Here is a 54,518-nt window from a genome sequence, read left to right on the forward strand (position 1 = left end):
CGGTGGCCAGCAGCGACACGGCGTCGAGCAGGGTCAGCTTGCTGTCGAGCACCCGCGATTGCCGCGAGGCCGACGACGCGATCTGGCTGCCCTTGGGCCGGCTGGCAAAATAGGCATCGGCCTCTGCCTCGGTCACGACCTCGACGGGGCCGCGCATCCGCACCTGGCGGCGCAACGACTTCCAGTGCATCACCATGGCCGCCTTGGGCTGGGCCAGCAGCTGGGTGCCCTTGGTGCTCTCGAAATTGGTAAAAAAGGTGAAGCCGCGTTCGTCGCGGGCATTGAGCAGCACCATGCGGACATCGGGCATGCCGTCGGCATCGACACTGGCCAGGGCCATGGCGTGCGGGTCATTGGGTTCGGCTTCCCCGGCCAGCGCGAACCATTCCTCGAACAGCGCCAGCGGGTCGAGCGCGGTGCGGTCACCATCGTCGAACAGGCGTTCCGTCAGGGTCTGCAGCATATCAATCTCATCTCTTTGACGCACAAAACTGGACAAGCCGAGGGTCGGTGGCCATATAGGACTCGAAACCGGGGCGAAGCAACGCCCGCATCAATTGAATGGACCAAATGCGCGATCCCTATACCGTGCTTGGGGTGCCCCGTTCAGCGAGCGAAAAGGACATCAAGTCCGCCTACCGCAAGCTGGCCAAGAAATATCACCCCGATCAAAACCCAGACGATCCTGCATCGCACGGCAAGTTTGCCGAGGCGACCAATGCCTATGATCTGCTCAATGACACCGACAAGCGCGCCCAGTTCGACCGCGGTGAAATCGACGCTGACGGCAACCCCAAATTTGCTGGCTTCCCGGGTGGCGGGCAGCGTGGCGGCCGCACGGCAGCAGGCGGTTTCACCGCCGAGGACATTCTCAAGGAGTTCATGAGCGGCTTTGGCGGCCAGCCGCGCGGCGGTCCCGGTCCCGGTGCCGGTCGCGGCCCGGGTGCCGGCGGAGCGCAGTGGGATCCGTTTGCCGGGGCAGCCGCGGGCGGGCCCGGCGCCGGACGCACGATGAAGGGCGAGGATATCGTGGTCAATGCCACGGTCAGTCTGGAAGAGGCGCACAAGGCGGCCTCCATCCAGGTGCGCATGCCCAGCGGCAAGGTGCTGTCGGTCAAGCTGCCGGACAAGGTCGATGAGGGTCAGCAGATCCGCCTCAAGGGCCAGGGCGCCGCAGGCATGGGCGAAGCGGGCGACGCGCTCGTCACCGTGCGCTTTGGCAAATCCAAGCAGTTCCGCCGCGACGGCGCCGACCTGCGCACCGATGTGCCGATCACGCTTTATGAAGCGGTTCTCGGCGCCAAGGTCCGCGTGCCGACGCTGGACGGCTCGGTGGAGCTCAACCTGCCGCCGGGAATCGATACCGGCAAGGCCCTGCGCCTCAAGGGCAAGGGCCTTTACGGCGATGGCGACCTCTATGCCAATCTCAAGGTCATCCTGCCGCCGGGCGGCGACGCCGACCTCGAAGCCCTGGCACGGTTCATGCGCGACCAGAAGCCCTACAAGGTGCGGGACTAAACGCCCCACCTAACCTCCCGCTGAAGCGGGAGGGACCGTTCCGAGCGGTGTGCGCGATATTGCCAAGTACACCATCTGTCCCTCCCCCTTCAGGGGGAGGCTAGGAGGGGGTTAAACAACCCACCCTACCCCCTTGGCGCTGCCGCACGCTGCAGCCGGTCGTTGATGGCTTCGCCCAAGCCCGTATCGGGTATCGGCGCCACCGCGATCATGGCTTTGCCCAGTGCATCGAGTGCGTGCAGCATGGAGAACAGGTTGCGTGCCGCCTCGTGCAGGTCGCCGCTCGGCGACAGGTTATGCATCGGCCCGGCAAAGGCCGGTGCGGGCCCAAAGGCCAGAAAAGCCTCGCCGGCGCGCGGCTCGGCATTTAGCCGCAGCAGCGCCCTGGGCGCATAGTGGCTGGCCAGCATGCCGGGCGCCGTGATCGCCTCGCCTTGCTCGGCCAGTTCAACCGTCACGCCCAGGCGCCGCTCGATCTCGCTGCGCGCCAGGGCGCCGGCCCGCAGCTGCACCAGCCGATCGCCCTCGACCCTTATGATTGTGGATTCGACGCCGGCCTGGCAGGGGCCGCCGTCGAGCACGGGCACCGCGCCGGCAAAGCCCAGGCGGACCTGCTCGGCCGTGGTGGGCGAGAGCTTGCCGGAAGGATTGGCCGACGGCGCGGCCAGCGGTCGGCCGACCTTGGCGAGCAAAGCCAGCGCCAGGGGATGGTCGGGAATACGGATGCCGACGCTGTCGAGCCCGGCCGTGGCCACGTCGACGAGGCCATTGCCGGGGCGGGCCGGCAGCACCAGCGTCAGCGGCCCGGGCCAGAGCGTGGCCAGAAGGCGCGCCAGCGGCGAAAATTCGGCCAGGGTCTCGGCCATGGCAAGGTCGGCGCAATGGATGATCAGAGGGTTGAAGCGCGGCCGGCCCTTGGTCTCATAGATGGAGAGCACGGCGTCGGCATTGGTCGCATCGGCGCCCAGGCCGTAGACGGTTTCGGTGGGAAAGGCGCAAAGTTGGCCCGCCCGCAGCAGCACCGCGGCGTCTTCGACCGATTTTGGGTCCGCTGTCATCCGTCATCCGTTCATAGTGGTGAGCGCTGTTTGACAACCCGACCCCGGCGCGTCAAGACGAAGTGACGAATCGACAGGAGACTCGCCCCGCGTGACCACGCTGCTCCTCAGCCAGCCCAACTTTGCCGACCACGTGACGCCGCAGGGTCATCCCGAGCGCGCAGACCGCATTGCCGCCGTCGAGGAGGCGCTGCTGCGGAGCCGCTTTGACAAGCTGATCCGGCGCGAGGCGCCGAGCGGCGACCTCACGCTGGCCGAGCTGGTGCATGACGGCCGCTATCTCGCCAGGCTGCGCGACGCGCGGCCGGCCGAGGGCATCGGCCAGCTCGACCCGGATACCTTCATTTCAGCCAATTCGCTGGCCGTGGCCGCCACCGGCCTCGGCGGCGCCCTCGACGCGCTCGACGCGGTGCTGCTGGGCGAAGTCGACAATGCCTTCTGCGCCATTCGGCCGCCCGGCCACCATGCCGAGATCGCCACGCCAATGGGTTTCTGCCTGATCAATACGGTGGCGATCACGGCGCGCGAGGCGCAGCGCAAATATGGCGCCGAGCGCATCGCCGTCGTCGATTTCGACGTGCATCACGGCAATGGTACGCAGGATATCTTCAAGGCCGATCCGAGCGTTTTCTATGCCTCGAGCCACCAGATGCCGCTGTTTCCGGGCACCGGAAAGCCCAGCGAAACCGGCGTTGGCAATATATTGAACGTGCCGCTGGACGAGAACAGTGATGGCGCAGCGATGCGCGACGCCTATCTCACCCGCATCATTCCTGCGCTGATCGATTTCTCCCCGGACCTGATCCTGCTGTCGTCCGGCTTTGATGCCCATGCGCGCGATCCGCTGGCCCAGCTCAACTGGAGTTCGGCCGATTATGGCTGGCTCACGGGCAAGTTGATGGACGTGGCCGACCGCATGTGCGGCAATCGCATTGTCTCGCTGCTCGAAGGTGGCTATGACCTCAAGGGACTGGCCGGCGGGGTTTCCCACCATGTGGCCATGCTGATGGACGGCGCCATCGGGCGCCTCGATGAATAGGAATCTGCTGATGGCCGACAATGACGATGTGAAGACGCTCAGCTTCGAGGCCGCCCTGGCGCAGCTGGAAGAAATCGTCGGCAAGCTGGAATCCGGCCGCGCCCCGCTGGCCGAGTCGATCGCCATCTATGAGCGCGGCGAGGCCCTCAAGGCCCATTGCGAGGCCCTGCTCAAGGCCGCCGAGGCCCGCATCGAAAAGATCACGCTGTCGCGCGACGGGGTTGCCACTGGCACCGAGCCGCTCGACGCCTAGCCCGAAGGGCCAGCACCAGACATGACGACTCCCAAATCCCTGCGCACGTTCCGCATCATCCTGTGGACCCTGGTCGGCCTTGTCGCCCTGGGCGCCACGGCGCTGTTCGTATTCCAGCCCCCTGCCCGGCCGCTGGGCATTACGGGCCAGGAATTCGCGCTGAACTCGACGCGGGGTGGTGCCTTTACCCAGGACGACCTGGTGGGCACGCCGAGCCTGATCTTTTTCGGCTATACCTTCTGCCCCGATGTCTGCCCCACAACGTTGGCGGAAACCACGGCCATCCGGGCCAAGCTCGGCCTGACGCCCGAACAGCTGCGCATCATCTTCGTTTCGGTCGACCCCGAGCGCGACACGCTCGAGATGGTCAAGGGCTATGTCGAGGGCTTTGACCCAAGCATTATCGGCCTCGTCGCCAGCAGTCTCGAAGAGACCGAAAATGCCAAGACGGCCTTTGGCGTGTTCTCGGAAAAGACCGGCGAACCCGGCGATCCCTACTATCTGGTCAACCACACCGCGCTGACCTTCCTGATCAAGGCCGACGGCACGTTTCAGGGCACAATCGCCTATGAGGAAGACCAGGATACCGCGGCCGCCAAGGTCAAGCGGCTGGTGGAGGGATGAGCGAGCGCATCCGCCTCGACCTGGCCATGGAACAGCGGGGCCTCGTGCCCAGCCGCGCCCGCGCCCGTGACGCCATCCTGCGCGGCACGGTAACGCTCAATGGCGTCACCGCCGTCAAGCAGAACCAGATGGTGGGCAAGGACGATGTGGTCGCGCTCAGCGATCCGGCGGCCAACTATGTCTCGCGCGCCGCGCTCAAGCTGGTGGCGGGGCTTGATGCCGGCGGCATCGATCCCCGGGACAAGGCCTGCGTGGATATCGGCGCCTCGACCGGCGGCTTTACCCAGGTGCTGATGGAGCGTGGCGCCCGGCGCATCTATGCCGTCGACGTGGGCCATGGGCAGTTGCACGAGCGGCTCAAGGGCAGCGATCGCGTGGTCAGCATGGAAGGCGTCAATGCCAAGGACCTGACCGCAGAGATGATCGCCGAACCGATCGAGCTGCTGGTGTCCGATGTGAGCTTTGTCTCGGTCACCAAGGTGCTGGCCGGCCCGCTGGCGCTGTGCGCCGCCGGCGCCGATGCGGTGATCCTGTTCAAGCCGCAGTTCGAAGTCGGTCGCAAGAATGTCGGCAAGGGCGGCATTGTGCGCAGCGAAGAGGCCATCGCCACCGCACTGACCGAAATGATCGCCTTCATGGCCGAGCAGGGCTTTGCGCACCGCCAGTCCATCCCCTCGCCGATCACCGGCGGCGACGGCAATACGGAAACTGTCGCAATTTTCAGGAAGAATGCCGTCCTCGTCTGAGGGACTGCGCCGTGAGCTACCTGCTGACACCGTTGCTGCTGATCGTCTTTGTCATCGGGCTGATCCTGGCACCGACGCCCATCCCGCTCGGCGTGCCGCTGATGGCGCTGTCGGTCTTCCTGCTGATCGCCACCAATCGCCACGCGGCCCGGACGGTGGCGCGGCTGCGCAAACGCTTTGGTTGGCTCAACCGGGCATTCTGCTTCATCGAGGATCGGGCTGGTCCCAAGATCGGCCGCACCCTGAAGCGAACGCGGCCGCGCGGCTAGTTCCGCTCGAAGCCCACCGCGCCGTCGCGGCCGGTCTGACCGCGGTGGCGCAGAAAGTGGTCGGCCAGGACCAGGGCCATCATGGCCTCGCCCACCGGCACGGCGCGAATGCCCACGCAGGGATCGTGGCGGCCCTTGGTGATGATGTCGGTGTCCTGGTTGGCCGTGGTCACCGTCTGGCGCGGCGTCAGGATCGAGGAAGTCGGCTTGACGGCAAAGCGGCAGACGATCGGATCGCCATTGGAAATGCCGCCCAGAATGCCGCCGGCCTGATTGGAGAGGAAATAGGGTTTTTCCGCCCCGGCCCGCATCTGGTCGGCATTGTCGACGCCGGTGAGGCTGGCGGAATCGAAACCGGCGCCGATTTCCACCGCCTTGACCGCATTGATGCTCATCATGGCCGAGGCCAGGTCAGCGCTGAGCTTGCCATAGATCGGCGCGCCCCAGCCGGCCGGAACATTTTCAGCGACAACCTCGATCACCGCGCCTACCGAATTGCCCTCCTTGCGGATGCCGTCGAGGTAATCGGCCCAGAGCGCCGCCGCCGTGGCGTCGGCACAGAAGAAGGGGTTCTGGTCGACCTGGTCCCAGTCGAAATTGGCGTAGTCGATCTTGTGCGGCCCGACCTGCACCAGGCTGGCGCGGATGGTGATGCCGGTCAGCACCTGGCGAGCAATGGCCCCGGCGGCGACGCGGGCGGCGGTTTCGCGCGCCGAGGTGCGGCCACCACCGCGATAGTCACGAATGCCATATTTCTGGTCATAGGTATAATCGGCGTGGCCGGGACGATATTTGTCGCGGATCTCCGAATAATCCTTGGAGCGCTGGTCGGTATTGTCGATCAGCAGGGATATCGGCGTGCCGGTGGTACGCGGCCCGTCAGTACGCTCGTCTTCGAAGACGCCGGAGAGGATCTTGACCTCGTCGGCCTCGCGGCGCTGCGTGGTATATTTTGACTGGCCCGGCTTGCGGCGATCGAGGTCGCGCTGGATGATTTCCGGAGTCAGGGTCAGGCCCGGCGGGCAGCCGTCCACCACCACGCCGAGCGCCGGCCCATGGCTTTCGCCCCAGGTGGTGAAGCGGAACAGATGGCCAAAGGTATTGAATGACATGGCAGACCCCGGATGTTGCCGACGTTCTAGGGGCCCAAGGCCGAGTGGTCAATCAAGCTCGGCGCGCTCAGTCGGCATCCCAGGTCCTGGTGGCCGAATGCAGCGTCATGCGGTTGCCGACGAAATGGGCGATGACGCCCTGCGGGGGCGGCCAGTTGAGCACTTCGCCGCGCTCGGTGCCCTCCACCAGATGGCGCAACACGCGCAGCACGCCGCCATGGGCGACCACCACGGTGTGCTGGGTCAGTTCCTGGGCAAAATCGAGCAGGCGCTCTGCCACGTCCTGATAGTTCTCGCCGCCTTCCGGCCGGAAGTGCCAGTAGCTGGCGTCGCGTTCGCCCGGGGCCAGGGCCATTTCGCGGTTGATTTCGGAGTGCAGACGACCCTCGAGATTGCCGAAGGAAATCTCGATCAGCCGCTTGTCATGGATGACCGGCGGCAGCGTCCCGTCGAAGGCGGCGCGCATGCGGTCCATGGTTTCGGACGCCCGGCTGAGCGGGGAGGCAAACCAGCGCAGCGAAGCCGGATCGACGCCGTCGCGCTCGAGCATCTCGCGCAGCAGCAGGCCATTGGCGTCGGCCTGCAGCTGTCCGGTCTTGTTGAGTGGAATATCCCGGCTGCCCTGGTAGCGCTGTTCGCGGTTCCAGTCGGTTTCGCCATGCCGGGCAAAATAGAAGTCCGGCCACTGATAGCTCGTCATGATCCTGCCTGCTCTTGCCGACATCAAGCCGGCTCTGGGGCAAGCCATTCGGCCCGCCGTCTCGGTCGTGGTCAGGGCTGTCGCCCGCCCCATGGTGCGCAAGCTTTAGGCCGGCACCGTTAAAGCTCATATTAACGTAGCCGAATTCGTCCATCATGCTACCGGTGCCGGCGCGTGGCAGCCATGTGCCCGAGCAGGCGGTGCTTGCCTGGCAGCGGGCCCATGGTTCATTGTCGATATCCCACCGCTGCGGCCGCTGCAGCCCAACATCCGGTTTCCCATGTCCCTTGCCGCCGCCAGCATTATCGACCAACTCACCACTCTGCTCGGCGCCAATAGCGTGATCGGCCTGCCCGAGCAGATGGGCAATTATCTCAGGGAGCCGCGCAAGCGCTTCCATACCGGCGCGGCCGCCGTGGCCCTGCCGGCTTCGGTCGAACAGGTGCAGGCGATTGTGCGCTGGGCCAATGAAAACGCCGTCGGCATCATCCCGCAGGGCGGCAATACGGGCCTGGTCGGTGCCCAGGTGCCGCTGCGCGGCGACGAGGTCATTGTCAGCCTGGGCAAGCTCGACCGCATCCGCGCCGTCGACACAGCCGCCGGCACGATGACGGCCGAGGCCGGGGTGATCCTCGAAAACGCCCACAAGGCGGCGGAAGCGGAAAATACCATCTTCCCGCTCTGGCTGGCCTCGCAGGGCTCGGCGCGCATTGGCGGGCTGCTGTCCTCCAATGCCGGCGGGGTCAATGTGCTGGCCTATGGCAATGCGCGCGAACTGACGATGGGGGTCGAGGCCGTGCTGGCCGATGGCCGGCTCTATCAGGGGCTCAATTCCCTCAAGAAAGACAATACCGGCTATGACCTGCGCGACCTGCTGGTCGGCGCCGAAGGCACGCTGGGCATCATCACCGCGGCGACGCTCAAGATCTTCCCCAAGCCGGAAGACTATGAGACCACGCTGGTCAACATTGCCGGGCCCGAGGCCGCGCTGCCGCTGTTCGAATTGCTGCGCGCCCGGGTTGGCGGGCGGCTCAATGCCTTCGAGATCATGCCGCATCTGGGGCTGGAAATGCAGCTGCGGCAGGGCATGCTCGACGCCGATCCCACCGCTTCGCCCTCCCCCTGGTACGCCTTGATCGAAGTCTCGCGCATGGCCGGCACGGCGCCGGGGGCGCTGCAGGCGGCCGTCGAGGCCGCCTTCGACAAGGGGCTGATCGACAATGCGGTACTTGCCGAATCGCTGGCCGACCGCACGCGGATGTGGGCCTTCCGCGAGCAGATGAGTGAGGTGCAATCGAAGGAAGGCGCCTCGATCAAGCATGACGTCTCTGTGCCGATTGCCGCGGTACCAGAGCTGATCGCCGAGGGCATTGCCGTGGCCGAGCGCCTGGTGCCCGGCATTCGCCCGGTGCCCTTTGGCCATATGGGCGATGGCAATATCCACTTCAATTTCAGCCAGCCGGTCGGCGCCGACCCCAAGGCCTTCATGGCCGAGAATGACGAGAAGCTGCATGAGGCAATCTATGCCATCGTGCTCAGGCTGGGCGGCTCGGTTTCGGCCGAACATGGTATCGGCCAGCTCAAGGTGGACCTGTTGCGGCAGGTGAAAGACCCGGTGGCGCTCGACATGATGCGGGCGATCAAGATGGCGCTCGATCCCAAGGGGATTCTCAATCCGGGAAAAATGCTCGGCTGACAGTCACAAATTGGTGCCGTCTTGCCCTTGCCGGCAAACCGCTCCATCTATCGGCCATGTTGCTCAATATCGCTTTTCTCGACGACGCTACGCGTCCCCCCGCCCCCAAGCTCGAAGGCCTGACTGACGCACAGCGGCAGCCCGGCGCGCATTTGCGGATGATTCACGACCATCTGCGCGACAATATGAAAACTCTGGGCAAGCTGATCGAGCGCGCCGCGGCCGGCAGCGTGACCCCGGCCGAGATCGCCGCGGAAACCGACAGCCTGGCCATGGTCTCGAACTATCGCCGCTTCGGTAATCTGTGCGGCCAATATTGCCAGGTGGTGCATACGCACCATTCCATCGAGGACTATGCCATTTTCCCGGCGCTGGCCCAGCAGGGCGGCGTGTTTAAGGCGATTGCCGAGCGGCTGGCTGCCGAGCATGTGGTGGTGCATGAGCTGCTGCTGGCGCTGGTCGATGCGCTCAACGCGCTGGCCGGCGATCCGAGCCCCAGCCATTTCGACGATGCCAAAGAGGTCTACCAGGCGCTTGAACGCGTGCTGCTGTCCCATCTGGGCTATGAAGAAGATGCCATGGGCGACGCGCTGGGCTATTTCGAGATCGGCGTCTAGAACAGATCGAGCTGACCGCCACCGGCCGCTTTCTTCAGCCGAACCGGCTCGGGTTTTTCCAGCGTTACCGGCACGATCAGCCCGGGATCATCATCGCGGGCAGAATTGACCCGTGTCGAGACCGGGTGAAATTTGAGCGCGCCGTCGGCCAGGGGCAGCACCAGCTGCGCGGCGGCATCGGCCCGCACCTCGCGTACATTGAGCCAGTCGTCGATCGCCTGACCCTCCAGGATCGCCGGCATGCGGTGATGAATGGGTTCGAGCTGGGCATTGGTGGGCACGGTAATGGTGGCGAGGCTGTCGATCTCCTCGCCTTCGGGGCCGACCCAGGTGGCATAGAGCCCCGCCAGCGCCATGGGGCGGTCATCTTCCATGGTGATGTAATAGGGCTGCTTGGATTTGTCGGGATTGGTGTGCCACTCGTAATAGCCGCTCGCCGGGATGATGCAGCGGCCATGCTTGAGCGCGTCGCGGAAGGCGGGCTTTTCGCCCATGGTTTCCACCCGCGCATTGACCAGCAGCGGAAACTCGCGCGGATCCTTGACCCAGCGCGGCACCAGTCCCCAGCGGGCGAAATGGCCCTCGCGGCGGCCGCCCTCCTCCCAGATGGCCACCACGGGCTGGGTGGGCGCGATATTGTAGCGCGGCACCAGCTCGATATGGTTGAGCAGCTTGAACAGCTCTTCCATCATCTCGGGCGGCAGGGTGGACGCGTAGCGGCCGCACATGTTCGGTATCTCCCAATTGGCCAACAACAGGTAGTCTGTGCATCAGCGAATCGCAATCGGACGCAAAGTGACCCACGACCAACCCACCGATCTCCCAAATGCTGCCAGCGTCGCCCTGGTGCGCGATGGCAAGGTGCTGCTGATCAAGCGCGCCTATGACCCCTATAAGGGGCTGTGGACCCTGCCGGGCGGACGCCTCGAGCCGGGCGAGAGCATCGAGCAATGCGCCATCCGCGAGATCGCCGAGGAGATCGGCGTCACCATCCGCAATCCGCGTCCGGTCATGCTGCAGGCCCTGGGACGGGACCTGGCGTTCCGGCTGCAGGTCTTTGTCACCGGCGACTTCACCGGCAAGGTGGTGGCCTCCGACGAGGTGGCCGACCACCTCTGGGTCGATCCGACGGCGCTGATCGCCCTGCGCACCACCAGCCGGCTGGATGACGTGTTGGCGAGGGCCTTCACCATATTGGCGCAAAGCTGATAGAGGGTAGCGCCAACCTGCGGACCGCCATGACCAACCAGCTGCGCATTCTCGTTCTTGCCCTGCTCCTGGTGCTGGCGCCCCTGCCCGCGCTGGCCATCGACCCGCCCTATCAGCGGCAGATGGAGCGGCTCTCCGAGATCATGGGGAGCCTCTATTTCCTGCAGCCGCTCTGCAATAGAAGCGGCGAGGACTGGCGCGCCCAGATGGCCGAGCTGATTGCCCTGGACCAGCCTGACGAAGACCGAAGGCAGAGACTGGCCGGCGCCTTCAATGCCGGTTATACCGCCTATGCGCGCTTCCATCATGCCTGTACACCGGCAGCGCAGGAGGCGCTCAGCCGCCTGCTGCAGGAGGCCGAGCGCATCGCCCGCGACATTCACGCCCGGTTTGCCGAATAGGCTGGCCTGAGCTGTGGACATCGCTATAAATGCGCAGGTTTTGTTAACCTTCGGGTTACTTCCGCCGCGCCCGCCGCCCCCGCCTGTGCTAGTTGAGATACCATGACCACGAGCAAGACCAGTTTCACTCCGGCCTCCGGCCTTGGCGTTTTCGACCGCGAACAGGGCGAACGCCAGATTGCGCTCGAATACCTGGCCGAAGCCTGGAACGACGCCGAAGAAGATGGCGTGCAGACCGGTTCGCTGGCCCATGCCTCGCTGTTCGCCGCGCTCGCAACCCTGGTCAAGCTGCATGGCGACGAAGCCGCAGCGGACCTCGTCGCCATGCTCCCCGACCGCATCCGCTCGGGTGAATATAATCTTGACCGGATTCTGCAGTAAGCGATTCAGGCGTAAGCGCTACCCTGAAGCCAAAGACTGCGACCACCGCAAACGACCGGTGGGTTCAACCGGTCACTGCAACACCTTCTGCAGCCTATCGGCCGGTGTTTCGAAGTCGAGGGTCTTTCGGGGTCTTTGGTTGAGCCGCAGAGCGATATCGTCGAGTTGGGCCTGCGAGACCTGGGAGAAGTTTGTTGCTCTGGGGAAGTACTGCCGGAGAAGGCCGTTGGTGTTTTCGTTGCTACCGCGCTGCCAGGGACTGCGCGGATCGCAGAAGTAGACCTGTAGATCGGTTGCGACGGTGAAGCTCTCGTGACGAGCCATCTCCTTGCCCTGGTCCCACGTCAACGAGCGCCGCAACTCTTCTGGCAACCTGCCGATCCTCTCGGCAAGGGCCGTTACAACAGTCGCCGAGTCCCTTCTGGCCAGCTTCACAAGCATCGTAAACCGGCTGTGGCGCTCGACGAGGGTGACGATGTTGGTGTCGTTGGCGCCGGCGAGCAGATCACCCTCCCAATGACCTGGGATGGCGCGATCCTCGGCCTCGGCAGGTCGCTCGCGGATGGAGATCATGCCGAGGATTTGTCCTTGCCCTGTTCGGCTCTGCGCCCCTTTGGGAAGGCGCATTTGCCGTCTGGTGCGCAGATGGGCTGTCAGTTCCTTCTTGAGCACCCCACGGGACTGGATGAACAGACTGCGGTAGATCGCTTCATGAGATATCCGCATGCCTGGATCGCCTGGGTATTCTCGCCTCAGCCAGCCCGCTATCTGCTGGGGCGACCACTGCAGCGCCAGCTTTTGCGCCACAAGCCATCGTAGCTGTTCAGAGCATGCCAGGCGACATCGCTTCGGCCGCAGGGCTTGCTCCCAAGCCTTCTTGTCAGCACGAGTTGCACGATACGCCTGTTTACCGCCATTGCGAGCGATCTCGCGACTTATCGTTGATGGCGACCGACCCAGACATCGAGCAATCGCGCGGATGGCAAGACCCGCCGCAATCCCGCGAGAGATCTCTTCGCGCTCCCCCAACTCGAGCGTCCATGCAGCTCTCCGTCTTGCTGATGGAGCAATGCCACCATGGACAACTACGATCCGCTGAACGCCGCCTTTAGTCCTGCGCTCAAGAGCTCGCGAGATCGACGAAATGCTCTGACCCTGCTTCCATCGCTCCCACAGCTCAACCTTCTGTTCGGCGGTAAACCAGATCCGTGACGTCACCATGCGACACCTCCTCATCCTCTCAGATTAAAGGTGTTGCGACGATCGGTTGAACCCACCACCCCATTACGGCCGTTAAAGCTTTCATAGCAATATCCCCGAAAGCTGCCGTTCGCGGTTTAAGGCGAGTGTCGGCTCAAGTGGCGCATCACCTTGGTCGTCTGGACTGGCTTATTCGAACGCCAATGACCTTAGGCCCTGCAAACCGGATGCCGAATTTTGATCGACCTCATTCGATTTCCAGAGATTTCCGCAGAGCCAGGGATGAGCGAGAATGACGCCATCCGAAATATAGCTTTGGAGTGTGGCGGAAAGTTTCCGGAATTCTCCGAGATTTTGGTCGCGGTAAGGCAATATGAGCATTCAGTCGATTGTTGGCTTACTTACTCCGCCAATCAAAGGTCGACGCCCAATTGGTACTTTCAAAAGCGGTTGGATAAATATCATGTAGGATTCATGGGAGAAGAGGACGAAGGTTTTGGCGTATATGACGATGCCAACCTCGCATGTTCGGTTTTTATCGCTCTAAAGATGGCGCCAAGGGTTGTGTCGGCTCAAGCCTGAATGTCCCGCTGTTAAATGCACGGCGTCGGCTTCTGCGACGTCTTTCATGCAAGCCGCCCTTCCGCAATCCATCTGTGGACGCCCCGTAAGACGCAAGCGGTTTTTGAAGGATTGCACGTAGTCGGATGCTGCCATCTGTCCGGCCTCTGATGCAGCACCAGAGGCTGCGGGCCCGTATGGGAGTTCGCGGACCGGATCCATATCACCCACGGCGTGCTCTCGGCACAGTGGATTGCCCTGGTTTTCCGACCCCGTCTCGCCGACTGTTGTGCCATACCTTCCTTCGACCGACTACGTCTCCGACGACCTCTGGCCCGCCTTGGCTTACGCCGCAGCTGCGACCGGAGCTTTGTATTCCTCTTGTTTGATGAGCAGCGCCCAGACGATGCGCGCCGTCTTGTTGGCCAGTGCGACCGTGACCAGCATGCGCGGCTTGCGAGCCATCATCTGCTCAAGCCATGAGCCTGCGGGCGCACCTCGCTTGCTCGCTTGCAAGACCACCGCACTGGAGCCAATGATGAGAAGCCGCCGCAAGGTTCGCTCACCCATTTTGGTGATCGAGCCCAGCTTTTGCTTGCCACCGGTTGAGAGCTGACGTGGCGCCAGACCCAACCAGGCGGCGAAGTCTCGACCTTTGCTGAACGTCTCGGCTGGCGGAGCAAGGGCTACAATCGCCGTAGCGGTGATGGGACCCACGCCCGGTATTGTCATCAGTCGCCGGGCGACCACATCCTCGCGGGCTCGCCGTGCGATCTCCTTGTCCAGCTCGCCTATCTTGGCGTTCAGTTGATCGAGCAGATCGAGCATCGTGCGGAACATGGGCTTGGCTGTGTCTGGAAGCGACGAGCCCATCTCGCCATCGAGCATGTCGGCCAACACCGCTATATGTGACGGACCCTTTGGCGCGACCCAGCCATACTCGGTGAGGTGGCCGCGGATCGCATTGATCAACTGGGTGCGCTGCCGCACCAGAAGGTCGCGGGTTCTAAACACCAAAGCTGATGCCTGCTGTTCCTCGCTCTTGATCGCCACGAACCGCATGCTGGGACGCTGCGCTGCCTCGCAGATGGCTTCGGCATCGACCGCGTCGTTCTTGTTCCGCTTTACGAAGGGCTTCACATAGGCTGGCGGGATAAGCTTGACCTTGTGACCCAACAGCGTGAGTTCGCGCGCCCAATGGTGCGCACCGCCGCACGCCTCCAACGCCACTAGGGACTGTGGCTGCCGAGCGAAGAACTCCAGCAACTTCGTGCGGCTGATCTTGCGGCTAAACAGAGCTCGACCGCTTGAATCTGCACCGTGCGCATGGAAAACGTTCTTCGCGATATCCAGACCGATTGTGGTAACTTCCAACATGGGCGCCTCCTCAAGTGGTGTGTTGAACGACTCCACTTTGGCACATCGATGCCGCCGGGGGGCGTCCACCCCATCACCCCCAAACCGCCGAATCCTATACCTTCCCTGCCAGCGCCTCCAGAAAGCGCATGGGCTGGCCGGTTGAGGCTGTCACCAGTTCGCCATGCCACATCACCGTCTTGCCGCGCACGATGGTGCCCACAGGCCAGCCGGTGACCGTCACCCCATCATAGGGCGTCCAGCCGGCGCGGCTTTTTACGTCCTCATTGCGGATGGTCTCGCGGCGCTTGAGATCGACAATGGTCAGGTCGGCATCATAGCCCACGGCGATACGGCCCTTGTTGGCAATGCCGAACAGGCGATTGGGGCCGGCGCTGGTCATGTCGACAAAGCGCTGCAGGGTCAGTTTGCCGGCGTTCACATGATCGAGCATGATCGGCACCAGGGTCTGGACGCCCGTCATGCCGGAATGCGAGGCGGGATAGGCATGGTCCTTTTCCTCGCGCGTATGCGGCGCGTGGTCGGAGCCCAGGATATCGGCGACGCCATTGGTGACGCCCCGCCAGATACCCGCGCGATGCGCCTTGTCGCGCACCGGCGGGTTCATCTGGGCATAGGTACCCAGCCTGGTATAGGCGGTTTCGTCGAGCGTCAGGTGGTGCGGGGTGACCTCGACTGACGCCACGTCCTTGTGATCGGCGAGGTAGACCATTTCCTCGGCGGTCGAGATATGCAGCACATGGATGCGCTTGCCGGTTTTGCGCGCCAGGTTCACCAGACGCGTGGTGCAACTCATCGCCACTTCGGGCGAGCGCCACACCGGATGGCTCGACGGATCGCCCGGCACGCGCAGGTGCTTGCGCTCCTCGAGCATGTATTCGTCTTCGGAATGGAAGGCGGCGCGGCGGGCAATGGCGCGCAGAATGGCCTCGACCCCCGCATCGTCCTGCACCAGCAGCGAGCCGGTGGACGAACCCATGAAGACCTTGATGCCGGCGCAGCCGGGCAGCTTTTCGAGTTCCCCCAGCTCGCCGACGTTTTCATGCGTGCCGCCGATATAGAAGGCGAAGTCGCAATGCATGCGGTTGCTGCCGGCGGCGATCTTGGCCTCGAAGGTCTCGCGCGTCGTGGTCAGCGGGTTGGTATTGGGCATTTCGAAGACGCCGGTGACGCCGCCCATGACGGCCGAGAGGGAGCCGGATTCGAGGTCTTCCTTGTGCGTCAGGCCGGGTTCGCGGAAATGCACCTGGGTATCGATGACGCCGGGCAGGATGTGCAGGCCCGTGCAGTCGACGATTTCATCGGCGCTGTCGCCGGACAGATCGCCAAGGGCGGCGATGCGGCCCTGGCGGATGCCGACATCGGCAAGGCCCTCGCCGTCCTGATTGACCAGCGTCGCGTTCTTGAAAATGCTGTCGTACTGCGCCATGTCTGTGGTCCTGCCGTTCCCGCACAGTGCCGGTTTAGCGGAGGCAGCGACCAAGAGGCAAGCGAGCATGACCATCCATTTGCGTGCCGACCGCGCCGTGTTCCGGTTTTCCGGGCCAGAAGCCCACAAGCTGCTCAATGACGTGGTGACGGGCGAAATTCCGGCGACGGGCAATGGCGAGGGCGAAGTGGCGGCTGCCTGGGCGCTGCTGTCGCCGCAGGGCAAGATCCTGGCCGAGGGCCTGGCCGGTCATGCCGAAGACGCCATCTGGGTGGATGTGCATCAGTCTGTCGCTGATGATTTCTTCAAGCGCATGAAGATGTATCGCCTGCGCGCCCAGGTGGTCATTGATGACCTGCGGGCAAGCCATCGCGTCGGCTTTGCCCAGGATGCGGAGCCGAGCGGCATCCGGCACACCGATCGCCTCGGTCCCGTCGATATGGGATGGCGCGTTATCGCGCCGGTCGAGGTCAGCCTGGGCTGGGTGCAGGAGGACGCCTTTTACCAGGCCGAGCGGATCGGCGCCGGCATTGTCCACCAGGGCAATGACTTCCCGGCCAATGACGCCTTTGCCCATGATATCGGGCTCGACATTCTCGATGGCATCGACTTCGCCAAGGGCTGCTATGTCGGCCAGGAAGTGGTCAGCCGGATGAAGCATCGCGGCACGGCCAGGCGGCGGCCGGTGATCGTTTCGGGCATCGAGGCGCCCGCCGGCAGCGCCGTTATCACCGGCACGCGCGAGGCTGGTACAATCGGCCAGGTCGTTGATGGCATGGCCGTCGCCATCCTGCGCCTTGACCGGATTACCGATCTGTCCGCCGTGACGGTCGATGGCAAGCTGGTACAGCTGTCCCTGCCCGTCTGGGCCAATTATGCTTTTGGCGACGTCACCGCAGAAGACTAGACGCACTTCACGTCGCCGTGTTCAGCGAATCGAGCGCAGATGCTAAGCTCGATGCTAACAGTCTGCTAACCAATCGGGGCACCATGGCACGGACCAGTTCACGCGCCTGGCAACGCATGTTGTCGGGGCGACGTCTCGATATTCTTGATCCCTCGCCGATGGATGTCGAACTCTCCGACATTGCCCATGGCCTGGCGCGCGTGGCGCGCTGGAATGGCCAGACCTATGGCGACTATCCGTTTTCAGTGGCGCAGCACTCGGTGCTGGTGCTCGAACTGTTCCGCGCCGCCAACGCAGATGCGACCCCGGTCGCCCTGCTGCAGGCGCTGCTGCACGACGCGCCCGAATATGTGATGGGCGACATCATCTCGCCGTTCAAGGCGGCGATGGGTGGCAATTACAAGGACGTCGAAAATCGTTTGCTGTCAGCAATTTACCTGCGTTTTTCGCTGCCGGCGGCGATGAGCGCCCCCATTGCCAAGCTGGTCAAGAAGGCCGACCGGGAAGCCGCCTTTTTCGAGGCCATTCACCTGGCCGGGTTTGCCGAGGAGGAAGCGCGCAAGTTCTTTGGCGCGCCCGAGCAGCCGGCCTTCGAGGTGGATGCCTTCGACCGGCTGATCCGCCCCTGGCCGACAGGCGAGGCGCATGACCGCTTCGTCGCCGCTTTCAGCGCAATTTCCATTTAGCAGCAACGGTTTGGCCTTGGGGAAATTAACCCTAAGGCGGGATGAACTTTGCGTGTGACATCGGCTTATGGTTTCTAATGGATTAACGCGAAAACGTGTTTCGCTTCATTCCGGGACATAAAGCCATGGACCTGCCAGATCGTCACATGCTGCTGGGCATGACCTTGGGCGCCATTTCGGCGATGGCGCTGGCGACCATCGGGCCGGGCATGGTGATCGAGACCTTCGCCGACGGCGTGCTGAACCCGGTAGTGGCGCCGGGCTTTGATACGTCCCGTCTGGTCAAGTTCGAGGGGCGGCATTACCAGGTAGCGGCCGAGCCGTGGGTATCGCAGGATCCGACATCGACGCAGGTGGTCAAGAAGGTCGAAGGCGGCGTAGTGTCCTATGTGACTATCGCCAGCACGGCTACCGGCACCTATTCCAGCGACGTGCTCTACACCAACCATGTGCAATATCCGGGCATTGCGGTGACCGAAGTCGCCCCCAATGGCGAGCCGCTTTCGAGCTGGCAGAGCGGCCGCTGGTTCAGCTTCAGCAGCCGTGGGGCCAACTCATTCTACTCGGTGCGGGCCGGCGACGTGCGCGTCACGGGCTGGGGCGGTCGCACCTGCGTTACCGGCCGGGACTTCCGGGTCTGCTGATCAGCCGAACAGCCAGCCGCTCTTGAACTTGTAGAAGACGTGCAGGCCGATCTGGGTCACCTTGTTCATGCGCGGGGCCCAGGTGGGGCGCACATAGGTGGCGTGGTAATGTGTCGCGTCGGCGACTTCGGTCAGGTAGAGCTGGCCGTCGGTGAACCGCTTGGCAATGTCCTCGGCCTGAGCCCAGGACTTGCTGTCATTGATGGATTCCGGAATACCGTCGCAGGCGAAGGAGAACTGGCAGGCATTGCGCTTGGTCTGGTTCTGGAACACCACGCCGCAGATCGTATCGGGATAGCGCCGATCCCTGACGCGATTGAGCACCACCTGCGCCACCGCCACCTGGCCGCGATAGCTTTCGCCGCGGGCCTCGAAATAGATCGCCGTCGCCAGGCACCACAGTTCCTTGTCCGAAGCAGCCACCACCTGTCCGGTGGCAAAGCCGCCGGTTACAGGGGCGGTTTCACGGGCATAAGCCAGCTGCTCGGAGGCCATTGCGGGCAGAGGTATGCCCGTGGATGGGGGAGCGATGCCGGCAATGGCGTCGAGCGCGGCGGCCGAGGAGAGATTCAGGGCCGAGGGATCGATGGCGGCAATGGACATGCGCGGACCGATCTCGACATCGCCGGTCGGGGCGATATCGGCAAAGCGGGTCTGGCCGAGCGTGGGATCGTCCGGACCGGCGCGCAGCGACGCCAGGCGGATGCGGGCTTCCTCGAAGCTGCGCGACAGGGCCAGGACATCGACCTGGGGGCGCATGCGATCGGTCTTGGCGGCGCGATTGGGGCCGGTGAAGCCGGCGGCAGCAAAGAGGCTATCGACCGAACCGGTAATCACTGGATCGATGCCGGAATAGGACAGGCTGGCAAGGGCGAGCTGAACCGGCGCCGGAGTGGTATCAAGCAGGTCGGATGCAGGCGCGAGCGCCATCCCGGTCAGGCCGGCATAGCTCAGGACGCCAAGCACGGCCACGGCCAGAAACCTGGCGACGGGACGCAAGCGACGATCCGCTCGGGCCGAGCGCAGACGCGCCACTGGCCGGTGGGAAGATACCATCTACGCAACTCAACACAACGCAACACAACAACTGTTCGGCGGCAGAGACGCTAGAATGCCGACAGTGGTGATGATGACTTATTAGGGTTAGCAGGGCGTAAACGGAACCAGTGGCAGGGCAGTGGCCTGATTGTGGCAGGCGATGAACTTGCCGTGATGGGAAGGGCGACGCGGTTCAGGCGCCGCAGGCCGCGCGGACCTGGCTGACTTCAGGCAGGAAGGCGTCGACACGGAAGCGCGCCGACAGCGACCGAGAATTGACCGGCGTCACCCGGACGGTGAGGTTGGTCGCGCCCGCCAGGCCATCGAGAAACGCCGCGGCGTCGCTGGTATTATCAAGCACGAGGGCGGTGTTGTCGGGATTGACCGGCAGGGTGCGGCTGCGCGAGGCCTGCAGATCATATTGCAGGGTAATGCCGGCGTCGCGGCCCAGGGCCGACATCGTGTTGCCGGCAAAGGCGAAGCTGACGCTCAGCACCTCATCCTGGCACATGACAACCATGGTGGCCGGGGCCCGCCCGCTGGGGCGCGCCGGAATCAGCTGCTCGGACTGCAGGGTGACGCTGAGGCCGGCCTGATCGGAAAGAGCCGTGCGGAACAGGCCGTCATAGCAAGCCAGGCGTTCCACATCGGTGGCGATGGTAACGCATTGGGAAACGCCGGCCTGGGCCAGCGCAGGTGGTACGGGAACTGCAAGCAGAGGCAGCAGCGCGAGTGCCAGTGATAATTTCACGTTGATCAGTGTCCCATCCCTTTGTGCCGACCTGTGCCGGCTTGCCCCCTACATGTAGGGACTGCGCGCACGTTTTTTAAGCGGTCGCCTGTGCCAAAGTCAGGCGCGCCACCGGGACACGATAGGGCGAACAGCTGACATAGTCGACGCCCAGGCCGGAGAAGAACTTGAGCGAGGCCGGATCGCCGGCATGTTCGCCACAGATACCGATCTTGAGCCGCGGATTGGCGGCCCTGCCCCGCTCGATGGCGATGGCAATCAGTTCCCCCACGCCCTTTTCATCGATGGTGACGAAGGGATCGCGCTCATAGATGCCCTTGCGCTGATAGGCGGCGAGGAATGTGGGGGCATCGTCGCGGGAGATGCCGAAGGTGGTCTGGGTCAGGTCGTTGGTCCCAAACGAGAAAAAATCGACCATGTTGGCAATGTCGCCCGCCCGCAGGCAGGCGCGGGGCAGCTCGATCATGGTGCCGAACAGGATCTTGACCCGATCGCTGCGCAGCAGGCCGGAATTGGCCGCGATGGTGTTCATGCGCTCGCGCACGAAGGCCACTTCGCTGGCGGTCGAGACGAAGGGCACCATGACCTCGACGGCCACCGGCTCGTCCTGGGTCTCGCTGGCGGCGCGGACGCCAGCCATGATGGCCTGCATCTGCATGGACAGGATTTCCGGATAGGTGATGGCCAGGCGCACGCCGCGATGACCAAGCATGGGATTGACCTCGGCTATGCGATCAAGCCGGAGCCGCAGGGCCCGGACGGCCAGGCCGAGCGAGGCGGCGGTTTCCTCAATGTCTTCCTCGGTGCGCGGCAGGAATTCGTGCAGCGGCGGATCGAACAGCCGCACGGTGACCGGACGGCCGCGCATGGCCGAGAACAGGGCCGAATAGTCGCCCGTCTGGTAGCCGACCAGGCCGTTGACTGCCTGGGTCCGGTCGTCCTCGTCTTCGCTCAGGATCATGCGGCGCAGCGCGACCATGCGCTCGGGGGTGAAGAACATGTGCTCGCTGCGCGCCAGGCCGATGCCTTCGGCGCCAAAGCTCAGCGCCGTCATGGCCGATTCGACCGTTTCGGCATTGGTGCGCACAGAAATCTTGCGAGTGGCATCGGACCAGTCGAGCAGCGTGCCGATGGCGCCGCCGATATGGGGCTGGGCCAGCGGCAGGGTGCCGGCATAGACGGCGCCGTCGCTGCCATCGATGGTCAGCAGGTCGCCCATGCGGAACTCGCGCTCGCCGATCCAGCAGACCATGTCGCTGGCATCGACCGAGAGCGTGCGCACCCCGGCCACGCAGGGCTTGCCGGTGATGCGCGCCACAACGCCGGCATGGCTGGACATGCCGCCGCGGGCGGTGAGGATGCCGGTAGCTGCCTTCATGCCCTCGATGTCGGCCGGGCCGGTCTCGTTGACCACCAGAATGCAGTGCTTGCCGCGGGCGCGGAGGCGGGCCGCATCTTCGGGGTTGAAGACGATGGTGCCGCTGGCCGCACCGGGCGAGACACCCAGCCCCTTGGCGATCGGCGCCGCGCCCAGGGTGGATCGGAGGCGCGGATGCAGCAACTGGGCGAGCCGCGCCGGATCGACGCGGCTGACGGCGTTCTGTGGCGACCATACCTTGCGCTTGACCCGGTCGACGGCGGCCTCGAGATCGGCTGCGGCCGAGGCCATGAACGGGCGGGCGGAAATGAATTGCAGCTGGCCAGCCTCTACGGCAACGGCGCAGCACATGTGGCGGCCTGCCTTGGCATCAACCAGCGCGACCAGGGCCGCCGCCGATTCGGGCAGCCGGGGCAGTGGCGCGCCATCGAGGGGGGCCGGCCCCAGGGCACCGGTGGTGCCGTTACGGGTCAGGAACTGCTCGATCTCGCCCTGGGCCTGGGCCTGGATCAGGACGATCTGCTTGCCGCGATCCTCATCGGGGCGCCCGGTCCAGCCCTGGCCGAAGCCGTAGCTGTCAAAGGCGCTCTTGATGGCCCGTGCCAGCGGTCGGCTTGGATCGACCGAGTCTTCCGGATGGGCCGGCGCGGCGATGCCCAGCTTGGCCGGCATCAGGCCGCCATTGTGCGTGGCCGCCGAGGTGCGCACCACCAAAGGTGGCGGCGTGCCCTCCTTGCCCACCAGCTTGAACAGGCAGGCCACCCAATGGGTGCGCAGCTTGATGTCCTTGCGGCTGCGTTCGGCTTGCAGCGCTTCCCAGGCCGCGCGGGTCAGGGCAATGGTGGGAATGGTGGGAAAGCCGGCCTCGCCGACGCGGAAGATCCAGCGGGCCTTGCCGCTGAGCAGCTTGAGCTGGCTGGCCGACAGGTTCGCCTTCCCCATGGCCGGGGCGATCGCGAACATTTCCTGCGCCAAACTCACTGCTCGGTCCCTGTCGTGGTTAGAGAGCCATCATGCCTGCACGGCTGGGCCGCTGCAACAAGACTTGACTTGTCGTCGTGTCGAAAGCATCTGACTGCTATGGAAAAGCGGCCACAACTAGACATTCTGCTCTGCGCCCCCCGCGGCTTTTGCGCCGGGGTCGATCGCGCCATCCAGATCGTGGAACTCGCGCTCGAGAAATACGGCGCCCCGGTCTATGTGCGGCACGCCATCGTGCACAACAAATATGTGGTGGATGGCCTGCGCGACAAGGGCGCGATCTTCGTCGAGGAGCTGAGCGAAATCCCCGAGACCGGGGCGCCGGTCGTGTTCTCGGCGCATGGCGTACCCAAATCGGTGCCGGCCGATGCGCGCAGTCGCAAGATGTTCTTTCTCGACGCCACCTGCCCGCTGGTGAGCAAGGTGCATGTCGAGGCACAGCGGCATTTTGCCGAGGGTCACGAGATCGTGCTGATCGGCCACAAAGGGCATCCGGAGGTCGTGGGCACAATGGGCCAGCTGCCCGAGGGGGCCATCACGCTGATCGAGACGGTCGCGGACGCCAAGGTGTTCGAGCCCAAGGACCCGATGACCCTGGCCTTCGTGACGCAGACGACACTGTCCGTCGATGACACCCGCGAAATCGTAGCGGCGCTCAAGGCGCGCTTTCCGGCGATCAACGGGCCGCACAAGGAAGACATCTGCTACGCCACCACCAACCGGCAGGAGGCCATCAAGTCGGTGGCGCCGGAAGTCGATGCCATGATCGTGGTGGGCTCGCCCAACTCGTCCAATTCGCTGCGGCTGGTGGAAGTGGCAGAGCGGGCCGGTTGCAAGATCGCCATGCTGGTCGACCGGGCGTCGGAAATCGACTGGGACCGCTTTGCCGGCATCCGGACGCTGGGCGTTTCAGCCGGCGCCTCGGCACCGGAAAAGCTGGTCGACGAGGTGATCGAGGCCTTTGCCCAGCGCTATGACATCAAGGTCGAGGCGCGCGTCACCGCCAAGGAAAACATCGCCTTCAACATTCCGCGCGAATTGCGGGCCATCGAGGCGGCCGTCACTGAATGAGCGACCTGAGGCTGCTCGAAACCGATCGCCTGGTGCTCTCGGGCTGGAGCATCGACCAGGTCGATGACCTGTTGCGCCTGCACGGCAACCCTGACGTGTCGCGCTATCTCAAGGGGGACGGCTCCCCTTGGATTCGCGCAGACTGCGCGGCACGGATCGCGCTGTGGCGCGATAATTTCGTCAGTCACCGCATGGGCAAGCTTCGCGTCCAGCGCAAGAGCGATGGCGTGCTGTTGGGACGCGCCGGGTTTGGGCTGCATGGCGAACGGGGCGAGCCGGAAATTGGCTACGCCTTGTTTCCTGAATATCACGGCAAGGGCTACGCGACCGAGGCCGCCGTCGCCCTGCGCGACTGGCTCTTTGCTGAAACGGACTGGATGTATTTCCTCGGCTTCGCCGATGTGCGCAATGCCCCCTCACTGGCGGTGTTGAGCAAGATCGGCATGGTTCGCACTCATGTGGGCGTGGTGGAGGGGCAGCAGACCCAGTTTCATATCATGCACAGAGGGCAATTATCGGCATGACCGAGACCGTAATCATCCATACCGACGGGGCCTGTTCGGGCAATCCCGGGCCAGGCGGCTGGGGCGCCATTCTGCAATATGGCGACAGAACCAAGGAATTGTGCGGCGGCGCCCAGCTGACCACCAATAACAAGATGGAGCTGACTGCGGCCATCGAGGCGCTCAATGCGCTGACGCGGGCCTGCACGGTCGAACTGCACACCGACAGCCAATATGTCAAAAACGGCGTGCAGAGCTGGATGAAGGGCTGGAAGAAGAACGGCTGGAAGACGGCCGACAAGAAGCCGGTCAAGAACCTCGAACTCTGGCAGGCGCTGGACGAGGCGACCAAGCGCCACACCATCGACTGGCGCTGGGTCAAGGGCCATGCCGGGCACGACCTCAACGAGCGTGCCGACCAGCTGGCCAATGACGGCATGGCGCCGTTCAAGAGCCGCCGCTAGGCGCGTTTGGGCAGCAGGCGCTTGAGAGCCTTCCAGGCCGGCGCCAGGGCATAGCCGACCACCGGGATCAGCAGCGCGCCGAAGATCAGGCCGCCGACACCGTCGATGAGGGCCATCATCAGCCAGCCGGCGAAATCGGCAATGGCCGGTACGGCGTGGGCAGCCCATTCGGAGGCGCCTTCGATGAAGTGCTCCGGCCCGGCAATGCCGAAGCTGACCAGGCCGTGGGACAGGATGCCGCCGCCGACCCAGATCATGGCCGCGGTGCCGATGACGCTGAGTACCTGCATGAAGACGGGCATGCCGGTGACCAGCGCACGGCCAAAGCCGCGGCCAGCGCCGGTGCGGGCGTGGCGGGCCAGCCACAGGCCCATGTCGTCGCCTTTGACGATCAGGGCCACGCCGCCATAGACCACGACGGTGATGCCCACGGCGACCAGCGCCAGGATCAGCGCGCGGGTCCAGATGTCGGGCACGTCGATGGCCGAAAGGGCGATGGTCATGATCTCGGCCGAGAGGATGAAATCGGTCTGGATGGCGCCGGCGATCTTCTGGTCTTCCAGGGTCGCGGCATTGACGGCGATGGGTTCAAGGCCAGCCTCGTGCACCTCGGCCTCGTGCGGCGCCAAAGCGTGGAAGACCTTTTCGGCGCCCTCGTAGCAGAGATAGGCGCCACCAATCATCAGCAGCGGCGTGATGGCACCCGGCAGGAAGGTGCTCAGAATCAGCGCGGCGGGCAGCAGGAAGATCAGCTTGTTCTTGATCGAGCCCCAGGCAATGGCGCCGACAATGGGCAATTCGCGATCTGCGGTGAAGCCATCGACATAGCGCGGGGTCACCGCGGCATCATCGATCACGGCGCCCGCCGCCTTGACCCCGGCCTTGGCGGCCTGGCCGGCGACGTCGTCGAGCGAGGCAGCAGCGACCTTGACCAGGCCAGCGACGTCATCGAGCAGAGCAAGCAGACCGACACTCATGCAGAAATTCCTTTGGTAGCGGCAGATTGATTTGGCATTGGCGGCCAGCCGGCGCACGATCGCGGCATGTTACGCAAAACGCTCCTCACCGCCACCACCATGTTGTGCCTGACGCTGCCGGCACTGGCGCAGTTTCCACCGCCGGGCATTTATGACTGCAGCAGGGCAGACGGCAGTGCCTTCGGTACGCTGACCTTGTTCGTGGCGGGCGATTACGATTTTGTCACCGACGACATGCCGCGCGGTCAGGGCCAGGTCGCCTCCTCGGGCTCCCAGGTGCAGGCGCTGAGCGGGCCGCTTGCCGATATCGAGCTCAGGGGCAGCTTCGTCACCGATGACCATGGCGACACGGTGTTCGATTTCGAGACCAGCATGGGCGCCATTCGCTGCGCCCTGCCCCCGCGCTGACCGGCGGCCGGTTTAACCGGCTACCTTGGAGAAATCGGCGACCAAATGCATGGTGTCGCGCAGGCGCGCCAGCAGGTTGAGGCGGTTGGCGCGGACAGCGGCATCGTCATCGTTGACCATGACCGATGTGAAGAACGCATCGACCGGGGCGCGCAGCGAGGCCAGTTCGGCCATGGCACCCTTGTAGTCGTCGCGGGCGACGTGGCTTGTGACCGCGGCGTGGACGGCGTCCACGGCAAAGGCCAGAGCCGACTCCTCGGGCCGCTTCAACACATCCTGGGCCACGGCGCCGGCATAGGCCCGGCCGTCCTTCTTTTCCTCGGCCGCCAGAATATTGGCGGCGCGCTTGTAGCCGGCCAGCAGGTTCTGCCCATCGGCCGATGACAGCAGGGCCGAGAGCGCCTCGGCGCGCTGGGTGATCTGCAGCATGTCGTCGCTGTCGGCTGATATCACCGCATCAACGAGGTCATGGCGGGCGCCGGCATCACGCAGGGTGACCTTGAGACGGTCGTGGAAGAAGGCGAGGAGATCTGCCTCGACCTTGAGCGGGAATTTCAGCCCGTTCTCGGTGATGATGCGGATCACGCCTAGCGCAGCACGACGCAGCGCAAAGGGATCGCGCGAGCCGGTGGGCTTTTCGTCGATGGCCCAGAAGCCGGTGAGCAGGTCAAGCTTGTCGGCCAGGGCCACGGCAATCGAGGTAGGCTCGGTAGGCACGGCGTCGGTGGGGCCGAGCGGCTTGTAGTGCATCTCGACGGCCGTCGCGATATCGGCCGACTCGCCCTGGGCGCTGGCATAATAGCGGCCCATCAGGCCCTGCAGTTCGGGGAATTCGCCGACCATGCCGGTGGTAAGGTCAGCCTTGGCCAGCATGGCAGCGCGCTTGGCGCGCTCGGGATCGGCGCCAACCAAAGGCGCGATCTCGGCGGCCAGCTTGACCAGGCGCTCGACGCGGGCGAACTGGCTGCCCAGCTTGGCATGGAACACGGTATCTTCGAGCTTGGGCAGGCCATGCTCGAGCGGCAGGCTCAGATCGCCCTGGTAGAAGAACATGGCGTCGCTGAGCCGGGCGCGGATGACGCGCTCATTGCCGGCGGTGATCACCGCGCCGCCATCGCTGGCTTCGGTATTGGCGGTGATGATGAAATTGGGCGCCAGCTTGCCATTGGCATCGCGCAGGCAGAAGCACTTCTGGTTGGCGCGGATGGTGGCGATGATGACTTCCTCGGGCAGCTTGAGGAAGGCGGGATCAAAGGTCCCCATCATGACGACGGGCCATTCGACGAGGCCGGCGACCTCCTCGAGCAGGCCTTCATCCGTGATGACGGTCAGCCCCTGGGCAAAGGCGAGCTGCTCGGCATCGGTCTTGATGATGTCCTTGCGGCGGTCGATGTCGAGCACGACCTTGGCGCGTTCGAGCGCGGTCACGTAGTCGTCGAAGCGGCGCACGCGGATGGGCTCTGGCGCGAGGAAGCGGTGGCCGAAGGTGGTCTGGCCCGAGGTCAGTTCATTGGACTGGAACGGAATGACCACCGGCTCTTCGTTTTCGGCGCCGAAGGTGGCGGTGATGGCGCGCAGGGGGCGCACCCAGTTGAACGTGCCCGTGCCCCAGCGCATCGACTTGGCCCAGGGGAAATCGACCAGCAGCTTGGGCAGGATGACGGCCAGCAGGCTGACGGCGTCGGCGCCGGGCTTTTCGATCAGCGCGACGTAGAAGTCGCCCTTTTTGGGATCGCTTTCGATCTTGGCCTGGTCAATCGATGCGAGGCCCGCGCCGCGCAGGAAGCCGTCGATGGCCTGCTGCGGCGCGCCGACCTTGGGGCCCTTTTTTTCTTCGCGCGTATCGGGCGAGCGGGCCGGCAGGCCGGTGACCGTCAGCGCCAGGCGGCGCGGCGTGACAAAGGCCTTGGCGCCCTCATAGACCAGACCCGCATCGACCAGCGCATTGGTCACCAGTTTCTTGAGGTCGTCGGCCGCGCGCCGCTGCAGGCGGGCGGGGATTTCCTCGGAAAACAGTTCGAGCAGCAGTTCGGGCATGACAGATACCAGGGGTTGGAAAGCGCGGTTTTGCTTAACTTGGGTGGACGGGGATGTCCACACGCCGATTACCAGCCGCCGCCGCCACCACCGCCGCCGCCACCACCCGAGGAGCCGCCGCCGCCGCCGCCACCGCTGGAAAAACCCGATGAACTGGCCTGGACCGGCTGGGAGGCGACCATGGCGGCTGTCATGCTGGCGGCCGCGGCGCTGACCGCATTGGTGATGCTGGAGGAGGCATTGCCGAAGCCGCCGGCGCTGCCGCCATGGTACCAGCCCGGCGAGTAGTCGCCGGTGACGTCGCTGACGGCATGGCGCGCCAGTTCGGCCTCGAAATGCTCGGTCCAAGGCTTTTCAACGCCCAGCGCGATGGCAAAGGGCAGCAGCCGCTCAAAGAAGCTCGCCGTCATGGGCGGCGCCGCCTCCATGTTCATCCGGTCCTTTTCGGCCGTTTCCATATAGAGCTTGAGGCCGTCGATCTCGTCCATGGCCTTGCGGCCCTGCACCGTTGGGGCCCGCATCAGGAAGGCGAAAATGATGCTGACCAGCACGATGGAAATCGCTGCGACCGAGGCCACGTTGATGGCAATGCTGGTGAAGCTGTCGAGGGCAAAACCGAAGACGTTGAAGGCAGCAACGGCCAGCCAGATGAACGTAAACCCGCGAGCCAGCCAGCCGCCCTTGAGGCCCTTGCTGGCAAGGCCGCTGAGCGAGGCCAGCAGAATGCCGATCACAATCGAGCCCACCAGCCAGAGCGGGTCGAGAATATCGGCCAAGACCATGCCGCCCAGCAGGACGATACCGAGCACGAAGCCCAGCACCGAATAGCCCGTATTGGTCTTGAACCACAGCTTGCGGTTTTCCGCTTCGATGGCGTCGATGAAGGCGGCGCGGCGCTTGTTGAGCTCAGGGCCGTTGCTGGTGTCGATGGACACCGTTCCCTTGCCGTCGAGATAGTCGAACAGCACCGCTTCGCCGGCCGGCAGCGGTTCGGCCGGCTGCTTGCCGGTGCTGGTGATGGCCAGCGTATCGGTGCTGTTGTCGATGGTGACCAGACCCTTGACGCCCAGGCTGAACATGGCGGCAGTCAGTGCCGTCCAGCCCGCATTGGCAAAGCCCCATTTGTGCACATAGTGCACCAGGGCCGGCGAAAAGCCCTTGGGCGCATGGAACAGCGGAATGATGGTGCCCTTGTCGGGGTCACGCCCGACGCGATACCAGGCCAGGGCGTTGTAGGCGACTGCCAGCAGGGCCGCGAGCACCGGCACGATGGTGTCGCGCAGGTCGGCGATTTGCTGCAGCAGCGCATCCAGACCCGTGGGATAGGTTATCACGCCCTTGTCGAAGGCCACCGCGATGGTCAGGCCCTCGCCGGCCGCAAGCGGGCGGGTGGCGCGGAAGCTGGCGGCGTTGTCCGAATTGCGCTTGCTGGCTACGGCCTGTTCGGTCGAGCCCAGCGGGCCGGTATAGCCGGCCAGATCGGTGATGACGGCCCCATCAGGCAGGGTCACGCTGGCCGCCGCCGACACGATGGGGAAGATCCAGTAATTGCCCGTGACGTTCCAGTAGAGCTCGTCATGGTCGGCAAAGGCGCGGGCCATGCGGCTCATCGTATAGGTGATGGTATAGCTATGGCGGCCCCGGGTCAGCAGCACTTCGGGATTGCCGATCCAGATGCGCTGGAAATTGCCCATGCGCTCCAGCCGGAAGGGTTCGCTCCTGCCGTCGCGCTGCACGTCGAGTACAGCGAAATCGGGCCGCAGCTTGCCGCCGTCGCTGGTCTGCAGAACCACTGGAACGTCGCGGTAGATGCCGCGGCGAATGTCCTGGCCTTCGGCATTGACCGCGATGGTTTCGGTGACCGTCACCGTTCCGTCCGCGGCCATGACGATGTCGCTGGCATAGCTGGTGATCTGCTCGCGCGCCGTCACGGGCAGGACGAGAAACAGCCCCAGCAGCAAAGCAAGCAGCGGCCTCAACAGCGCAGGCATGGTGACTAGTTGAACTTGACGGATGGAACGGCGCGGTCGGCTTCGTTCTCGAGCTCGAAATACTGCGCCGCATGGAAGCCGAAGGGGCCGGCGATGAAGTTGGAGGGCACCGATTCGACCATGACGTTGAGATTGCGCACGGCGCCATTGTAGTAGCGGCGGGCCATCTGGATCTCGTCCTCCACGGTCTGCAGCGCGGCCTGGAATTCGAGGAAAGTGGTATTGGCCTTGAGGTCGGGATAGGCCTCGGCCGTGGCGATCAGCCGGCCCAGGGCGCCCGAGAGCTGACCTTCGGCCGCAGCGCGCTGCTCGGGCGTGCCATTGGCGGCGCTGGTGGCGGCGGCGCGGGCATTGGTGACGGCCTCAAGCGTTTCGCGTTCATGGCTCATATAGCCTTTCACCGTCTCCATCAGGTTGGGGATGAGATCGGTACGGCGCTTGAGCTGCACGTCGATGCCCGACCAGCCCTCCTGGACCATCTGCCGGGTCTTGACCAGGCCATTGTAGATGCTGACGGCATAGACGGCGGCGACAACCACCAGACCCAGAATAATCCAAAGCGTCATGGCAGAGGCTCCCTCAAGCGCGGCTTATGTGCCGCGGACACTGCCATTGCGCCGCGAACTAGGCAATGGCCGCCGACGCTATTCCGCGCCGCCGCCGGCAGTTTGCAGCCAGGCTTCGCCGCAGCTCTTGGCCAGTTCGCGAATGCGCAGGATATAGCTCTGCCGTTCGGTCACCGAGATGACGCCGCGGGCGTCGAGCAGGTTGAAATTGTGCGCGGCCTTGAGCACCTGCTCATAGGCGGGGATGGCCATGGTGTGCTGGTTGCCCGTAGCGCCCTTCTGGAGAATGGCGCGGCATTCGTTTTCGGCATCGGCGAAGTGGCGGAACAGGATCTCGGTGTCGGCAGCCTCGAAATTGTACTTGGACTGTTCCTGCTCGTTCTGCAGGAAGACATCGGCATAGGTGACCTTGTCGTCGCCGCTGCCGCCGTTGAAGTTGAGCTCCATGATGGAGTCGACGTTCTGCAGATAGCAGGCCAGGCGCTCGAGCCCATAGGTCAGCTCGCCCGAGACCGGGTTGCACTCAAAGCCGGCCACCTGCTGGAAATAGGTGAACTGGCTGACTTCCATGCCGTCGCACCAGACTTCCCAGCCCAGGCCCCAGGCGCCAAGGGTCGGGTTTTCCCAATCGTCCTCGACAAATCGCAGGTCATGCAGCGCCGGGTCGATGCCGATGGCATAGAGCGACTTGAGATAGAGCTCCTGCAGGTCAGGCGGCGATGGCTTGAGGATCACCTGGAACTGGTAATAGTGCTGCAGGCGATTGGGGTTTTCGCCATAGCGGCCGTCCTTGGGGCGGCGCGAGGGCTGCGCATAGGCAGCCTTCCATGGCTTTGGCCCCAGCGCGCGCAGCACGGTGCCGGTATGGGAGGTGCCGGCGCCCATCGGCATGTCATAGGGCTGCAGAATGACACAACCCTGCTCCGCCCAGAATTGCTGCAGCGTGAGGATCAAACCCTGAAACGAGTTTTTCGGGTCCATGTGCGGTGGGCTTATGGTCATGTGGCAGTCCCTGCTAACTGGGACAAACCTCTAGTTTGGCCGCCCGGCAGGGTCAACGGCGTTTGTCGTCATCTTCGGGACGGAAACGGCCGTCATCGTCGCGCTTGAGGTCGATGACGCCGGGCTGCTCGCGCTCGCGCAGGTCGCGTTCGCGGCGGAGGCGGCGGGACTCTTCATCCTCGGATTTGAACTGGCGGGTCCAGTCGCGCCAGATCTTCATCGCGCCGAGATAGATGAAGATGGCCAGGACCACGAAAATGAGGACGCGCAGCAGCATGGTTCAGAGCCCCAGCCGCGCCCAGACGGCGCGGTCTTCGATGGTTGCGGCGACATCGCCAGCCAGGCCAACGACCGAAAAACCGATACGTGGCAGAGAGATAAGTCCGCGCTTGGGCTCGAAGACCTTGAGGCGCACATCCTTGCCATAGCGGGTGCGCAGCGTCTCGTGCAGGTCACCGATGGCGTCAACCAGACCGAGCTCCTGGCCTCGCGTGCCGGTCCACCATTCGCCGGTGAAGAGGGTGTCGTCCGGGGCCTTGAGACGGGCGCCCCGCCGCGATTTGACCACGTCGATGAAGGTCTGATGAATATCGAGTTCGAACTGCTTGATGCGTTCGATGTCGGATGCCTTTTCCGGCAGGAAGGGATCGAGGGTGGACTTGTTGTTGCCCGCGGTATGGACGCGCCGTTCGACGCCGAGCTTGTCCAGCAGGCCGACAAAGCCGAAGCCGGCCATGATCACGCCGACCGAGCCGACCAGGGAAGATGGATCGACGATGATCTCGTCGCCGGCCACGGCGATGAAATAGCCGCCCGAGGCTGCAGCGTCCTCGACAAAGACCAGGACGGGCTTGTTGTGTTCGTCGGCCAGATCGCGAATGCGCTTGTAGATCAGCCGGCTCTGCACCGGCGAGCCGCCAGGCGAGTTGATGATGATGGCGACGGCTGGCGCCGACTTGATGGCAAAGGCGCGCTTGAGCAAGGGGGCGACACCAGCGATATTGAGCCGACCCGGACGCGGATCGGCAGAGATGACGCCCTGCAGCTTGACCACGGGGACGATGGCGCCGCGGCGCCCGGTAAGGCGCTGGAGCCAGGTTCGCGCCGGTCGAGCCAGATCGTTCATTGTCGCGCCTCTCATCAAAAACCGACGCCAGACTTAGGGGCTAGCGGGGGCGATTACCAGTCGAGCCGGGCGGCGCCACGGAAAATTGCATCAAACACCGGCTGGAAGGCGCGGCCAGTGGCATCGTGCAGCGCCCGGCTGGCCAGCAGGGTCAGCGGCGCTCTCGACCCCTTGATTGCGCGCAGCAGCACGCGGCTGGCGGGGGCTTCAGGCCGCGGCGTCAGCGGCAGGATGGTGATGGCACCAAAGCGCTGGTCGAAGGCGGCCAGCAGCGGCGCCAGGCTCTCGGCAGGATAGATGAAGATGATCTCCCCGCCCGGCGCGGCGCAGCCGGCGGCGGTCTTGACCCAGAGATCGAGAGCCGCGGCATCCATGTGCCGCGACCCGGCCCGGCCGGCATCGCCGGCCAGCGTGCCGGCGCCATCAGCAAAAAAAGGCGGATTGGCGATCACGGCGTCAAAGCCATTGTCGGCGAGGCCGGCGGCGTGGCGCGCGGTGCCTTTGGCGGTGACATCGACTTCCAGAGTCCGGCCGCGCACAGCCAGATCGTTATCGGCGAGGTTGATGGCTGCCAGAGCCAGCATGTCGGGGTTCTGTTCGGCCAAAACGGCCTGCAAAGCGGGCTCATGGGTCAGCGCGACGAGGGCGGCGGTGCCCACGCCGGCGCCCATATCGAGCAGGCTGGCGCGCCCCTGCCCCAGGGCCGCGCCGAGCAGCACAGAGTCGAGTCCGGCGCGAAAACCATGGCGCGGCTGCGACACAGTGAGCCTGCCGCCCAAAAAGGCGTCGCGCGTTACCGATTGGTGTTTTACAAAGGCTCTAGGCTGGTCTAGGGACATCGCACCCGAAAAGGCCGGTTTTGCGCGACCTTACATGCGTAAAGCCCACAGACTCAATCAATTTTGCCGATGGCGTATTGGGGTGAATAGACGGTGTCAGTGCTGACTCAGATTAAAGAGGCGCCCATCGCCACCCCGATCGACCGGTTGCTCGCGGCTACCGCGGACGATATGGCCAAGGTCAATGAACTGATCCTGAGCCGGGCCAATTCGCATGTCGAAATGGTGCCGGAGCTGGCGCGCTACCTCATCGACAGCGGCGGCAAGCGGCTGCGGCCCATGCTCACCGTGGCGGCAGCGCAACTGTTCGGCAAGGGCAATGGCTCGGCGATCAACTTCGCAGCCGCGGTTGAGTTCATGCACAATGCCACGCTGCTGCACGACGATGTCGTCGATGAAAGCGACATGCGCCGCGGCAAGCCGGCGGCGCGCATGGTGTGGGGCAACAAGGCCTCGATCCTGGTCGGCGATTTCCTGCTCGGCCAGGCCTTCATGATGATGGTGGAAACGCGCGACGTCGATTCGCTGGGCGTGCTGTCCTCGGCCTCGGCCGTGATGGCGGAAGGCGAAGTGTTCCAGCTGTCCAAGACGGGCGACCTCAGCACGACGGCAGAAGATTATGCCGAAGTGATCCGCGCCAAGACGGCCGTGCTGTTCCAGGCCGCCTGCGAAGTGGGCGCCATGGCCGGTGGCGCCGATGAGGCGGGGCGCCAGGCGCTGGCCACCTATGGCCTTGAACTGGGCAATGCCTTCCAGCTGGTCGATGATGCGCTCGATTATGGCGGGCAGGCCGGCACGCTGGGCAAGAATACCGGGGACGATCTGCGCGAGGGCAAGATGACCCTGCCGATCATCCTGGCACTTGCCGATGGTACGGCAGCGGAACGCGAGACCATCAGCACCGCGCTGGGTGACCCCGAAGCGACTGCCGAGCAGGTGGAAGCGGTGGTGGCCATCCTCAACCGGCTCGACGCCCTGCCCCGCACGCTGGCCCAGGCGCATGGGCATGCGCGCGCAGCGCAGCAGGCGCTCAAGGCCCTGCCCGCGTCTGACCTGTCTACCCTGCTCAACGATGTCGTCGAATTCAGCGTGCTGCGCGCCTTCTAGGCCCCTGGCACCAGCAGGGGCGCGGCCGCCACCCAGTGCTCGGGGTTCTGCGCCCGCATCAGCTGGGCGGCCTGATGCGCCTGGCCGCTTGAGCCAAACAGGCCGAACACGGTAGCCCCCGAGCCCGACATGCGCGCCAGCATACAGCCCTGTGCTGCGGCCAGATGATCGACGATCTCGCCGATCACCGGCACCAGCTTGACCGCGGGGGGCTGCAGGTCATTGCGGGTTTCGGCCAGCCAAAGGCCCAGCTGTACCGGCCGCGTCAGCGGCGACGGTAAAGCGGGGAGCGGGTAATTGTCATGCGCGCGCAGTCGGCGGAACACGTCGGCAGTGGGCAGCGGCACCATCGGATTGACCAGCACGATATGGAGGGCCGGGAATTCGGGCAGCACTTCGAGCAGTTCGCCCACCCCGCGCGCCAGCAGCGGCGCCGACACCAGACAGGCCGGCACATCGGCGCCGAGACGGGCAGCCAGGTCCGACAGCTCGGACACCGGGATGGGGTGGCTCGATAGCGACCGCATCAGCCGCAGGGCAGCAGCGGCGTCGGCCGAGCCGCCACCAATGCCGGCCGCCACGGGCAGGTTCTTGGTGAGGCGCAGCGCCAGACCGGTAGTCACGGCCAGGGGCCAGCGGGCGCGAAAGGCAGCGACAGCCCGGGAAACCAGGTTGGTCTCCCCGGCTCCCAACCCGCGGGCGAAGGGGCCTACAATGGTCAGCGAATCAACCTTGTCCGGCACGGCCTCGATTTCGTCGGCCAGGGCGGCAAAGACCACGAGGCTTTCGAGGTCGTGATAGCCATCCTCGCGCCGCCGCGTGACATGCAGAGCCAGATTGATCTTGGCCGGGGCGATATGGATGACGGGCTCGACCACGCGGACGCTATTCGGTCGCGTTGGCAGCCGTCAGGCCATCGGCCAGCTTGGCGGCCACCCGTTCCTTGACGTGGCCTTCTTCATCCATGGCAGCGGCAATCTTCCACTGAAAGCGGGCCTCGAGCTCGCGACCAGCGGTCCAGTAGGCGTCGCCCAGATGGTCGTTCAGTTCAGGATCATTGGGCCGCAGCTGCACGGCCTGTTCCAGCGTCGCGACAGCCTCGTCGATACGGCCGAGCTTGTAGAAGGCCCAGCCGAGCGAATCGACGATATAGCCGTCCTGGGGCTGTGCATCGACGGCCTTCTGGATCATCTCGAGCGCCTCGGTCAGGTGCATGTCCTGATCGATCCAGCTATAGCCGAGATAGTTCAGCACGGCGGGCTGGTCGGGGTTGAGCTCGAGCGCCTTGAGGAAATCGGCCTCGGCCTTGGGCCACTGCTTGTCACGCTCATAGGCAATGCCGCGCACATAGTAGAAGCGCCAGTCGGCCGGATGGTCGCCGCCGGTGATGGTCAGAGCCTGGGTATAGGCCTCGGCAGCTTCGGGGAACTGCTCGTCATAACGCAGCATGTCGCCATAGACCGAGGCGGCGTCGAGGTGGTCGGGCTGGGTGGTGACGATATTGCCCAGACGGCGCAGCGCTTCGGGACGATCGCCGAGAGCATCGAGATTCTGCGCAATGCGCACCACTGCCGTCGGCTTCATGGTGGAGGTGACAGGCACGGCGTCATAGATGCGGTTGGCGGCTTCGTGCTGGCCGGCAGTGTCGAGCAGTTCGCCCAGCGCCAGGGAGATCACGTCGGCGTTGGGATCGAGATAGAGCCCCATGCGCAGGAAGACCAGCGACAGGTCGAGGCTCCCATCGCGCGACAGGGCCACGCCGATGCCGTGGAACATTTCGGCGGCGCCGACCTGCACATTGGAGGCAAAGATGCCGGGGCGCTGGCCGGCGGCGATCTGCTCGCGCACCTGCGTGACAAAGGGGTGGGTGAGCCCCTGGTCTTCGAATTCGGCGATGACGTCGGTGGCTTCGTCAAAGCGGCCGGCATTGGCCAGCACGCGGGCATAGAGCTCGACCACGCGGGCCACATAGGGCTCGGCGGCAAAGGCCTGGCTCGCCAGGTCAATGGCCATCTCGGTCTCGCCGGACACTTCGGCCATCAGCGCCCGATGGAAGACCAGGAAATCGTCGAGCCCGGTCTCGCCCAGCGTATCGAGCATGGCGTCGGCATCGGTCTTGCGGTTGGCGCCGACCAGGGCCCAGGCCCGCAGAATGCTGGCGGTGATGCCGGTAAAGCTGTCCTGGCCGATGGCGCCGAGCTGGCTTTCGGCAGAATCATAGCGGCGCTCCTTGAGCGCCTCTGTGGCGATCACCAGTTCCGCCAGCTCATTGGTGGGGTCGAGCTCGAGCAGGTGCTTGGCCGTGGAGGCTGCCCGGCCGATCTGGCCGTCGGCGGCAAAGGCGATGAAGGCGCGCTCGACCAGGATGGTGTTCTGCCAGTCGGCCTCGGCGGCCTGGAAGAAATAGCGGGCCGCCTCGTCGGTACGCAGATCCTGCAGCGCCTGCTGGCCGGCCATATAGGCGCCCGTGGCGCTGGCCCGGAACATGGGCAGCAGATCGAAGCTGGTCCGCGCGTCCGATTGGGCGGTCTGCACGGGCTGTGCCGACTGGCCGGACTGGCTTGCCGTGGTCGCCAGCAGGATGGCGATCAGGGCCGGGCGCGCGAAGCGGTGCAAAAGCGATGTCACGACGTTGAATTCTCCCATGGTCCAAGCGGACCCGTTCTGGCGGCCAAGATTGGCCGTTTTGGGACGCCACCGCAAGGGCGCCCCCGTGAGTGTGATAGGACCGGCGCTACATGCCGCTGTAATTGGGCCCGCTGCCGCCTTCGGGCGGCACCCAGGTGATGTTTTGCGCCGGGTCCTTGATGTCGCAGGTCTTGCAGTGGACGCAGTTGGCGGCGTGGATGCGGAACACCGGCGTGCCCCCGGCCTCGGCCACTTCATAGACCCCGGCAGGGCAATAGAGCGGCGCCGGCTCGCCATATCTGGGCAGGTTGTCGCGGATCGGCACCGCCGGATCGGCCAGCTTGAGATGGACTGGCTGATCCTCGTCATGCGCCAGATTGGCCAGATAGACCGAGGAGGCGCGATCGTAGGTGATCTTGCCGTCCGCCCGGGCATAGGTGAGCGCCGGCAGCTCGCCCTTGGGCTTGAGACCGGCATGATCGGGGCCGCGATGCGACAATGTGCCGAGCAGGGAACGGCCCAGCAGGGCGACCGCCCAGAGCTCGACGCCACTGGCCAGCACGCCCAGCATGGTGCCCAGGCGCGACCAGAGCGGCTTCACATTGCGCACCGCCTGCAATTCCTCAGCAATGCCGGTCTGCATGATGCGCTCGGCGAAGTCGGCGATGACATCGTGCTGGCGGCCCTGGGCGATGGCTGCGGCCACCGCGTCGGCAGCGCCGATGCCCGAGAGGATGGCATTGTGGATGGCCTTGAGGCGCGGGGCGTTCATGAAGCCGGCAGCGCAGCCGATAAGGCCACCGCCGGCAAAGGCCAAGGAGGGGATGGATTGCCAGCCGCCGGCCGTGACGGCGCGGGCGCCATAGCTGATGCGGCTGGCGCCTTCGAGCAAGGGCGCGATGGATTTGTGGGTCTTGAAGCGCTGGAACTCGTCAAAGGGCGACAGCGTGGGGTTGGCATAATCGAGATAGGTGACGAGGCCGACATAGAGCTTGCGGTCTTCGGCGTGATAGACGAAGCCGCCGCCGGACGTGGCATTATCGAGGGGAAAGCCGAGATAGTGATCTACCGTGCCGGGGCGATGCCGCTCGGCGGGGATCTGCCAGACCTCCTTGATGCCCAGGCCATATTTCTGCGGCTGCTGCTCGAGTTGGTAGTCGGCGATAATAGCCTTGGCCAGCGAACCGCGGGCGCCTTCGGCGATGAGGGTATATTTGGCTTCGAGCGCAATGCCTTCGGCAAAGCCGGGCTTGGGATTTCCGGCCGCGTCGCGGCCGAGATCACCGGTAATGATGCCGCGCACCGGCCCGGCGCCGCCGCCCAGCACATCGATCGCCGCCGTCATGGGGAAGATATCGACGCCCAGCTCGGTGGCCTGCTCGCCCAGCCATCGGACGAGATTGCCCAAGCTGGCAATGACTCCACCCGGGGTCTTGAGCTGGGGCGGCAGCAAAGCATGGGGAAAGGCGAAATCGGCCTTGGCGGTCAGGAAATGATAGGTATCGGTGGTGACGTCGGGGCCGACCGGGGCGCCCTTGAGGCGCCAGTCGGGGATCAATGCATCGAGGCCGCGCGGATCCATGACGGCGCCCGAAAGGATATGACCGCCCAGTTCGGCGGCTTTTTCGACCACGGTCACCGCCAGTTCGGGGTGGCGCTGCTTGAGGCGGATGGCGGCGGCCAGGCCGGACGGACCGGCGCCGACGATCAGTACATCTGTCGAAAGGGTTTCGCGCGAACCGGCTTCGGCCATATAGGAACTGCCCCTGACTGGTGGACGCGGCTGGCCGCGCCAAACGGGCTGTGACATAACAGAGAACATGACCCAAGATCACCCGCTAAATCACGACGAAATGCTCGCCGTGCTGGATTGGTATCGCGCCGCCGGCGTCGATATCGCCGTGGGCGAAGAGCCGGTGGACCGGTTTGCGCAGCGCGCGCCGGCGCGGGCGGTGCCGGCTATGGTGGCCAATGTTGCGGCCGGCACGGCGGTGGCCGAACGGGCCACCGAGGCGCCGCTGCTGGGCGGCGACCCGGCTGAGGCGCGGAGCCTCGCCGCATCGGCACAGACGCTGGACCAATTGCAGGCCCTGCTGGACGCCTATGACGGCTGCGGGCTCAAGCTGCGGGCGACGCAGCTGGTGTTTGCCGATGGCAATCCGGAAGCCGACATCATGCTGATCGGCGAGGCGCCGGGCGCCGAGGAGGACCGGCAGGGCAAGCCGTTTGTCGGCAAGTCCGGGCAGTTGCTCGACCGCATGCTGGCGGCCATCGGGCTGGACCGCACCAAGGTCTATATCGCCAATACCGTGCCGTGGCGGCCGCCGGGCAACCGCACGCCGACGCCCGAGGAAATGGCGCTGTGCCTGCCCTTCCTGCAGCGGCAGGTTGAGCTGGTGTCGCCCAGGATCGTCATGACGCTGGGCGGGCCGGCAATGCAGACTATTTTCGACACCACTACCGGCATCATCAAGATGCGGGGCAAATGGGCGACTCTGAGCATTGGCAGCCATCAGGTCGAGGCGATTCCAACGCTGCATCCGGCCTATCTGCTGCGCAATGCGCCCGCCAAGGAGCAAGCCTGGGCGGATATGCTCAGCCTGCGGATGAAGCTCGACGCGCTGGGGCTCCGCTAGGGCGGAAAATCTCGTGGCCCGGCCGGTTTTTGATTGCACGCGTGGCCGAACGCCACCCTAATGTCACCGTTGCGTGATTTGCAGCCCGTTTCCTTCCGCAAAGCCGAAAGCGCCATGGCCTCCGTTATCAAGATCTACGCCCTGTTCCTGGGTTCGGCCCTGCTGATGTTCGGCGGCGGCCTGCAGGGACTGCTGCTGTCGGTACGTGGCGCCGAGGAGGGGTTTTCGCTGCTGTCGCTGGGCCTGATCGGCACCGGCTGGTCGGTGGGCTTTGTCGCCGGATCGATCACCGTGCCCATGGTGGTGCGCAAGGCCGGCCATATCCGCGCCTTCTCGGTGATGGCGGCGATCGGCACCATCACCATCCTGCTCAACCTGCTCTGGGTCAACGATGTCAGCTGGATCGTGCTGCGGGCGCTGAGCGGCTTCTGCTTTGCCGGCGCGGCGATGATCGTCGAAAGCTGGCTGAACGAAGTGGCCGAGAACAAGAGCCGTGGCACGATCTTTTCGATCTATGTGACCATCAACATGGCCGCCTCGACGCTGGGCCAGGTGGCCATGTCGGTCACCGGCACTGCCGGCTATGTGCCCTTCGTGCTGGGCGCCATCGCCTTTGCCTGCGCCATCCTGCCCACCGCGCTGACCTCGAGCCCGCAGCCGCGGCCGCTGTCCTCGGCCAAGATCGATATCGGCCTGCTCTACCGTACCTCGCCGGTAGCCGCGATTGCGGCGTTTTCCGTTGGCATGGCCAATGGCAGTTTCGGCACCCTGGCGCCGGTTTATGGCTATCAGCGCGGGCTCGACGCCAGCGGCATCGCGCTGCTGTTTGCCATTGCCGCCATTCTGGGCGCGGTGGCGCAGATCCCGTTCGGCCGGCTGTCTGACCGGATCGACCGGCGCATCGTGCTGATCGGGCTCTCCGGCTTTGCCTCGCTGGTCGGGATCCTGACCGTGCTGATCAACCCGGAAGCGGGCTGGATCATGTATGTGCTGTTTGCCGCCTATGGCTTTGCCGCCAACCCGATCTATGCCGTGGCGGTGGCCCATGCCAATGACTATGCCAAGGATGGCGAATTCGCCAAGATTGCCGGCGGCATGCTGCTGATCCTGGGCATCGGGCTGGCCATCGGGCCGGCCGTGGCATCGCTGATCATGGGCGCCTGGTCGCCGGTGGGGCTGTTCATCGTCACCGCCGCCTTCCATGGCGCGCTGGCGATCACCGCCTATCTGCGCATGCGCATCCGCAAGAGCGTCGACGTGGCGGGCCGGGCGCCGTTCCAGCCGATGGGCAATGACCGCCAGGTGACGCCGGAGAGCTTCGTGCTCGATCCGCGCGCCGATCCGGAAGATTTCGAGATGGATGTGGACGAGGCCCCTGTGCCCGAGGAACTGGCCAGCGTGCATGACGAGGAGAACACCAATGTTCAAGACCGACCGGTTTGAGGACCGCGCCTTCAAGCCGCTCTCGATCGCTGTCATCGCCGTGTCGGACACCCGCACGCTCGAGACCGATACCGGCGGCGCCCTGCTGAAATCGCTGCTGGAGGCCGATGGGCACAATTGTGCCGCACGGGTGGTGGTGCGCGACGATATCCAGCTGATCCGCCAGGCGGTGCAGGGCTTTGTCGCCGATCCGAGTGTCGACGTGATCGTGACCACGGGCGGTACCGGCTTTTCCGGTCGCGACGTGACGCCCGAGGCCGTCGAGCCGCTGTTCGACAAGCGGATGGAGGGGTTTTCGGTGCTGTTCCACCAGTATTCGGCCACGACCGTGGGCACCAGCTCGCTGCAGTCGCGCGCCACCGGCGGGCTGATCGGCACGACTTTTGTCTTCTGCCTGCCCGGCTCGCGCGGCGCCTGCCGTGACGCCTGGGAGGGCATTCTCAGCCACCAGCTCGACTACCGCCACAAGCCCTGCAATTTCGTCGAACTGATGCCGCGGCTGGCCGAACGCTAGGCCGCCAACTCGTCTGTTCCATCACCTCCCTGCGATCCTGCCCCAAGGTCAGATCGACACCGCAGGTCGCCCTCGCACAGGTGACTGCCACGCCAAATGTCATCTGCACATAACGTGATGTATATTTTTCTTTACATCGCGTTCGAAATTTTGGATATAATGTTCGAAATGATGGACAAGGCAGGTTGCTATGTCGATGCGCGAGAAAACGTCCTGGATCGCAGTGCTGACGACGCTGGTGATATGGAGCTACTATTTCAGCGTGTTCTGGATCAACGCGCTCAATGGCCGGATCGATGGCGTCGAGTTGCGTACCCTTTTCATCATCTGCATGGGTTTGTCGGTGGTGATCATGCTGAGCCTCACCATCGCGGTGGCCGTGATGGCGCGGCAATCGCTGGACGCGGCGCCCGATGAACGCGAACGCCAGATCGAGGCCAGGGCGGACAGCATCGGCTTCAAGCTGCTCGAAGTGCTGGTGCCGATCGTCCTGATCGGCGGCCTGCTCAATCTCGACGTCATTCGCGGCGCCTTTCCCGCAGATCCCGTCGGGAGCACGGCGATCCTGTTCGCCAACGGTTTCCTCATGACCATGGTCGTCACCGAATTGGTGCGCGAAAGCGTCAAGATCGTCCTGTTCCGGATGGCGGCCTGATGCCCCCTCCCCCGATCAGCAATGCCATCCGGCGACTGCGCTTCGAGCATGGCGAGATGACCCAGCAGGAGCTGGCAAACCGGATCGGCATGACACGGCAGACGGTCGCCGCGATCGAGCAGAACAAGTACTCGCCGTCTCTGGAAGCAGCGTTCCGTATTGCCGAGGTCTTCGACGTGGAGATCGGTGCCGTCTTCCAGTGGAAGAAGACCGGTACGCCCTGACGTCAGAACCATTACCAGGATGCGAGCCACCCCGGCCCTGCTGGGACGCACGCCCCTCAGGCTTGAATCTGGAGAGTATCATGCAAGCTGCCGTGCAGACTGCCTATGGCGCGCCCGACGTTGTCGTCGTCCGCGACATCCCCAAGCCAGTGCCCGGAGAAGATGAGGTGCTGGTGCGCATCGTCGCGACCACGGTAACCTCGGGCGATGCTCGTCTGAGGGCGTTTCGCGTGCCTGCGGCCTTCTGGCTGCCGGCCAGACTTTTCCTGGGTATCCGCAAGCCCAAGCGCGCCATCCTGGGATCCGAGTTCTCTGGCGAGATCGAGGCCATTGGCCGGGACGTGCGCCGGTTCAGGATCGGCGATCGGGTCTTTGGCATGCAGGTCTATGGCGCGCATGCACAATACAAGATCGTGCCGGAAACTGCTGCGCTGACCACGATGCCGGACAATCTCGATTTCAACGAGGCAGCCGCCTTGCCGTTCGGCGCCATGACGGCGCTGTACTTTCTGCAGCGCGCAAAAATCCAGCCCGGAGCGCGGGTGCTGGTCTATGGCGCAAGCGGTGCAGTGGGGTGCTTTGGGGTGCAACTGGCCAGGCATTTCGGTGCCCATGTCACGGCGGTAACCAGCACCGGCAATTTGGGCCTGATGCGCGAATTGGGTGCCGACGCCGTCATCGACTACAAGACGACCGATTTCGCCCGGACCGGCGCGCGCTATGATGTGGTCATGGACACGGTCAACCGGGTCTCGGTCGGCCAGTTTCGGAAAATCGCTGCCCTTGGAGCGTGCCTGCTGGCTGTCGATGCCGGCGGGGGCATGTTCCTGCGCGCTGGCCTTGCCAGACTTTTGCGAGGGCCCCGGATCATTGTCGGCATGGCAACGGAAACGCTGGCGGACCTCGAGACCATCCGCTCCCTGGCGCAGTCGGGTGCAATTCGGGCCACGATCGACAGCACGCTGCCGCTGGCGCGCATCGCGGAGGCACACGCTCTGGTCGACAGCGGTCGCAAGCGCGGCGCGGCGGTGATCACCGTAGCGGAGGCAAGGCCGGGCGTGCCCGCATCATGAGAACGCGGCGCCGGGAGGACCCGGCGCCGCCTGAAACGCGCTGATGCTAATGGGCCGCGTGGCCCGGCATGCCGCCGCCTTCGGGCTTGCGCACGAAGAAGGCGGTGAGGACGGCGAAGAGCGAGATCACCGCGCCAACAAGGAAAGCCAGCTGGATGCCGCCGGCCAGGGCGCTGACCGGTTCGAGGCCGTCGCCGGCCAGGGCCTGGGTGCGGATGGTCATCAGCGCGACGAAGAGCGCGATGCCCGCGGCGCCAGCCACCTGCTGTACCGAGCCGAGGATGGCGCTGCCATGGGAGTACATTTCCTTGCGCACCGAGCCCAGGGCGGCGGTGAACAGCGGGGTGAATACCAGAGCCAGGCCGATGCTGATGATGATGTGGCCGACCAGGATGGCCCATACCGAGGTGTGCTGGTCAACGCGGGTCAGGGCCCAGAGCACGGCCGATACCAGGGCCGTGCCGGGCACCAGGAGCTTGGTGGGGCCGATACGGTCATAGAGCCGGCCGACCGGCGGCGCCAGCAGGCCCATCAGAAGGCCGCCGGGCAGCAGCAGCAGACCGGTCTGCAGCGTGTCGAGACCGAGCACATTCTGGGTATAGATGGGCAGCAGGATCACGGTGCCGAACAGGGCCATCATGGCGACGGCCATGGTCAGCACCGAGAAGGTATAGTTGCGCGACAGGAAGGTGCGCAGGTCGAGCAGCGCCTTGTCCTGGCGCGACAGCACGATCTGGCGCCAGACAAAGATCGCCATGCCGACGAGGCCGACGACCAACGGCAGCCAGAGCGGGAAGGCCGCGCCGACATGCTCGCCCTCGCCCAGGCTGGACAGGCCATAGACCAGGCCGCCAAAGCCGACCGCCGAGAGCAGCACCGAAATGATGTCGAGCGGCGCATAGCGCGGCGTGGTGACGTTCTGCATCTTGCTGCTGCCCACGGCAAGGGCGCCCAGGGCGATGGGCAGCATGAGGATGAACATCCAGCGCCATTCGAGATAGGCCAGGATGAAGCCGCCAATGGTGGGGCCAATGGCCGGCGCTACCGAAATGACGATGGAGATATTGCCCATGGTCTTGCCGCGCGATTCCGGCGGCACCAGGGTCATCACCGTGGTCATCAGCAGCGGCATCATGATGGCAGTGCCGACGGCCTGGATGATGCGGCCGACAATCAGCAGTTCGATGCCGGGGGCGGCGGCGCAGATCGCGGTGCCCAGGGTAAAGGTCGACATGGCCAGCATGAAGACGGGGCGGGTGTTCATGCGCTGCAGCAGGAAGCCGGTAATGGGGATGACGATAGCCATGGTGAGCAGGAAGGCCGTGGTCAGCCACTGCGCAATATTGGGCAGGATGTTCAGATCGGCCATCAGCTGGGGAATGGCCACGCTCATCATCGTCTCGTTGAGAAAGACGACAAAAGTCGAGCCCAGCAGCAGCGCGATCACCAGCCGGTTGCGGGCGGCATTGTCAGTAATGTCCGGCGGCGCGCCGTCCATTGTGGTGTCCTGGGTGGTCATGAAAAGCTATCCCTCGCATAAAATCCGGCAGTGTCGCCAGCATGACGGCCGGCAGTGGCTGAAATCGACGCCAGCATGGTCGTTTGCCGTGACAATCGGTGTCAGCAATGGGTCGACCCGCGACGCCAGCGCCAGCGGGGCGGAGGCAACACAGTGAAACAGTTGTGGCAACCGGGCTGGCCAGGCCAGGCCGCGCGACACAGCGGGATGGCTTAATCCGGATCCTCGGCAGCGTCCATTCGCCCCATCACATAGCTGCCTTGTGCGACCGGGCGGGTAGCTGACCCTGCAGTACCAAAGGTGAACAAACACGGTATTGTTCTTGTTCTGTTCTGCGGGAACTGTTACATCCTGGGACGCGTTGTTCAGTCACGATTCGACTGCTTCACGTTCGGCAGGAGACGTTTGCATGGCCCTTTATCAAGCCCCGTCCTTTGAAGCGCTCGAGCAGCTCAGCCGCAGCCGCGACGCCGACCTGGCGCGGCGCGAACTGCTCGATGTCAGCCGCATCCGCGGCCGAGGCGCGCAGAGCAATCGTAACGGCCGGTTCGAAAAGCAGACGCGCGAGAGCTTCGATGACGGCTGGGACAATGTCGAGCCGCTGTCGATCTTCGAGACCGTGGAACACAACGAGCGCGCCAAGACCATCATCACGTCCAATGACAGCCCGGACATCGGCTTCGAGCGCTCGATCAATGCCTATCGCGGCTGCGAGCATGGCTGTTCCTACTGCTATGCCAGGCCGACGCATGCCTTTCTGGGCCATTCGGCCGGCATCGAGTTCGAGCGCGACATCTATGTCAAAACCAATGCGGTCGAGGCGCTACGCGCCGAGCTGGGAGCAAAAAGCTACCGGGTCAAGCCCATTGCCATGGGCACCAATACCGACCCCTACCAGCCGGCCGAGCGCAAGCACAAGCTGACGCGCGGCATTCTGGAAGTCATGCTGGAGACCAAGCATCCGGTGATGATCACCACCAAATCATCGCTGATCATCCGCGATCTCGACCTGCTGACTGAACTGGCCAAGCTGGGCCTGGTCAAGGTCGCGATCTCGATGACCTCGATGGACCACAAGCTCAGCCGGCGCATGGAGCCGCGCGCCTCCTCCCCTGCCCGGCGGCTCGAAGCCATTCGCCTGCTCAGCGAAGCGGGCGTGCCGGTGGCGGTGTTCGCTTCGCCGATGATTCCGGCGATCAACGACATGGAGCTCGAGCGCATTCTCGACGCCGCGGCGGCGCAGGGCGCCACCAGTGCGCAGATGATCCTTCTGCGGCTGCCGGGCGAGGTGCGCGACGTGTTCCGCGAATGGCTGCTGCGGCACTTCCCCGACCGGGTACGCCATGTGCTGGCGCTGGTGCGCGATACGCGCGGCGGCAAGGATTATGACAGCCGCTTCGGCACCCGCATGACCGGCGAAGGGCCCTATGCCACGCTGCTGCGACAGCGTTTCGACAAAGGCCGCGAGCGCTATGGCCTCGACGGCAAGCTGCCCGGGCTGCGCAATGACCTGTTCGTGCCGCCCAAGGTCGAAAGCGCGCAGATGAGCCTGTTCTAGGCCGGCGCGCCAAGCGGAATGCGCAGCGTGTCGCCGATGATGTCCAGCACGGCCGGATCGTCATAGCCATCGGCGGAGAGCACGGCACCGGCGGCGCGCAACTGGGCATCGTCGAGGCTGGTGCGCAGGCCGATGGTGGCGAGGCCCGCCGCTGTGGCCGAGGCAATGCCGGTGCGTGAATCCTCGAAAGCCACCGAAATGGCCGCATCGGCGCCCAGCAGCCGGAGCCCTTCGAGATAGGGCAGCGGATGGGGCTTGCCGTGGGCCAGTTCGGCACCGATCACCAGCGCCTGGAACCGGTGAGTGATACCCAGGCCATTGAGGATCAGTTCAGCATTGGCGCGCGGCGCATTGGTAACGGCGGCCATGGCTATGCCGGCGGCATCAGCCAGATCGAGCAGGGCGAAAAGCCCCGGTACCGCGTGGATCGCCGTTGCCGCCAGTTCGCGAAACACCGCCTCCTTGTGGTCGAGCACCGCCATGCCCTCGGCGGGCGACAGGCCGGGCAGAATCCTCGCGGCAATATCGACATTGGCCAGTCCCTGCAATTCGCGGGCAAAGCGGGTTTTGTCGAACTGCTGTCCAAAGGGCGCGAAGGCGCGGTTGAAGGCCTCCAGATGCAGCGGATCGGTATCGGCCAGCGTGCCATCAATATCAAACAGCAGCGCGGCGCCAGGCGTCGGGATCATCAGTCGTTCCGTTCGAGAGTTAGAGACTTCAGTATTGCGCGACCCGGCGGGCATAGCTGGACATGAAATCGAGCGAGGCGGTGACGCCGCGCATGGATAGCCTGACGGATTTGCTGGCGGTCTTGCCGCCGGTCAGCGGCACGATCATGGTCACGGCATTGCGCCGCTTCATCTGCTCGATCAGCGTGTCCCTGCGGGCCGGATCGGCGACATAATAGCGGTTGGTGGTGTTGTAGCGCGTTTCCAGGTCGATGCCGAAAGCATAGGCTTGGGGCGTATCGCCGGCAAAGCTCAGGCGCAGCGGCCGGCTGGTATCGACCGCGACATTGTCCGCCGCCACGGTGACGGCGACATCGAGTTCGCCGGTCAACCGGTTGCGCAGCAGCGTCAGCTGATAGGCCGGCAGATTGGCGGCGTTGAGTTCCTGGCTGCTGGTGCTGGCAAAGCAGGAGGTGCCGTAAAAATCGGTGGCATCCTCATTGATCACATCCGGACAGACGGCCAGCCAGTCGTAGTGATATTCGCGCCATTCGCCATAGGGGTGGTGGAAGGGCTCGGCGGCCAGCGGCAGGGCGGCGGCCAGCGTCAGGACAAGGGCGGTGCCCAATCGTGCAATCATCTATATGGTTTCCCGGTGCTGCCCCCAGCGCGCCAGCTATAGCAGGCGCGCGCGATGACAACAGCCCAGCGTGTTGACTTGATCGCTGCAAAAGCGATGTTGAACCATGATGTTCGATTCGTCCCTCCAGACCGCGCCCGACTATAGCCACGAGTCCGACCTCAGGGGCCGGGGCGCGCGCGTGGTGGCCGGGGTCGACGAGGCCGGCCGCGGGCCGCTGGCCGGGCCGGTGGTGGTGTCGGCGGTGGTGCTGGACCCAAACCGCATTCCGCCCGGGCTCAATGATTCCAAGAAGCTGAACGAAGAGCAGCGCGAGGCGCTGTTCGCGCAGGTGATGGCGTCGGCTTTGGCCATCAGCGTGGTGGTGGCGCCGCCCTCGATCATCCTCAGCCACAATATCCGCGGGGCCACCCTGTGGGCCATGGCTCAGGCGACCATCGGCCTCTCGCTCCGACCCGACCGCGTGCTGATCGACGGACGCGACGTGCCTATGGGCCTGCCCTGTGAGGGGCTCGCGCTGATCGGCGGGGACGGCCGCAGCGTCTCCATCGCCGCGGCCTCGATCGTCGCCAAGGTGACGCGCGACCGGATGTGCGCGATCATGGACTGCGATGCGCCGGCTTTCGGCTTTGCCGGGCACAAGGGCTATGGCACGGCGCGACACATGGCGGCGCTCAGCCAGCATGGCCCCTGCCGGCACCACCGCGAAGCCTTTGCCCCGGTTGCCGAAGCGCGGCTGCGGCTGCTGGCCCTGGCCGACCTGACCCTGCCCGAAGCCGCCTTAACCTCCTGCTAACCCTTTGAAAAAACGCTCCATTAACCCTGGAGCGCTATAACGGGGCTGTTAGTACTGCGTTAGGGTTAAGTGTATGTTGCGTACCGCGCGTATGGCTCCAGTTGAAGCCGCGGAAGAGGCACAGCGTCTTCCCATCGATTCCATTCTGGTGGGCGATTGCATCGACCACATGAACGCCCTGCCCGCCGGGTCGGTCGATCTGGTGTTTGCCGATCCGCCCTATAACCTGCAGCTCGACCAGGGCCTCACCCGCCCCGACCAGAGCAAGGTCGATGCGGTTGACGATGACTGGGACAAGTTCGACAGCTTCGCCCATTATGACAAGTTCACTCGCGCCTGGCTGGCCGCGGCGCGCCGGGTGCTCAAGCCGGATGGGGCGCTGTGGGTCATCGGCAGCTACCACAACATCTTCCGGGTGGGTTCGGCGCTGCAGGATCTCGACTACTGGATGCTCAACGACGTGATCTGGCGCAAGGCCAATCCGATGCCCAATTTCCGCGGCACGCGCTTTACCAATGCGCATGAGACGCTGATCTGGGCGGCCAAGAGCCAGAAGAGCCGCGTCACCTTCAACTATGAAGCCATGAAGCTGGCCAATGACGATACGCAGATGCGCAGCGACTGGCTGTTTCCCATCTGCACCGGTGCCGAGCGGCTCAAGAATGACGATGACGAGAAGGTGCATCCGACGCAGAAGCCGGAAGCCCTGCTGTTCCGCATCCTCAATGCCACGACCAAGCCGGGCGACGTGATCCTCGATCCCTTCTTCGGCACCGGCACGACCGGCGCCGTGGCACGCAAGCTGGGGCGGCACTTCATCGGCATCGAGCGCGAAGAAAGCTATATCAATGCCGCGCTCAAGCGCATTGCGGCGATCCGCCCGGGCGTGTTCGAGGCGCTGCAATCGGTGACGCCCAAGCGCAAGGAAGTGCGCATTCCCTTCGGCTCGCTGATCGAGCAGGGATTAATCGAACCGGGCACGCAACTTTTCGACTTAACGAAACGTTACTTCGCCATGGTTCGTGCAGACGGCTCACTCGTCTCCGGTTCCCATCAAGGTTCGATCCACAAGGTCGGCGCTTTGGTTCAAGGGGCTGAAGCATGCAATGGGTGGACTTTCTGGCACCACGAACAAGCGGGCCGCACAGCCCCGATCGACCTCCTTCGAGCGGATGTGCGGGCGCAACTGGAATTAATGTCTGCCTGATTTTGACCTCCAATCATTCAGGTTCTTTCCTTAGGCCACCGGTTTGCCCCGGTGGCCTTTTTGTTTGAACTTATCCTCCAAAGCTTCGGGACAGCTCGTGGATCAAACTGGCAGGTGCCGGCTTTCCTGTTGCCTGCCAAGGGTAATCCGCGTTCTCTGTCTGACCTTTCCACATTGCAACAGGGGGCATTGATGCAGGGGATCGAACTCTCCCGCCGTTTCTATGGCGATATCGTGCGGCCCTGGCTTGCCGAGGTGGCGCCGGACCTGCAGCATAGCGCGGCATTGATCGGCTATGGCTCGGAGCTGCTGGGCTTTGACGATGAGACGTCGCGAGACCACAACTGGGGGCCGCGGGTGCATATCATCCTCTCCAGAGCTGATTTCGACGCCCAGGCACAGCGCCTGGTGGCGGCGTTTGCCAAGGTCGCGCCGACGCGCTTCCTGGGAGAGCCCATCGGCTGGCGCAGCCGGCCCCATCCGGCCGCAAGCGGTCCCGAGGCCATGGGCGCGGTTGAGCACGGCCTGGAGTTCCACACGCTCGAAGCCCGGCTGGAGGCGCATCTTGGCCTGCGGTCACTTGACCAGCTGAGTGCTCTCGACTGGCTCGATTTTGCCGAACAGAAGCTGCTGGCCTTCACCGCTGGCACCGTCTTTCACGACGACGACAACCGCCTGAGCCAGGCCCGGGCGCAACTCGCCTATTTTCCCGATGACGTCTGGCGCTACAAGATCGCCTGCCAGTGGCGCCGCATTGCCGAGGAGCAGGCCTTTGTCGGCCGCGCCGGACAGGTGGGCGACGATCTGGGCTCGCGCGTCATTGCCGCCCGGCTGGTGCGGGACGTCATGCGCATGGGCTTCCTGCTCGAGCGCCGCTATGCCCCCTATGCCAAGTGGTTCGGCAGCGGCTTTGCGCGCCTGCCCGTCGCCGAGGCCCTCTCGCCGCATCTGGAACGGGCATTGCGCTCGGAGCACTGGACGGCGCGCGGCGAGGCTTTGGCAGCGGCCTATCTGGTGCTGGCGCAGCAGCAGAACCGACTGGGCATTGCCCCGTTCACCCCCGTTCTGGGGCCCTACCATGAGCGGCCCTTCATCACCATCAATGCCGATGATGCGATAGAAGCGGCGCGGGGGGCGATCAAGGACCCGGCCATCAGGCAGCTGCCGGTCATTGGTTCTCTCGATCAGGTAACCGACCTGACCCCCGTGCTAGAGGATGCCAGGCTGTCGCGGCGCTTGATGCAGCAGTTGCCGCGCTGAGCCGCCCCGCCCAAGGCAGATCCGCTGCAGCGTTATCATCAAGGACCAACCCGCCTGCCGCAGAAGCAAACACTTCCCGCCTGACTAGACGACCGGTCTATTCTGTCCTATATGAGCCTCATGACCGAGCCTCGCAAATCCGACCAGACCCGCCAGCGCATCCTCGATACGGGGCGCGGCCTCGTGCTCAAGGTCGGGTTTACCGGCATGGGTCTGCAAGCGCTTCTGGCTGCCAGCAGCGTCCCCAAAGGGTCATTCTACCACTACTTCCCCTCCAAGGAGGCGTTTGGCTGCGCCATGGTCGAGGACTATGTCGCCGACTATCTTGGCCGCATGGACGCCTTGGCGGCCCTGCCGCAATCGGGTGGCGCGCGATTGCTGCGCTACTGCCAGGCCTGGCTGGCCACTGACCCCGGCCAGTCGATCACCGAGACCTGCCTGGTGGTCAAGCTGGCCAGCGAAATCCCGGACATGTCGGAGGACATGCGGCGGCTTCTCGATGCCGGCGTCACGGCGCTGCTGCAGCGGCTGGAGCGTATCGTGCGCGATGGCATTGCCGATGGCTCGATCCAGTCGCTGGCCGACCCTGCCGAAGCATCCCGCCTGCTCTATGGGCAATGGCTTGGCGCCGCCGTCCTGAGCAAACTGGGCAAGAGCCAGCAGCCCCTGCAAGACGCGCTGAGCGACACACGCCGCCGCTTCATAGCCTGATCCTTCGCTTCCCCTTCCATCAACCATCGACCTTGAAAAGGAGCTCGCCATGCGCGCAGCCATCTATGACACTTTCGGCAATCCTGCGGACGTCACCAAGCTGGGCGAGGTGCCCCAGCCCCAACCCGGCAAGGGCGAGGTGCGGATCCGCATGATCCTCTCGCCGATCCACAATCACGATCTGTGGACCACGCGCGGCAGCTATGGCTACAGGCCCAGCCTGCCCGCCATTGGCGGCACCGAAGCTGTCGGCACGGTGGACGCCGTGGGTGACGGCGTTGATGCAACCCTGATCGGCAAGCGCGTCGCTGCCGGTGGTGTGCAGGGCAGCTGGGCCGAGTATTTCATCGCCGCCGCCAATGGTGTCGTTCCCCTGCCCGAGGCCATTTCCGACGAAGCAGCAGCCCAGCTGATCGCCATGCCCTTCAGCGCCATTTCGCTGCTCGACGTGCTGCAGGCCAAAGCCGGTGACTGGATCGTCCAGACCGCCGCCAATGGCGCGGTGGGCAAGGTGCTGGGCGCGCTGACGGCGGCGCATGGCATTGGCCTGGTCAATCTGGTGCGCCGTCAGGAAGCCGTGGCGGAACTGACCGCGCTGGGCATGACCAACGTCATCGCCACCTCGGACGCCGACTGGGTCGAGCAGGTCAAGGCCATTACCGGTGCCAAGGGCGCCCGTTCGGCCGTGGATTCGGTGGGCGGCGAAGTTGGCGCCAGGTTGATCGACGTGCTCGGCCAGGATGGGGAATTGGTGATTTTCGGCACCGCGACGGGCGAACCAATGCCCTTGAACTCGGGCGCGCTGATCTTCAAGCAGATCACCATCAAGGGCTTCTGGGGCTCCAAGGTCAGCACGGCAATGGACGGCGCCAAGAAGGGCAAGCTGATCGGCGAACTGATCACCCTGGCCGTGGCCGGCAAGCTACCGCTGCCCGTCGGCGGAGTTTTCGATCTCGCCGATGCCGCCAAGGCCATGGACGCCGCCCAGGTACCCGGCCGCGCCGGCAAGATCCTGATCCGCCCCTGAGCGAGCCCAGGGCCCGCCGCGCTGGCGGGCCCTGGCTAGCCTGGCCCGGCGAGCTCTGCTTGCCGGGCAAACGAACAGAATTGATCGAGACCGGAACTGCGCACCAAGTTAATGGCATCAGCCGACCCCATTTCGGCCGTTCCCAATAAAGTGGCGTCTCGGAAGACGCGGTTCCGCGTGCTCAGCCTTGATATCGCTATCAGCGACAGCGCACCAAAACGATCGCATCAGATAAGGTGCCCATGCCGTTACCGCACCGACCGCTCGATATCTCCAATAAAGCTTGACGGGTTGGCTGGCGACCAGTTCAGGCTGGTTTTGGTCAACGCCGCCGACGCCGGTGCATCCATGCCAATCGGCCCTGCCAGCGCGCCGAAGTGCGTTCTGGCATCGTCCGGCGATAGTGACACGACGGGCAGATTCAGGCGGTCGCCGATCGCCTGCGCAATGGACTGCAGCGCAACGCCTTCCTCCCCCACCGCATGGTAGCGAGCTCCGGCATCACCTTTCTCCACGGCCAGGCGATAGAGCGAGGCGGTGTCGAGCCGATGCACGGCGGCCCAGCGGTTGAGCCCGTCCCCGACATAGGCGGAGATATTCTTCTCGCGGGCAATGGCCATCATATAGGTGGCAAAACCCTGCCGATTGCGGTCATGCACCTGCGACATGCGCACCACCGAGGCCCTGACACCACGACCAGCCAAGGCCATGGCCGCTTGTTCGGACCGGCGGGGCGAGGCGCCGCCCGACGGCTCGAGATCGGCTTCCGTTGCCGGTCGACCGGATACAACCGGTAGGCCCGAGGTGATGACGAATGGCCGCTGCGATCCCTCTAGGGCGTTTCCAATCGCAACAATGGCCCACTGATCGGCTTCAGCGCTGGCGCTGAAATTGGCGAAGTCATGGTTGAAGGCCGTATGGATGACGGCATCGGCTTTGGCCACGGCCGAGCGGAGGCTTTCTGCATCCGCCAGGTCACCGTGGTGAACCTCCGCGCCTGCTGCCGCAAGCGCCTCGGCCGATTGCTCGGATCGCGCCAGGCCGATGACGCCATGGCCCGCCCCGATCAGTTCAGCAACAAGGGCGGAGCCGACAAAGCCGGTGGCGCCGGTCACAAATATGCGCATCTTGGACTACTCTCCGGCCCGGTCCATTACCAAGCCACCGGGCCGTTCTCGTCCGAGAATGTCCCCGTTGGGCCTTCGGCACCAATCAGGGCCAGTTCGATGGCGCGACGCGCACCCTGTTCGGGAGTGCGGGCCCCCGAAAAGTTGTTGAGGGCAGTGCCAGTAT

59 protein-coding genes (2 of these 59 only partly in view) are annotated in these 54,518 nt (G+C 64.6%); 32 read left to right on the top strand and 27 right to left on the bottom strand.

Features of this window, described 5'->3' with window-relative positions; genetic code table 11:
- Positions 1-451, bottom strand: the 5' portion of a protein-coding gene (gene pdxH / locus GDR53_RS03300; protein WP_408639795.1) for a pyridoxamine 5'-phosphate oxidase. 167 nt of this gene lie to the left of the window's left edge; the window shows 451 of its 618 coding nt (coding positions 1-451); its start codon is at positions 449-451; its stop codon lies off the left edge, out of view.
- Positions 452-570: 119 nt separating this feature from the next.
- On the opposite strand from pdxH, the gene GDR53_RS03305 reads away from it, so the two are divergent.
- Positions 571-1,518: a DnaJ C-terminal domain-containing protein gene (locus GDR53_RS03305; RefSeq protein WP_193337942.1), complete on the top strand. Its 948-nt coding sequence runs from the start codon at positions 571-573 to the stop codon at positions 1,516-1,518.
- 125 nt (positions 1,519-1,643) lie between these two features.
- Here the strand turns inward: GDR53_RS03305 and GDR53_RS03310 are convergent, their stop codons facing one another.
- Complete coding sequence (locus GDR53_RS03310; protein ID WP_193336684.1) at positions 1,644-2,576, bottom strand: L-threonylcarbamoyladenylate synthase; 933 nt, start codon at positions 2,574-2,576, stop codon at positions 1,644-1,646.
- Between the two features lie 91 nt (positions 2,577-2,667).
- On the opposite strand from GDR53_RS03310, the gene GDR53_RS03315 reads away from it, so the two are divergent.
- From GDR53_RS03315 to GDR53_RS03335, 5 genes are read left to right on the top strand one after another with little or no spacing between them, the layout of a single operon-like run.
- Positions 2,668-3,615 (top strand): histone deacetylase family protein, encoded by a 948-nt coding sequence (locus tag GDR53_RS03315; RefSeq protein ID WP_193336685.1) that lies wholly within the window; start codon positions 2,668-2,670, stop codon positions 3,613-3,615.
- Between the two features lie 10 nt (positions 3,616-3,625).
- Entirely contained in the window at positions 3,626-3,868 is a 243-nt protein-coding gene (locus GDR53_RS03320) for an exodeoxyribonuclease VII small subunit (RefSeq protein ID WP_193336686.1), read from the top strand.
- Between the two features lie 21 nt (positions 3,869-3,889).
- Positions 3,890-4,492 (top strand): SCO family protein, encoded by a 603-nt coding sequence (locus GDR53_RS03325; RefSeq protein ID WP_193336687.1) that lies wholly within the window; start codon positions 3,890-3,892, stop codon positions 4,490-4,492.
- On the top strand, positions 4,489-5,238 hold the full coding sequence (locus tag GDR53_RS03330) for a TlyA family RNA methyltransferase (RefSeq protein ID WP_193336688.1): 750 nt from the start codon (positions 4,489-4,491) through the stop codon (positions 5,236-5,238). Before GDR53_RS03325 ends, GDR53_RS03330 begins: the two co-directional genes overlap by 4 nt.
- A gap of 11 nt (positions 5,239-5,249) precedes the next feature.
- Complete coding sequence (locus GDR53_RS03335) at positions 5,250-5,507, top strand: hypothetical protein (RefSeq protein ID WP_193336689.1); 258 nt, start codon at positions 5,250-5,252, stop codon at positions 5,505-5,507.
- Here GDR53_RS03335 and aroC read toward each other — a convergent pair.
- A complete protein-coding gene (aroC, locus tag GDR53_RS03340) occupies positions 5,504-6,619 on the bottom strand; it encodes a chorismate synthase (protein ID WP_193336690.1) in 1,116 nt (371 codons plus the stop codon). The two genes, GDR53_RS03335 and aroC, sit on opposite strands and share 4 nt — an antisense overlap.
- A gap of 67 nt (positions 6,620-6,686) precedes the next feature.
- The gene (locus tag GDR53_RS03345; protein ID WP_193336691.1) at positions 6,687-7,319 is read right to left on the bottom strand and encodes a histidine phosphatase family protein; all 633 of its coding nucleotides are present in this window, start codon (positions 7,317-7,319) and stop codon (positions 6,687-6,689) included.
- Between the two features lie 280 nt (positions 7,320-7,599).
- On the opposite strand from GDR53_RS03345, the gene GDR53_RS03350 reads away from it, so the two are divergent.
- Together GDR53_RS03350 and GDR53_RS03355 are read left to right on the top strand one after the other, a co-directional pair.
- Positions 7,600-9,015 (top strand): FAD-binding oxidoreductase, encoded by a 1,416-nt coding sequence (locus tag GDR53_RS03350; RefSeq protein WP_193336692.1) that lies wholly within the window; start codon positions 7,600-7,602, stop codon positions 9,013-9,015.
- 56 nt (positions 9,016-9,071) lie between these two features.
- Positions 9,072-9,632, top strand: coding sequence for a hemerythrin domain-containing protein (locus tag GDR53_RS03355; RefSeq protein WP_193336693.1), 561 nt, complete (start codon positions 9,072-9,074; stop codon positions 9,630-9,632).
- Here the strand turns inward: GDR53_RS03355 and GDR53_RS03360 are convergent.
- Complete coding sequence (locus GDR53_RS03360; protein ID WP_193336694.1) at positions 9,629-10,360, bottom strand: SOS response-associated peptidase; 732 nt, start codon at positions 10,358-10,360, stop codon at positions 9,629-9,631. The genes GDR53_RS03355 and GDR53_RS03360 overlap by 4 nt on opposite strands.
- 67 nt (positions 10,361-10,427) lie before the next feature.
- On the opposite strand from GDR53_RS03360, the gene GDR53_RS03365 reads away from it, so the two are divergent.
- The 3 genes from GDR53_RS03365 (at position 10,428) to GDR53_RS03375 (ending at position 11,623) form a co-directional block, all read left to right on the top strand.
- Entirely contained in the window at positions 10,428-10,841 is a 414-nt protein-coding gene (locus GDR53_RS03365; protein ID WP_193336695.1) for an NUDIX hydrolase, read from the top strand.
- A gap of 29 nt (positions 10,842-10,870) precedes the next feature.
- Positions 10,871-11,242, top strand: a complete 372-nt coding sequence (locus GDR53_RS03370) for a TIGR02301 family protein (RefSeq protein WP_193336696.1) — start codon at positions 10,871-10,873, stop codon at positions 11,240-11,242.
- A 102-nt stretch (positions 11,243-11,344) separates the two neighbouring features.
- Entirely contained in the window at positions 11,345-11,623 is a 279-nt protein-coding gene (locus GDR53_RS03375) for a hypothetical protein (RefSeq protein ID WP_193336697.1), read from the top strand.
- 72 nt (positions 11,624-11,695) lie between these two features.
- Here GDR53_RS03375 and GDR53_RS03380 read toward each other — a convergent pair whose 3' ends face one another.
- The gene (locus tag GDR53_RS03380) at positions 11,696-12,844 is read right to left on the bottom strand and encodes an IS30 family transposase (protein ID WP_193336698.1); all 1,149 of its coding nucleotides are present in this window, start codon (positions 12,842-12,844) and stop codon (positions 11,696-11,698) included.
- 216 nt (positions 12,845-13,060) lie between these two features.
- On the opposite strand from GDR53_RS03380, the gene GDR53_RS03385 reads away from it, so the two are divergent.
- Positions 13,061-13,405 (top strand): hypothetical protein, encoded by a 345-nt coding sequence (locus GDR53_RS03385; RefSeq protein ID WP_193336699.1) that lies wholly within the window; start codon positions 13,061-13,063, stop codon positions 13,403-13,405.
- 324 nt (positions 13,406-13,729) lie between these two features.
- Here the strand turns inward: GDR53_RS03385 and GDR53_RS03390 are convergent, their stop codons facing one another.
- Positions 13,730-14,761, bottom strand: coding sequence for an IS110 family RNA-guided transposase (locus tag GDR53_RS03390; RefSeq protein WP_193335689.1), 1,032 nt, complete (start codon positions 14,759-14,761; stop codon positions 13,730-13,732).
- Positions 14,762-14,855: 94 nt separating this feature from the next.
- Complete coding sequence (locus GDR53_RS03395) at positions 14,856-16,190, bottom strand: dihydroorotase (protein ID WP_193336700.1); 1,335 nt, start codon at positions 16,188-16,190, stop codon at positions 14,856-14,858.
- 67 nt (positions 16,191-16,257) lie between these two features.
- Between GDR53_RS03395 and ygfZ the strand changes: the two genes are divergently transcribed.
- From ygfZ to GDR53_RS03410, 3 genes are all read left to right on the top strand, one after another.
- Complete coding sequence (gene ygfZ, locus GDR53_RS03400) at positions 16,258-17,097, top strand: CAF17-like 4Fe-4S cluster assembly/insertion protein YgfZ (RefSeq protein WP_193336701.1); 840 nt, start codon at positions 16,258-16,260, stop codon at positions 17,095-17,097.
- An 83-nt stretch (positions 17,098-17,180) separates the two neighbouring features.
- Positions 17,181-17,783 (top strand): YfbR-like 5'-deoxynucleotidase, encoded by a 603-nt coding sequence (locus GDR53_RS03405; protein ID WP_193336702.1) that lies wholly within the window; start codon positions 17,181-17,183, stop codon positions 17,781-17,783.
- Positions 17,784-17,908: 125 nt separating this feature from the next.
- A complete protein-coding gene (locus tag GDR53_RS03410; RefSeq protein WP_193336703.1) occupies positions 17,909-18,427 on the top strand; it encodes a hypothetical protein in 519 nt (172 codons plus the stop codon).
- On the opposite strand, the gene GDR53_RS03415 is transcribed toward GDR53_RS03410, so the two are convergent.
- From GDR53_RS03415 to GDR53_RS03425, 3 genes are all read right to left on the bottom strand, one after another.
- Positions 18,428-19,426 carry a cell wall hydrolase gene (locus GDR53_RS03415; protein ID WP_232846717.1) on the bottom strand — a complete coding sequence of 333 codons (999 nt, stop codon included), beginning with the start codon at positions 19,424-19,426 and terminating at the stop codon, positions 18,428-18,430.
- Positions 19,427-19,658: 232 nt separating this feature from the next.
- Positions 19,659-20,216: a hypothetical protein gene (locus tag GDR53_RS03420; protein WP_193336705.1), complete on the bottom strand. Its 558-nt coding sequence runs from the start codon at positions 20,214-20,216 to the stop codon at positions 19,659-19,661.
- 76 nt (positions 20,217-20,292) lie between these two features.
- Positions 20,293-22,557: a putative PEP-binding protein gene (locus GDR53_RS03425; RefSeq protein WP_193336706.1), complete on the bottom strand. Its 2,265-nt coding sequence runs from the start codon at positions 22,555-22,557 to the stop codon at positions 20,293-20,295.
- 117 nt (positions 22,558-22,674) lie between these two features.
- On the opposite strand from GDR53_RS03425, the gene ispH reads away from it, so the two are divergent.
- The 3 genes from ispH to rnhA are packed head-to-tail and all read left to right on the top strand — an operon-like array spanning position 22,675 to position 24,613.
- On the top strand, positions 22,675-23,646 hold the full coding sequence (gene ispH, locus GDR53_RS03430) for a 4-hydroxy-3-methylbut-2-enyl diphosphate reductase (protein WP_193336707.1): 972 nt from the start codon (positions 22,675-22,677) through the stop codon (positions 23,644-23,646).
- Positions 23,643-24,170, top strand: coding sequence for a GNAT family N-acetyltransferase (locus GDR53_RS03435; protein WP_193336708.1), 528 nt, complete (start codon positions 23,643-23,645; stop codon positions 24,168-24,170). Before ispH ends, GDR53_RS03435 begins: the two co-directional genes overlap by 4 nt.
- Positions 24,167-24,613, top strand: coding sequence for a ribonuclease HI (gene rnhA / locus GDR53_RS03440; protein ID WP_193336709.1), 447 nt, complete (start codon positions 24,167-24,169; stop codon positions 24,611-24,613). The genes GDR53_RS03435 and rnhA overlap by 4 nt, the downstream gene beginning before the upstream one ends.
- Here rnhA and GDR53_RS03445 read toward each other — a convergent pair.
- Positions 24,610-25,590 (bottom strand): DUF808 domain-containing protein, encoded by a 981-nt coding sequence (locus GDR53_RS03445; protein ID WP_193336710.1) that lies wholly within the window; start codon positions 25,588-25,590, stop codon positions 24,610-24,612. The genes rnhA and GDR53_RS03445 overlap by 4 nt on opposite strands.
- A 66-nt stretch (positions 25,591-25,656) precedes the next feature.
- Here GDR53_RS03445 and GDR53_RS03450 point away from each other — a divergent pair, with 66 nt between their 5' ends.
- A complete protein-coding gene (locus GDR53_RS03450) occupies positions 25,657-25,998 on the top strand; it encodes a hypothetical protein (RefSeq protein WP_193336711.1) in 342 nt (113 codons plus the stop codon).
- Between the two features lie 12 nt (positions 25,999-26,010).
- Here the strand turns inward: GDR53_RS03450 and glyS are convergent, their stop codons facing one another.
- From glyS to GDR53_RS03485, 7 genes are all read right to left on the bottom strand, one after another.
- Positions 26,011-28,035: a glycine--tRNA ligase subunit beta gene (gene glyS, locus GDR53_RS03455; RefSeq protein ID WP_193336712.1), complete on the bottom strand. Its 2,025-nt coding sequence runs from the start codon at positions 28,033-28,035 to the stop codon at positions 26,011-26,013.
- Positions 28,036-28,103: 68 nt separating this feature from the next.
- Positions 28,104-30,026, bottom strand: coding sequence for a DUF2207 domain-containing protein (locus tag GDR53_RS03460; protein ID WP_210321383.1), 1,923 nt, complete (start codon positions 30,024-30,026; stop codon positions 28,104-28,106).
- 5 nt (positions 30,027-30,031) lie between these two features.
- Positions 30,032-30,592 carry a LemA family protein gene (locus GDR53_RS03465; protein WP_193336714.1) on the bottom strand — a complete coding sequence of 187 codons (561 nt, stop codon included), beginning with the start codon at positions 30,590-30,592 and terminating at the stop codon, positions 30,032-30,034.
- Positions 30,593-30,670: 78 nt separating this feature from the next.
- Entirely contained in the window at positions 30,671-31,594 is a 924-nt protein-coding gene (locus tag GDR53_RS03470; RefSeq protein WP_193336715.1) for a glycine--tRNA ligase subunit alpha, read from the bottom strand.
- A gap of 52 nt (positions 31,595-31,646) precedes the next feature.
- Positions 31,647-31,871 carry a hypothetical protein gene (locus GDR53_RS03475; RefSeq protein ID WP_193336716.1) on the bottom strand — a complete coding sequence of 75 codons (225 nt, stop codon included), beginning with the start codon at positions 31,869-31,871 and terminating at the stop codon, positions 31,647-31,649.
- 3 nt (positions 31,872-31,874) lie between these two features.
- On the bottom strand, positions 31,875-32,711 hold the full coding sequence (locus GDR53_RS03480; protein WP_408639796.1) for a S49 family peptidase: 837 nt from the start codon (positions 32,709-32,711) through the stop codon (positions 31,875-31,877).
- Between the two features lie 62 nt (positions 32,712-32,773).
- On the bottom strand, positions 32,774-33,481 hold the full coding sequence (locus GDR53_RS03485) for a tRNA1(Val) (adenine(37)-N6)-methyltransferase (RefSeq protein ID WP_193336718.1): 708 nt from the start codon (positions 33,479-33,481) through the stop codon (positions 32,774-32,776).
- A 171-nt stretch (positions 33,482-33,652) separates the two neighbouring features.
- Between GDR53_RS03485 and GDR53_RS03490 the strand changes: the two genes are divergently transcribed.
- Positions 33,653-34,666: a polyprenyl synthetase family protein gene (locus GDR53_RS03490; RefSeq protein WP_408639782.1), complete on the top strand. Its 1,014-nt coding sequence runs from the start codon at positions 33,653-33,655 to the stop codon at positions 34,664-34,666.
- Here GDR53_RS03490 and GDR53_RS03495 read toward each other — a convergent pair.
- The 3 genes from GDR53_RS03495 to GDR53_RS03505 all read right to left on the bottom strand — a co-directional run bounded on the left by GDR53_RS03495 (position 34,663) and on the right by GDR53_RS03505 (position 39,047).
- On the bottom strand, positions 34,663-35,544 hold the full coding sequence (locus GDR53_RS03495) for a 4-(cytidine 5'-diphospho)-2-C-methyl-D-erythritol kinase (protein ID WP_210321384.1): 882 nt from the start codon (positions 35,542-35,544) through the stop codon (positions 34,663-34,665). The two genes, GDR53_RS03490 and GDR53_RS03495, sit on opposite strands and share 4 nt — an antisense overlap.
- 7 nt (positions 35,545-35,551) lie before the next feature.
- Positions 35,552-37,294, bottom strand: a complete 1,743-nt coding sequence (locus GDR53_RS03500; RefSeq protein WP_193336719.1) for a tetratricopeptide repeat protein — start codon at positions 37,292-37,294, stop codon at positions 35,552-35,554.
- 106 nt (positions 37,295-37,400) lie between these two features.
- The gene (locus GDR53_RS03505) at positions 37,401-39,047 is read right to left on the bottom strand and encodes an electron transfer flavoprotein-ubiquinone oxidoreductase (RefSeq protein ID WP_193336720.1); all 1,647 of its coding nucleotides are present in this window, start codon (positions 39,045-39,047) and stop codon (positions 37,401-37,403) included.
- Positions 39,048-39,114: 67 nt separating this feature from the next.
- Between GDR53_RS03505 and GDR53_RS03510 the strand changes: the two genes are divergently transcribed.
- The 6 genes from GDR53_RS03510 (at position 39,115) to GDR53_RS03535 (ending at position 43,839) form a co-directional block, all read left to right on the top strand.
- Entirely contained in the window at positions 39,115-39,930 is an 816-nt protein-coding gene (locus GDR53_RS03510; RefSeq protein WP_193336721.1) for a uracil-DNA glycosylase, read from the top strand.
- A gap of 114 nt (positions 39,931-40,044) precedes the next feature.
- Positions 40,045-41,373, top strand: coding sequence for an MFS transporter (locus tag GDR53_RS03515; protein ID WP_193336722.1), 1,329 nt, complete (start codon positions 40,045-40,047; stop codon positions 41,371-41,373).
- The gene (gene moaB / locus GDR53_RS03520) at positions 41,351-41,887 is read left to right on the top strand and encodes a molybdenum cofactor biosynthesis protein B (RefSeq protein WP_193336723.1); all 537 of its coding nucleotides are present in this window, start codon (positions 41,351-41,353) and stop codon (positions 41,885-41,887) included. The genes GDR53_RS03515 and moaB overlap by 23 nt, the downstream gene beginning before the upstream one ends.
- Before the next feature lie 196 nt (positions 41,888-42,083).
- Positions 42,084-42,542 (top strand): hypothetical protein, encoded by a 459-nt coding sequence (locus tag GDR53_RS03525; RefSeq protein WP_193336724.1) that lies wholly within the window; start codon positions 42,084-42,086, stop codon positions 42,540-42,542.
- Positions 42,542-42,766, top strand: a complete 225-nt coding sequence (locus tag GDR53_RS03530) for a helix-turn-helix transcriptional regulator (protein ID WP_193336725.1) — start codon at positions 42,542-42,544, stop codon at positions 42,764-42,766. Before GDR53_RS03525 ends, GDR53_RS03530 begins: the two co-directional genes overlap by 1 nt.
- 80 nt (positions 42,767-42,846) lie before the next feature.
- Complete coding sequence (locus GDR53_RS03535; RefSeq protein ID WP_193336726.1) at positions 42,847-43,839, top strand: NAD(P)-dependent alcohol dehydrogenase; 993 nt, start codon at positions 42,847-42,849, stop codon at positions 43,837-43,839.
- Between the two features lie 46 nt (positions 43,840-43,885).
- Here the strand turns inward: GDR53_RS03535 and GDR53_RS03540 are convergent, their stop codons facing one another.
- Positions 43,886-45,358, bottom strand: a complete 1,473-nt coding sequence (locus GDR53_RS03540) for an MDR family MFS transporter (RefSeq protein ID WP_193336727.1) — start codon at positions 45,356-45,358, stop codon at positions 43,886-43,888.
- A gap of 409 nt (positions 45,359-45,767) precedes the next feature.
- On the opposite strand from GDR53_RS03540, the gene GDR53_RS03545 reads away from it, so the two are divergent.
- Positions 45,768-46,916: a PA0069 family radical SAM protein gene (locus GDR53_RS03545; RefSeq protein ID WP_193336728.1), complete on the top strand. Its 1,149-nt coding sequence runs from the start codon at positions 45,768-45,770 to the stop codon at positions 46,914-46,916.
- Here GDR53_RS03545 and GDR53_RS03550 read toward each other — a convergent pair.
- Positions 46,913-47,605 (bottom strand): HAD family hydrolase, encoded by a 693-nt coding sequence (locus GDR53_RS03550; RefSeq protein ID WP_193336729.1) that lies wholly within the window; start codon positions 47,603-47,605, stop codon positions 46,913-46,915. The genes GDR53_RS03545 and GDR53_RS03550 overlap by 4 nt on opposite strands.
- A 28-nt stretch (positions 47,606-47,633) precedes the next feature.
- Positions 47,634-48,224: a hypothetical protein gene (locus tag GDR53_RS03555; RefSeq protein ID WP_193336730.1), complete on the bottom strand. Its 591-nt coding sequence runs from the start codon at positions 48,222-48,224 to the stop codon at positions 47,634-47,636.
- 106 nt (positions 48,225-48,330) lie between these two features.
- Between GDR53_RS03555 and GDR53_RS03560 the strand changes: the two genes are divergently transcribed.
- The 5 genes from GDR53_RS03560 to GDR53_RS03580 all read left to right on the top strand — a co-directional run bounded on the left by GDR53_RS03560 (position 48,331) and on the right by GDR53_RS03580 (position 53,225).
- A complete protein-coding gene (locus GDR53_RS03560) occupies positions 48,331-49,020 on the top strand; it encodes a ribonuclease HII (protein ID WP_193336731.1) in 690 nt (229 codons plus the stop codon).
- A 73-nt stretch (positions 49,021-49,093) separates the two neighbouring features.
- Positions 49,094-50,227 carry a site-specific DNA-methyltransferase gene (locus tag GDR53_RS03565; protein ID WP_408639783.1) on the top strand — a complete coding sequence of 378 codons (1,134 nt, stop codon included), beginning with the start codon at positions 49,094-49,096 and terminating at the stop codon, positions 50,225-50,227.
- A 192-nt stretch (positions 50,228-50,419) separates the two neighbouring features.
- Complete coding sequence (locus GDR53_RS03570; RefSeq protein ID WP_193336733.1) at positions 50,420-51,487, top strand: DUF4037 domain-containing protein; 1,068 nt, start codon at positions 50,420-50,422, stop codon at positions 51,485-51,487.
- A gap of 120 nt (positions 51,488-51,607) precedes the next feature.
- The gene (locus GDR53_RS03575; protein WP_193336734.1) at positions 51,608-52,198 is read left to right on the top strand and encodes a TetR/AcrR family transcriptional regulator; all 591 of its coding nucleotides are present in this window, start codon (positions 51,608-51,610) and stop codon (positions 52,196-52,198) included.
- Between the two features lie 49 nt (positions 52,199-52,247).
- Positions 52,248-53,225 (top strand): zinc-binding dehydrogenase, encoded by a 978-nt coding sequence (locus tag GDR53_RS03580; protein WP_193336735.1) that lies wholly within the window; start codon positions 52,248-52,250, stop codon positions 53,223-53,225.
- 248 nt (positions 53,226-53,473) lie between these two features.
- Here the strand turns inward: GDR53_RS03580 and GDR53_RS03585 are convergent, their stop codons facing one another.
- Together GDR53_RS03585 and GDR53_RS03590 are read right to left on the bottom strand one after the other, a co-directional pair.
- Complete coding sequence (locus GDR53_RS03585) at positions 53,474-54,352, bottom strand: SDR family oxidoreductase (protein ID WP_193336736.1); 879 nt, start codon at positions 54,350-54,352, stop codon at positions 53,474-53,476.
- A gap of 26 nt (positions 54,353-54,378) precedes the next feature.
- On the bottom strand, positions 54,379-54,518 hold the 3' end of the coding sequence (locus GDR53_RS03590) for an SDR family NAD(P)-dependent oxidoreductase (RefSeq protein WP_193336737.1). It continues 610 nt past the right edge of the window; only the last 140 of its 750 coding nucleotides appear in the window; its start codon lies off the right edge, out of view; the stop codon is at positions 54,379-54,381.

It is taken from the genome of Devosia beringensis, from assembly GCF_014926585.1.
Classification (GTDB): Bacteria; Pseudomonadota; Alphaproteobacteria; order Rhizobiales; family Devosiaceae; genus Devosia; species Devosia beringensis.

What these genes read in the sequence shown, in the direction of transcription:
- GDR53_RS03405 (WP_193336702.1), top strand. Translation starts at nt 17,181, where the DNA reads ATGGCACGGACCAGTTCACGCGCCTGGCAACGCATGTTGTCGGGGCGA.
- GDR53_RS03435 (WP_193336708.1), top strand. Translation starts at nt 23,643, where the DNA reads ATGAGCGACCTGAGGCTGCTCGAAACCGATCGCCTGGTGCTCTCGGGC.
- GDR53_RS03470 (WP_193336715.1), bottom strand. Translation starts at nt 31,594, where the DNA reads ATGACCATAAGCCCACCGCACATGGACCCGAAAAACTCGTTTCAGGGT.
- GDR53_RS03390 (WP_193335689.1), bottom strand. Translation starts at nt 14,761, where the DNA reads ATGTTGGAAGTTACCACAATCGGTCTGGATATCGCGAAGAACGTTTTC.
- aroC (WP_193336690.1), bottom strand. Translation starts at nt 6,619, where the DNA reads ATGTCATTCAATACCTTTGGCCATCTGTTCCGCTTCACCACCTGGGGC.
- GDR53_RS03360 (WP_193336694.1), bottom strand. Translation starts at nt 10,360, where the DNA reads ATGTGCGGCCGCTACGCGTCCACCCTGCCGCCCGAGATGATGGAAGAG.
- GDR53_RS03545 (WP_193336728.1), top strand. Translation starts at nt 45,768, where the DNA reads ATGGCCCTTTATCAAGCCCCGTCCTTTGAAGCGCTCGAGCAGCTCAGC.
- GDR53_RS03325 (WP_193336687.1), top strand. Translation starts at nt 3,890, where the DNA reads ATGACGACTCCCAAATCCCTGCGCACGTTCCGCATCATCCTGTGGACC.
- GDR53_RS03580 (WP_193336735.1), top strand. Translation starts at nt 52,248, where the DNA reads ATGCGCGCAGCCATCTATGACACTTTCGGCAATCCTGCGGACGTCACC.
- GDR53_RS03375 (WP_193336697.1), top strand. Translation starts at nt 11,345, where the DNA reads ATGACCACGAGCAAGACCAGTTTCACTCCGGCCTCCGGCCTTGGCGTT.
- GDR53_RS03555 (WP_193336730.1), bottom strand. Translation starts at nt 48,224, where the DNA reads ATGATTGCACGATTGGGCACCGCCCTTGTCCTGACGCTGGCCGCCGCC.
- GDR53_RS03380 (WP_193336698.1), bottom strand. Translation starts at nt 12,844, where the DNA reads ATGGTGACGTCACGGATCTGGTTTACCGCCGAACAGAAGGTTGAGCTG.
- GDR53_RS03320 (WP_193336686.1), top strand. Translation starts at nt 3,626, where the DNA reads ATGGCCGACAATGACGATGTGAAGACGCTCAGCTTCGAGGCCGCCCTG.
- GDR53_RS03475 (WP_193336716.1), bottom strand. Translation starts at nt 31,871, where the DNA reads ATGCTGCTGCGCGTCCTCATTTTCGTGGTCCTGGCCATCTTCATCTAT.
- GDR53_RS03410 (WP_193336703.1), top strand. Translation starts at nt 17,909, where the DNA reads ATGGACCTGCCAGATCGTCACATGCTGCTGGGCATGACCTTGGGCGCC.
- GDR53_RS03505 (WP_193336720.1), bottom strand. Translation starts at nt 39,047, where the DNA reads ATGGCCGAAGCCGGTTCGCGCGAAACCCTTTCGACAGATGTACTGATC.
- GDR53_RS03535 (WP_193336726.1), top strand. Translation starts at nt 42,847, where the DNA reads ATGCAAGCTGCCGTGCAGACTGCCTATGGCGCGCCCGACGTTGTCGTC.
- GDR53_RS03395 (WP_193336700.1), bottom strand. Translation starts at nt 16,190, where the DNA reads ATGGCGCAGTACGACAGCATTTTCAAGAACGCGACGCTGGTCAATCAG.
- GDR53_RS03570 (WP_193336733.1), top strand. Translation starts at nt 50,420, where the DNA reads ATGCAGGGGATCGAACTCTCCCGCCGTTTCTATGGCGATATCGTGCGG.
- GDR53_RS03445 (WP_193336710.1), bottom strand. Translation starts at nt 25,590, where the DNA reads ATGAGTGTCGGTCTGCTTGCTCTGCTCGATGACGTCGCTGGCCTGGTC.
- GDR53_RS03425 (WP_193336706.1), bottom strand. Translation starts at nt 22,557, where the DNA reads ATGTTCGCGATCGCCCCGGCCATGGGGAAGGCGAACCTGTCGGCCAGC.
- GDR53_RS03560 (WP_193336731.1), top strand. Translation starts at nt 48,331, where the DNA reads ATGATGTTCGATTCGTCCCTCCAGACCGCGCCCGACTATAGCCACGAG.
- ygfZ (WP_193336701.1), top strand. Translation starts at nt 16,258, where the DNA reads ATGACCATCCATTTGCGTGCCGACCGCGCCGTGTTCCGGTTTTCCGGG.
- GDR53_RS03460 (WP_210321383.1), bottom strand. Translation starts at nt 30,026, where the DNA reads ATGCCTGCGCTGTTGAGGCCGCTGCTTGCTTTGCTGCTGGGGCTGTTT.
- GDR53_RS03370 (WP_193336696.1), top strand. Translation starts at nt 10,871, where the DNA reads ATGACCAACCAGCTGCGCATTCTCGTTCTTGCCCTGCTCCTGGTGCTG.
- GDR53_RS03565 (WP_408639783.1), top strand. Translation starts at nt 49,094, where the DNA reads ATGTTGCGTACCGCGCGTATGGCTCCAGTTGAAGCCGCGGAAGAGGCA.
- GDR53_RS03550 (WP_193336729.1), bottom strand. Translation starts at nt 47,605, where the DNA reads ATGATCCCGACGCCTGGCGCCGCGCTGCTGTTTGATATTGATGGCACG.
- moaB (WP_193336723.1), top strand. Translation starts at nt 41,351, where the DNA reads ATGTTCAAGACCGACCGGTTTGAGGACCGCGCCTTCAAGCCGCTCTCG.
- GDR53_RS03345 (WP_193336691.1), bottom strand. Translation starts at nt 7,319, where the DNA reads ATGACGAGCTATCAGTGGCCGGACTTCTATTTTGCCCGGCATGGCGAA.
- GDR53_RS03450 (WP_193336711.1), top strand. Translation starts at nt 25,657, where the DNA reads ATGTTACGCAAAACGCTCCTCACCGCCACCACCATGTTGTGCCTGACG.
- GDR53_RS03575 (WP_193336734.1), top strand. Translation starts at nt 51,608, where the DNA reads ATGACCGAGCCTCGCAAATCCGACCAGACCCGCCAGCGCATCCTCGAT.
- GDR53_RS03585 (WP_193336736.1), bottom strand. Translation starts at nt 54,352, where the DNA reads ATGCGCATATTTGTGACCGGCGCCACCGGCTTTGTCGGCTCCGCCCTT.
- ispH (WP_193336707.1), top strand. Translation starts at nt 22,675, where the DNA reads ATGGAAAAGCGGCCACAACTAGACATTCTGCTCTGCGCCCCCCGCGGC.
- GDR53_RS03330 (WP_193336688.1), top strand. Translation starts at nt 4,489, where the DNA reads ATGAGCGAGCGCATCCGCCTCGACCTGGCCATGGAACAGCGGGGCCTC.
- glyS (WP_193336712.1), bottom strand. Translation starts at nt 28,035, where the DNA reads ATGCCCGAACTGCTGCTCGAACTGTTTTCCGAGGAAATCCCCGCCCGC.
- GDR53_RS03530 (WP_193336725.1), top strand. Translation starts at nt 42,542, where the DNA reads ATGCCCCCTCCCCCGATCAGCAATGCCATCCGGCGACTGCGCTTCGAG.
- GDR53_RS03355 (WP_193336693.1), top strand. Translation starts at nt 9,072, where the DNA reads ATGTTGCTCAATATCGCTTTTCTCGACGACGCTACGCGTCCCCCCGCC.
- GDR53_RS03305 (WP_193337942.1), top strand. Translation starts at nt 571, where the DNA reads ATGCGCGATCCCTATACCGTGCTTGGGGTGCCCCGTTCAGCGAGCGAA.
- GDR53_RS03515 (WP_193336722.1), top strand. Translation starts at nt 40,045, where the DNA reads ATGGCCTCCGTTATCAAGATCTACGCCCTGTTCCTGGGTTCGGCCCTG.
- GDR53_RS03525 (WP_193336724.1), top strand. Translation starts at nt 42,084, where the DNA reads ATGCGCGAGAAAACGTCCTGGATCGCAGTGCTGACGACGCTGGTGATA.
- GDR53_RS03510 (WP_193336721.1), top strand. Translation starts at nt 39,115, where the DNA reads ATGACCCAAGATCACCCGCTAAATCACGACGAAATGCTCGCCGTGCTG.
- GDR53_RS03310 (WP_193336684.1), bottom strand. Translation starts at nt 2,576, where the DNA reads ATGACAGCGGACCCAAAATCGGTCGAAGACGCCGCGGTGCTGCTGCGG.
- GDR53_RS03540 (WP_193336727.1), bottom strand. Translation starts at nt 45,358, where the DNA reads ATGACCACCCAGGACACCACAATGGACGGCGCGCCGCCGGACATTACT.
- GDR53_RS03465 (WP_193336714.1), bottom strand. Translation starts at nt 30,592, where the DNA reads ATGACGCTTTGGATTATTCTGGGTCTGGTGGTTGTCGCCGCCGTCTAT.
- rnhA (WP_193336709.1), top strand. Translation starts at nt 24,167, where the DNA reads ATGACCGAGACCGTAATCATCCATACCGACGGGGCCTGTTCGGGCAAT.
- GDR53_RS03350 (WP_193336692.1), top strand. Translation starts at nt 7,600, where the DNA reads ATGTCCCTTGCCGCCGCCAGCATTATCGACCAACTCACCACTCTGCTC.